The organism is Sporosarcina sp. OR05 (genome assembly GCF_041414805.1).
GTDB classification, from domain to species: Bacteria; Bacillota; Bacilli; order Bacillales_A; family Planococcaceae; genus Sporosarcina; species Sporosarcina saromensis.
The window spans coordinates 57,672-115,342 of sequence record NZ_JANKJL010000004.1 but is presented as its reverse complement, the minus strand read 5'-3'; the positions used below and the strand labels follow the sequence as shown (position 1 = coordinate 115,342).

Genomic DNA, 57,671 nt, shown 5'->3' with positions numbered 1-57,671 from the left:
TCGTTCGCTCCGTCAAATACTGGAGAAGCCATATGGACACCTAGGTTACGTGCTGCCATCCCTAAGTGCATTTCCAATACCTGTCCGATATTCATACGTGATGGAACGCCTAGTGGGTTCAACATGACATCGATCGGTGTACCATCTGGAAGGTATGGCATATCCGATTCAGGCAAGATACGGGAGATTACCCCTTTGTTACCATGACGTCCGGCCATTTTATCCCCAACGGAGATTTTACGTTTTTGAACGATGTATGCACGGACGAGCTGGTTAACGCCTGGTGGCAGTTCGTCACCATCTTCACGATTAAACACTTTTACGTCTAGTACAATTCCACCTGCACCATGTGGCACACGTAGGGATGTATCACGGACTTCACGTGCTTTTTCACCGAAAATCGCATGAAGAAGTCTTTCTTCTGCAGTAAGTTCCGTAACTCCTTTAGGGGTTACTTTACCAACGAGAATGTCTCCATCGCGTACTTCTGCACCGACGCGGATAATTCCACGGTCGTCAAGATTGCGAAGCGCTTCTTCACCAACGTTTGGAATATCTCTCGTGATTTCCTCAGGTCCAAGTTTCGTATCACGTGCTTCTGACTCGTATTCTTCAATATGAATTGAAGTGAAGACATCATCTTTTACAAGACGTTCGCTCATAATGATCGCATCTTCATAGTTGTAACCATCCCATGTCATGAAGGCAGTGAGGACGTTACGCCCTAAAGCAAGCTCTCCGCTATCCATGGAAGGACCATCTGCTAGGATGTCACGTGGTTTTACACGATCTCCTACGCTAACAATCGGTCGTTGGTTATAGCACGTCCCTTGGTTAGAACGGATGAAGTTTTCAAGCTTATAAATTGTGAGATCGCCTTTCACTTCTTTGCCGTCAACCGTTTCAATACGGCGAATGCGGATTTCTTTCGCTTCCACATGCTCGACAATTCCGTGATATTTTGCAATAACGGCAGCTCCAGAATCACGCGCTGATACGTGCTCCATACCTGTACCTACGAAAGGCGCCTCAGGGTTTAATAAAGGAACAGCTTGACGTTGCATGTTCGCTCCCATGAGTGCACGGTTGGAGTCATCGTTTTCCAAGAATGGAATACAAGCTGTCGCAGCAGACACGACTTGCTTAGGCGATACATCCATGTAATCGATCTGTTCACGTTTGAAGACTGTGTTGTCACCTTGGAAACGGCCAACAACTTCTTCATTGACGTATGAACCATCGTCGTTTAACAGAGCGTTCGCTTGTGCCACAACGTAATTATCTTCGATATCTGCAGTCAAATAATCGATTTGTTGTGTAACACGATTCGTTTCAGGATCCACTTTCCGATAAGGAGTTTCAATGAAACCGAATTTGTTCACTCGCGCAAATGTAGATAGGGAGTTGATCAATCCGATGTTCGGACCTTCCGGCGTTTCAATTGGACACATACGGCCATAGTGAGAGTAGTGAACGTCACGCACTTCCATTCCCGCACGTTCCCTCGTCAATCCACCTGGTCCGAGTGCAGACAATCTACGTTTATGTGTCAATTCTGCAAGAGGGTTCGTCTGATCCATGAACTGGGATAGCTGAGAGCTACCGAAGAACTCTTTAATTGACGCAATAACTGGACGGATGTTAATTAACTGTTGAGGAACGATTGATTGTGTATCGTTAATGGACATACGTTCTTTTACAACACGTTCCATACGGGACAAACCAATACGGAATTGGTTTTGTAGGAGTTCACCTACAGAACGAAGACGACGGTTACCAAGGTGGTCGATGTCATCCGTGTTCCCTACACCATGTAGCAAGTTGAAGAAATAACTGATGGACGCAACGATATCCGCTGGCGTAACATTTTTGATGGATTCATCAATGCTCGCATTGGAGATGACGTTAATCACTTGTTTTTCTTCGCTCTTAGGTGCGTAGATTTTTATCGTCTGAATCGTTATGTCATCTTCAAGAACTCCACCTACGTGAGAAATCTCTTCAATACCGACACCTTTTTCAAGATGAGGGAGTATACGATCTAAAGTCCGGCGGTCAATAAGCTGGTCTTTTTCAAGTAGGATTTCACCTGTTTCAGGATCCACGAGCGTCTCAGCAAGTGTTTGATTGAAAAGACGGTTTTGCAAATGAAGTTTCTTGTTCATCTTGTAACGACCTACGTTCGCCAAATCATAGCGTTTTGGATCGAAGAAGCGGGAGTAAAGTAAGCTTCTAGCGCTTTCCAACGTTGGTGGTTCGCCAGGACGTAAGCGCTCATAAATTTCAAGCAACGCTTTTTCGGAGTTTTCCGTATTGTCCTTTTCCAACGTATTCCGTAAGTATTCATTATCGCCGATCAAGTCGATAATTTCTTGGTCTGTCGAGAAACCAAGCGCGCGAAGAAGAACTGTAATTGGTAATTTACGTGTACGATCGATACGGACATGAACGACATCTTTCGCATCCGTTTCGTACTCTAACCAAGCTCCACGATTTGGAATAACCGTTGCCGCAAAGCCACGCTTACCGTTCTTATCTGTCTTATCATTGAAATAGACACTTGGAGAACGAACAAGCTGGGATACGATAACCCTTTCCGCACCGTTGATGATGAACGTTCCGTTTTCTGTCATAAGTGGGAAATCACCCATGAAAACGTCCTGCTCTTTCACTTCTTCGGTTTCTTTGTTGTGCAAACGTACTTTCACACGCAATGGCGCAGCATACGTAACATCACGTTCCTTCGACTCATCAACAGGGTATTTCGGTTCACCAAGCTGATAATCAATGAACTCCAAAGAAAGATTACCTGTGAAATCCTGAATCGGTGAAATGTCTCGAAACATTTCACGTAGTCCTTCTTCTAAGAACCACTCATAAGATGCCGTCTGGATTTCAATCAAATTCGGCAGCTCGAGAACTTCATTGATCCGCGCGAAACTTCTGCGCTGACGGTGTTGACCATACTGAACTAAATGACCTGTCAACTCTTTCACCCCTCAAAACAATATTAGTCCTTTGCGAAATCATAAAAATAGTGTATGATATCGAAAAAACAAAAAGAAAACGAGTTCCGGCAAGAGCTCATTTTCGGTTTAACAATCTTTTATCCATTGCCAGTATGCCTTAGTTTACCAAAACTTATGCAAAAGGGCACACGACCGCATTATATTATTTATGCATTTTACAATACTACCACAACGTTAGCCTTACGTCAACATTTTTTGGGCTTTCAGAATAAAGTACCCTTTTTTCTTTTCGACCGTTTCCACATGACCAAAAAGGTCTTCTAAATGTGCGATTGTAGAAGGAGCACCTTGCTTCTTTTGAATAACAACCCACAACTCCCCGCCATTCGCCAACTTTGAAAAAGCGCCGTCGTAGATGCTGAATACCGTCTCTTTTCCTGCCCGGATTGGCGGATTTGTCAAAATAGCAGAAAAGCCTTCCATTTCTACAGAAGACAGTGCATCACTCGGATAGATTTCGACGTTTTGTATGCCATTCATTTCCGCATTTTCTTTCGCTAACGCCATCGCTCGCTCATTCACATCTACCATGTGAACTGTCCGATCCGGAAAAGATGCGGCAACCGATAAACCGATTGGGCCATACCCACAACCAACATCAAGCAAATTCCCTTCGGTTTCATTCATCCGAAATGCATCCGCAAGCAAGCGCGAGCCAAAATCCACTTCTCCCTTACTGAATACACCAGCATCCGTTTTAAAACGAAGTTGAACGCCACGGACCGTCGCACTCCATTCTTTCGGATCGCTTTTCACGGTAGGATTTTTAGAATAATAATGATCTGCCATTTCGTTCCTCCCTTCCTAACGAAAGGTTATCCAAATTTCTTTAAATATATCGTCATGCACAAAGTAAATGAAACGTGTCTTCAGTACACAAGTGATACAGCACTTGCTTTAGAAAATTCCTTCATTCAACTAAATTCTCAAGCCTCATGCTACAATTTTTTTTGAGCAGAGATAAAAAAACGAAGAAAAGCCCGTCAACCGACGAGCCTTTCTCCCGTATAGAAAAATTACTTGATTTCGATTCCAGCGCCAACTTCTTCAAGTTTCGCTTTCATTTCTTCAGCTTCTTCTTTAGAAACGCCTTCTTTGATTGCTTTAGGAGCGTTATCAACTACTTCTTTCGCTTCTTTCAAGCCAAGGCCAGTAAGTTCACGTACAACTTTGATAACCTTGATTTTTTGGTCTCCTGCAGAAGCAAGAACTACGTCGAATTCAGTTTGCTCAGCAGCCGCTTCACCAGCACCTGCACCGCCAACCATTGCAACTGGAGCTGCAGCAGTTACGCCGAATTCTTCTTCGATTGCTTTTACTAGGTCGTTTAATTCAAGAACTGTCATTTCTTTAATCGCGTCAAGGATTTGTTCTTTAGTCATTATATGTTCCTCCTAAATAGGTTTTGTTTTGTCGGGTTTAACCCGCATATTGTCGTTCAGGCAACTTGATGGTGATTAAGCGCCTTGTTCCTCTTTTTGCTCTGCAACAGCTTTTGTTGCAAGCGCGAAGTTGCGCATTGGAGCTTGTAGAACGCTGAGTAGCATAGAAAGTAGACCTTCGCGTGATGGAAGTTCTGCCAATGCCTTAACATCTTCTACAGAAGCAACCGCACCTTCGATTACACCTGCTTTGATTTCAAGTTTGTCGTTCTTCTTAGCGAAATCGTTAAGGATTTTCGCAGGAGCGACTACATCTTCGTTAGAGAATGCAATTGCATTCGGTCCCACAAGATGTTCGTTCAAACCTTCAAGTCCTGCAGCTTCAGCAGCACGGCGAGACATTGAGTTTTTGTAAACTTTGAAGTCAATACCTGCTTCACGAAGTTGCTTACGAAGTTCAGTTACTTGGCTGACGTTTAGACCACGATAGTCAACAACGACAACAGAAACTGCTGATTTCAATTTACCTGAAATCTCTTCAACAACTGCTTGTTTAGCTTCAATTACTTTGCTCATCTTGACACCTCCTATAAGAATTCGGGGTCATTTATACCGATATGAAAAGCCCTCGGGCTCTACAGAGTAGAACACGAGGGCAGAAAAGTCGTCATCTTTAACGTGAAAGAGCGTCTTGTCCTCGGCAGGAAATTAAGCGAATAATCGCACCTGCTGTCTACGGTACAAATGATTTAGTTCACAACAAACGAAATCTTACTACAAGATTTCAATCTTGTCAATGGTTTTTATTTAATAACTACAGAAGAAGGATCAACTTTGACCGCAGGACCCATTGTAGTCGTAATGTTTACAGACTTCATGTATGTCCCTTTCGCTGCAGCTGGTTTCGCTTTTTGAACAGTTTCAAATACAGTTTTGAAGTTTTCTTCAAGCTTTTCGTTATCGAAAGAAGCTTTTCCGATTGGCGCATGGATAATACCAGCTTTGTCCGCACGGTATTCAACTTTACCTGCTTTGATTTCTGCAACAGCTTTCGCAACATCAAATGTTACTGTACCTGTTTTAGGGTTTGGCATTAAGCCTTTTGGTCCTAGTACACGACCGATTTTACCAACTTCGCCCATCATGTCCGGAGTTGCAACGATAACGTCGAAATCGAACCAGCCTTGTTGGATTTTAGTGATGTACTCTGCATCACCTACGAAGTCTGCACCAGCAGCTTCCGCTTCTTTCAACTTTTCGCCTTTAGCGAAAACGAGTACGCGTTGAGTTTTACCAGTTCCGTTTGGAAGCACAACTGCCCCACGGATTTGCTGGTCGTTTTTACGAGTGTCGATTCCAAGACGGAATGCAACTTCAACAGTAGCATCAAAGTTTACTGTGCTCGTTTTTTTAGCAAGCTCAATCGCTTGTGACAATTCATACGCTTGTGTACGGTCGACAAGTTTCGCTGCTTCAGTGAATTTTTTACCTCTTTTAGCCATTTGCTATTTCCTCCTCATTGTGGTTTTAACGGATTGAACCTCCCACGAATAAGGGTTGCGTGTCCTAACGACAAGCGCAACCCCCACTACAAAGAAACACGTTACGGTCACACGAATCAGTCTTCGATCGTGATTCCCATACTGCGCGCAGTACCTTCAACCATTGCCATCGCTGCTTCAACTGATGCTGCGTTTAGATCCTGCATCTTTTGTTCTGCAATTTCGCGAACTTTATCACGTTTTACAGTAGCAACCTTCTTTTTGTTAGGCTCTCCTGAACCTTTTTGAAGATTAGCTGCAACTTTCAACAACACTGCTGCTGGTGGAGTTTTTGTAATAAAAGTGAATGAACGGTCCTCAAATACAGTTATTTCAACAGGAATGATTAAGCCTGCTTGATCTGCTGTACGTGCATTGAAATCTTTACAGAATCCCATGATGTTAACACCTGCTTGACCTAGTGCTGGTCCAACTGGTGGTGCTGGGTTTGCTTTACCTGCAGGGATTTGCAATTTCACAATTTTGGTAACTTTTTTAGCCACGAGACACACCTCCTTAAGTCCGTGATGTGGTAATTGGGTTGCCCCTCCCACTCAATATGTGTCTGCCGGTTTTCCCGGTAGAATTTGGTTAATCCGTCCAGACTGTTCAGATTACAGTCTGACCTTTGAAATGATACCATTATTCTGCCTATCTTGCAAGTGGTATTCACTTATATTTTTTCAACTTGTGCAAAGTCGAGTTCCATAATTGTTTCGCGTCCAAACATATCGACAGTAACACGCACTTTCCCTTTGTCCTGATCGATTTCTTCTACTTTCCCTTGGAAATGCGCGAATGGTCCTTCTAACACTTCAATCATTTCGCCGACTTCAAAATCGACTTCTGTTTTAGGCTCTTTCATGCCCATTTGCTTCAAGATGAAATCCACTTCCTCAGGTAAAAGAGGCGTCGGCTTCGCTCCCCCACCGGATGAACCGATAAAGCCCGTCACTCCAGGTGTGTTTCGAACGACATACCAAGAATCATCCGTCATAATAATTTCCACGAGGACATATCCTGGGAAAGTTTTTTTCATAACCGTTTTTTTCTTTCCGTCTTTAAAATCCGTTTCTTGCTCTTCAGGAATGACGACACGGAATATTTTATCTTGCATACCCATTGTCTCTACACGTTTTTCAAGGTTTGCCTTCACCTTATTTTCATACCCTGAATACGTGTGGACAACGTACCAATTTTTCTCCATTTCCATAATGACAAGGACTGTGTCCGTCCCTCCTTTTAAAAAATAAATAACATTTTTTCAACCCGTAATGCGCTATTTCCAAAGAAAAGAAAAAACCCGTACATAGTACAAGACGGGATATTTTCGACAAGGATATTCATGCTGCCTTATTATAACGCAATATACCATTCCATTACTTCTGAAATGCCTAAATCCACTAAACCAAAGTATACCGCCATAAAGATGACTGTAAAGATTACAACAATTGTATAACGTGTTAATTCTTTACGCTTTGGCCAGCTGACCTTCCTCATTTCAGAGACGACATTTTTCAAGAAACCGGTTAATTTCCCCATGCACTCGTAGACCTCCGAATATTATATAGATTACTGCATATTGCAATCAGATTGTCTGCTTATGTTCTGTATGTGTATTGCAATGATTGCAAAACTTCTTCACTGTAAATCGTTCTGTTGCTTGTTTATTGCCGGCCGGAATTACATAATTCCTCGACCCGCAACGCTCACAGCACAAAATCATCTTTTTAGACATTTTCTCACCCTAAACTCGTGTCATGCAAATGTTGTAAATAGTTTAAGTACATCGTCATTGTCTTGCTAAAGAGTACCATCTTACCTACACGATGTCAACACAATGGAAAATGCTTGGTAATCGCCACAATTGCCTTTTGGATGCATCAAACACTACCATTCTCTAAAGCTATTTTGGGACAAATTAATATACAGCATCTATTTGCATATGACGTTCCAATTTACGTTTAATCCGTTGTAATGCATTATCCACTGACTTTACTTGTCGATTCAACTCATCTGATATTTCTTGATAAGACTGGCCATCCAAATACAGCGACAACACTTGCTTTTCGAGTCCACTAAGAACTTTATTGATTTCACCTTCCATATGGACATAATCTTCCTTGAAAATCATTAAGTCCTGAGGATCATCAAGATCAGAACTAGCGATGACATCTAATAATGTCCGCTCCGATTCTTCATCATACACTGGCTTGTCCAAAGAGACGGAAGTATTCAATGGAATATGCTTCTGTCGAGTAGCGGTCTTAATCGCCGTAATAATTTGCCGTGTAATGCACAATTCAGCGAACGCTTTGAATGAACTCAATCGATCATCACGAAAATCACGGATCGCTTTATAAAGGCCAATCATTCCCTCTTGAATAATATCTTCGCGGTCTCCCCCCATCATGAAATAAGAGCGCGCTTTCATTTTGACAAAAGATTGATATTTGGTAATAAGAAAATCAAGTGCGTCCGCGCTCCCCCTTTGAACACAGATGATAAGCTCTTCATCGGAAAGTCCCGTGAAGTCAGTAGTGCCCCCATGAACGTATGTCTTTCCCACCAATCGCCACACCCCGATTCGTTATTGCCATTTCAACTAGTATACCGTATGGAAAAATTTTGCGTCAACCGTTCATTTCATTCCACGGCGCCATTTTTCAAATATTTCAGCAACATCATCAGACAGTTGAATCTTGGAAAACGGGCGTTGCTCTTGGATTACTTTCACTTTCTTTGAGATGATTTGATCAATTTCATTCATCTCGATTTCTAGTTCTCTCGCAGACTTCCTTAACGCACCTTGCGCAAAAATGACCCACTGCTCCGTTAAATCAGACGTCGCTACATGAATTTGTACACGACGCCCACTCAGTTCAGCAACCATTTTTTCAATCCGCTCATCCGCTGTTTCATTTTCTCGCGTAAAAACGACTTCCACTTGATGTTTTAAATTTTTCTTTTCAATGCCCGGCATTAAATGTGCATCAAAAATCACGACAACCCGCCAACCCATATGCGCTTTGTATTCTGCCATCCGTTCGATTAAACGGTCTCGCGCATCTGCAAGGCTGTCTGATTTTAGAGTTCTCAACTCAGGCCAAGCTCCAATCACGTTGTAGCCATCGACAAGTAAAATTTCCTGTTTCATGACTCAGAACGATGACAATCGCGTTTACGGAACACTTCATACATGAGCAATGCCGCAGCAACAGATGCGTTTAAAGACGTAACTTGTCCAACCATCGGCAAATGATAGAGAAAATCACATTTTTCCTTCAAAATGCGAGACATCCCTTTCCCTTCACTACCAATAATGATCGCTAGCGGTAACGTCGCATCCATTTTTCGATAGTCTTGAGAGCCTTTTGCATCCGTGCCTGCTATCCACACATCTCTTTTTTTCAGATCTTCCACTGTTTGAGATAAATTATTGACACGAACGACAGGAATATGCTCGATCGCCCCCGTCGACGCCTTCGCAACTACACCCGTCAAACCGACAGAACGACGCTTTGGAATAATGACGCCATGCACCCCCGTTGCATCCGCTGTACGAAGTATAGAACCTAAATTATGTGGATCTTCCAGTTCATCTAGGATTAGAAACAGAGGATCTTCTCCTCGTCGCTCCGCTATCGCAAACAAATCATCCAATTCTGCGTATGCATACGCAGCAACTGAAGCAATGACCCCTTGATGATTCACATCGAGCATGCCATCCAGTTTCTGTTTCGGCACAGCTTGTACAAGCACACCTGCTTGTTTTGCAAGCGAAAGAATCTCCCCTATGCTTTTTTTATTCAACCCTTCAGCGATCCAGATCTTATTTAACTCTCTACCTGATCGGAGGGCCTCCACTACTGGATTTTTACCACCAATCAATTCCGATTCCTGATTTGTCATGATGCACCCTCCTCATTAGGCTTTTCAATGAATTGCACTGTTTTCGTAATAATTTCTTCCACTCGCTCGTGCTTCCCAAGTAAATGCAAGTAGCCAAGAACCGCCTCGAACCCCGAGCTATGATTATACGTTACAACATCTGTGTTTTTAGGAACGGAACCAGACTTCGCGTTCCGACCGCGACGCAACACGGCTTCCTCCTCCTCCGTGAGGAAACCGTCCTGTTGCATCATTTTCACACTCGCAGCTTGTGCTTTTGCGGAAACGTACTTCGTCGCTTCTTTATGGAGAATATTCGGTTTCACACGACCCGAGCGCAATAGATGCTCCCGAATTGCCTGTTCATAAACAGCATCCCCCATATAGGCAAGTGCCAACGCATTTAATTGCTTGACGTCTATATCGCGCAATGTATACACGGCACTCACCCTCTCTTCCACCGCGTGCCTTGTGCAGTGTCTTCCAAAATAATACCTTGTTGTTTTAATACATCACGAATTTCGTCTGCACGTTGGAAGTTCTTCTCACGACGAGCAGTGAGCCGTTCTTCAATAAGCTGCTCAACGTCTTCATCCAACAAGTCCTGCTCTTGTTCAAATGGCAACCCAAGCACACCCATTAAACGATCAAATGTCTCGATGAAGTATGTTAATACAGTAGTTTGCGTATTTTTCTCCTTCAGATAAACATTCACCGTCTTCGCAAGTTCAAAAATCGCCGCAATGGCATTTGCCGTATTAAAGTCATCGTCCATCGCCTCTTCAAACTGGCGGACCACTTCATCCACTTTGTACGTCCAAATGTCTTGCTGATCGCCAAGGTCTGCCGACAAATCCAAACGGTGTTGCAAATTGGTGTACGCTGTTTGAATGCGCTCCAACCCATTTGCAGCACTTTCCACTAGCTCTTGTGAAAAATTCACCGGATGACGGTATTGAACAGACAGCATGAAGAACCTAAGCACCCTTGGACTAATTTTTTGGCGGATATCATGCACAAGAATAAAGTTCCCTAGTGATTTCGACATCTTTTCATTATCAATATTAATATAGCCATTGTGCATCCAATAGCGCGCAAATTGCTTCCCTGTCATCGCTTCGGATTGCGCAATTTCATTTTCATGGTGTGGGAATGTCAAATCCTGACCACCCGCATGGATATCAATCGTATCGCCCAAATGCTCTCTTGCCATAACAGAACATTCAATATGCCACCCAGGACGACCATGCCCCCAAGGACTGCTCCAAGCGATTTCTCCTTCTTTGGCAGATTTCCATAATGCAAAGTCGAGCGGATTCTCTTTAATCCCACTATCCTCAATGCGCGCTCCGACTTTCAACTCATCGATTGATTGATGTGACAGCTTGCCATACCCATCAAAACTGCGCGTACGGAAATACACATCTCCTTGCGCTTCATACGCATACCCTTTGTCAATCAACACTTGAATAAATTCCACAATGTCGTCAATATGCTCCGTCACTCGCGGATGGGCATTCGCTTTTGTGCAACCAAGTGCACCAACATCTTCGAAATACGCGTTAATGAAACGATCTGTTAGCTCCCCAACCTCTTCACCGAGCTCATTTGCCGTCTTTATGATCTTATCGTCCACATCTGTGAAGTTCGAAACAAAATTCACTTCATAGCCACGATACTCCAAATATTTTCGTACCGTATCAAACACAATAACCGGCCTTGCATTTCCAATATGGATGTAGTTGTAGACAGTCGGTCCGCACACATACATCTTCACCTTACCTTCTTCCAAAGGAATAAAAGGCTCTTTCTTTCGCGTCAATGAGTTAAAAATTTGAATGCCCATCAAGATTCCCCTCTTTCTTTTCTAATTCTTCTATTCGTTTTTTCAGCATTGCGATTTCATTTTCCAATTGGTTACACGTATCAGTAACCGGATCCGGCATATTCCGGTGATCGTGTTTATCCTTCACACGTACGCCGTTTGTCATGACGACCTTCCCCGGTATGCCGACAACCGTCGAATCAGCAGGTACATCTTTTAACACGACAGAACCTGCGCCCACTTTACTATTGTCTCCGATTGTAATAGAGCCTAACACTTTCGCCCCTGAAGCGACTAGCACATTGTTCCCTAGCGTCGGATGACGTTTGCCTTTCTCTTTCCCAGTCCCACCAAGTGTGACCCCTTGATACAACGTGACATCATCTCCAATTTCACACGTCTCACCGATAACAATCCCCATGCCATGGTCAATGAACAACCGGCGACCAATCGTCGCACCTGGATGTATTTCAATCCCCGTAAAAAACCGACTGATCTGTGAGATAAATCGCGCTAGAAAGGACAGATTCCGTTTATACAACGCATGCGCAAGCCGATGCGCCCAAATCGCATGAAGCCCTGAATACGTCAACACCACTTCGAAAGTGCTCCGTGCTGCAGGATCCTGTTCAAATATGCATCTAATGTCTTCCCTCATCCTACGTATCACGCCACTTCCTCCAATCTCACTTCTTTTCAAAACACAAAAAACGCCCCTGTCCATAAATAGACAGAGACGCATATATGCGCGGTTCCACTCCGCTTGGAAGAAACCAGTCTCCTGGCCACTTCCCGCTTATCGCCTATTAACGCTGGCGAAGCGTCCAGCCTACTTCACTTTTCGGCACGGCACTCAAAGGGGCATTTCCGTATTACAGAGGCACAGATCACTTCCAGCCGACGATGATCCTCTCTAAAGCGCATGCAATACGTACTTCTCCTTATCAAAGCTTTCTATATCCAAAACTATAATTGACTATACAAACGACGTACTTCGATTATGCACGAAGACGCACACCCTTGCAACTCTAAAACGCCGCAACCCTCAGAACTACTAAGAACAAAGCATAACAACTTGAATCTCGGCATAACTCTTCAAAACGCCGCATATTTCTTCAAAACACAGCATAGCTCCTCAGAACGCCGCATAGCTCCTCAAATCACAGCATATCTCCTCAGAACGCCGCATAACTCTTCAAAACAAAGCATATCTCTTCAGAACGCCGCATATCTCCTCAAATCACAGCATAACTCTTCAGAACGCCGCATAACTCCTCAAATCACAGCATATCTCCTCAGAACGCCGCATAACTCCAAATCAACTCAAGCTTTCGCATACTTCGAAACGCGCTCAATTGTCGTTTCCTTGCCAATCAACGCAATGGAATCCGGCAACTCTGGTCCGTGCGCTTGACCCGTCGCTACTACACGAATCGGCATAAACAAATTCTTTCCTTTATGGCCTGTTTCCTTTTGCACATTTTTAATTGCTGCCTTGATGGAAGCCGGATCAAACGATTCCAACTCCTCCAATTGACGTTGGAAAGCAGCCATTACTTCTGGCACTTGTTCGCCCGCCAAGATTTCTTTAGATTGTTCATCATATTCAATATGATCCGTGAAGAATTGGGCGGTCAATTCAACAATTTCAGCTCCATAACTTAGTTGCGCTTGGTACAAAGCAATCAAATTATGAACCCACTTGCGCTCCTCTTCCGTCATCTCCTCGTTCACACGACCTGCCGCTTGCAAATGCGGTAACGTCAACTCGACGACTTCATCCAAACTTAATTTTTTAACGTACTGGTTATTCATCCACGTCAATTTTTGTTTATCGAACATAGATGGAGACTTAGATAGACGACTTTCATCAAACAACTCAATGAGTTGATCTCTCGTAAAGATCTCCTCTTCTCCGACTGGAGACCAACCGAGCAACGCAAAGAAATTAAACATCGCTTCCGGTAAATAACCTAGGTCCTTATATTGGGAAATGAACTGAATAATCGACTCATCACGTTTAGATAGCTTTTTCCGATCCTCATTGACAATTAACGTCATATGACCAAAACGTGGATAGTCCCATCCGAACACATCATAGATCATTAATTGCTTCGGCGTATTCGTCAAATGCTCTTCTCCACGGAAAACATGTGAAATTTTCATCAAATGGTCATCAATGACGACCGCAAAGTTATATGTCGGGATACCGTTCGCTTTCACAACTACCCAATCACCAACATCTTCTGATTCAAATACAACTTCTCCACGAACAAGGTCATCCACTTTATACGTCACGTTTTCAGGCACGCGCATACGGATTGTATACGGCATACCTGCCGCTTCTTTTTCAGCAACCTCTTCAGCAGTCAGATTTCTGCAAGTGCCCGCATACATCGGCGCAGCAATGCCAGCACTTTTTTGCTTCTCGCGCTCAGCTTCCAACTCTTCTGTTGTACAGAAACATTTATACGCATGTCCGCCATCAAGCAACTCTTGCGCATATTTCGTATAAAGATCCAGACGTTCCATTTGGCGATACGGACCATAGTCCCCACCGATGTCTACCGATTCGTCGTACTCGACACCAAGCCACTTCAAATTATCAAGTTGTGATAATTCACCCGCTTCAATATTACGGGCAATATCGGTATCCTCAATTCGGATAATGAATTTCCCGCCGTGATGTTTTGCGAATAAGTAATTGAATAATGCCGTCCGGGCACCACCGATATGTAAATGGCCAGTCGGACTTGGCGCATAACGTACTCGTACTTCTGTTGTCATTAAAAGCATCTCCGTTCATGTTTGATTCAAGTGTCATTTTATCACTGCTGAAGCTGATTTAAAAGGGCGATGAACGTATTGCTCGTCTATCATTGCCAATGAAGCACTATTCCCTTGCTTCATTGGACAACACGTTTTGACTCGCGGTCCATGGCCCTTACAGCATTTATTCGTTTTTCAAAAGAAGAATTGTCGCCATCGAAGCAATTCCTTCTTCTCTACCGACAAACCCTAACTTTTCAGTCGTTGTCGCTTTCACGTTCACTTGCGATACATCTGCATGCAACAGTTCTGCAATACGCGCACGGATTGTCTCGATATGAGGCGCCATTTTAGGTTTCTGCGCCATAATCGTACAATCAATATTGCCTAACCGATAACCTTTCTGTTCAACAATGCTCCACACTTTTTCAAGCAGAACCGCTGAATCAGCATCTTTAAAAGCAGCATCCGTATCCGGAAAATATCTGCCAATATCCCCTTCACCAATCGCCCCTAAAGCGGCGTCCGTCACAGTATGTAATAATACATCCGCATCTGAATGGCCGATTAGCCCTTTATCATACGGAATGGTAATCCCACCAATTATTAATGGACGTCCTTCTGCAAACTCATGCACATCAAACCCTTGTCCAACTCGAATCATCCAAACCCCTCCTACTGTCTACGTTTCAAGAGGACTTCACCAAATAGCAAGTCCTCACTCGTCGTCATTTTCACATTATCGTACATACTTTCAACGATGCGAACAGGCACACCAAGCCGTTCCACAATCATCGATTCGTCCGTCCCTAAAAAACCATCTGCTTCCGCCTTTTCAGAAGCTTCCTTTAGAAGTTCATAACGAAAAGCTTGTGGTGTCTGAATGGACCACAATTTTGAGCGGTCTACCGTCTGTTCCACTACACCATCGACAGTCACTTTAATCGTATCCTTAACAGGCACTCCCGCAATGGCTGCGCCGTACTCACTTGCCACCTCAACGAGTTTACGAATGACATCTTGGTGAATGAACGGACGTGCTGCATCATGCACGAGCACAACTCCGCCATCTTGATGAGCTTGAATGCAAGCAGCTACACTTTGTTGCCGCTCCGCACCACCAGGAACCATCGCCTTTACTTTCGTTATGCCGTATGCCTGGAGCATCTGTTCAATCGTCGGTCGCTCTTCCGGTTTGACGGATAAAATCATTCCTTCACAGTTGTGATCCCGCTCAAACACATCCAATGTATGCATGAGAATCGGCTTTCCCGCCAACTTCAAAAATAATTTATTGAACCCCGCTCCCATGCGGCGCCCACTTCCTGCAGCAGGGAGCATTACAGTATAAGTCTCCATCAACAAGCCTCTTCCTTACGATTTTGCCGATTTCCCATTCTTCGGTTTCGCAAAAATCATTCTTCCAGCAGAAGTTTGCAACACACTCGTAACGACAACATCGATTGTGTTCCCGATATGCGATCTACCTTCTTCAATGACGATCATCGTTCCATCATCCAAGTAAGCAACTCCTTGGTTATGCTCTTTACCGTCCTTGATGACAACGACATGCATCTCTTCACCTGGAATGACGACCGGTTTCACAGCGTTTGCCAAGTCATTTATATTCAACACATCGACACCGTGTAAATCAGCTACTTTATTCAAATTAAAATCGTTCGTCACAACAAGACCATTCATACTTTTAGCAAGTCGCACAAGTTTCAAGTCCACTTCCGCAACATCATTAAAATCTTCATCGGTAATCAAAACACTCGGGCCGTCTTCCGTTTGCAACCTTTTCAACACATCAAGCCCTCTTCTACCTTTCGTCCGTTTCAACGAATCCGACGAATCAGCAATATGCTGAAGCTCTGTCAGCATGAACTGCGGAACAACGAGCACACCTTCAAGAAACCCAGTCGCTGCAATATCAGCAATACGCCCGTCAATAATGACACTCGTATCGAGAATCTTATTGACTTTTGCTTCTGATTGAACAGAAGCATCCGACCCATCCTTCTTCTTTTGGCTACTAGTTCGCATCGCAAATAAAGCATGCAAAAATTCTTCTCGTTTCTTGAACCCTACTTGGAAGCCAAGATACCCAAGCAAGATTGAAAGCAATATCGGAAGAATGGAAGTTATAATCGGGATTTCAATACTACTTAATCCGAAACTGACTAAAAACGCAACACTTAATCCGACAATCAACCCGATTGTCCCAAATAGCAAGTCAAAAATTGGCGCTTTCAACAACAAGTCTTCCATCCACTTAATAAAATTGACGATCGGATCTGCGATGAACAGACCTAGTAAATATAATACAATTGCCCCTAAAACTGCAGCTACATATGGATTGTCAATCATCGGCTGAGAAGTAAAAGAAGATAAAGTAAATAAATACGGTAAAAATAATACGCCGAGTGTCCCTCCTACAAGGAGCAATCCAATTTGCACCACTCTTTTCAACATGCACAACACCTCCATTTCATTATTCAATACTATACATGTTTTTTAGCGCATTCGCTGTTCTGAACCATTGACATCACTTGATTTCCTACTATGGTTAGGACTCTCATACATCCGTCAAAGTTCCTGCCCCCCTTATGCATCCCCCTCTTATTTACAGAACGTCAGGCGCTCGGGTCGCTTTAGGCCAGACGCATAAGGCAAAGAGCGCCTTCTGGTCTTGCCTTCCAGCGCCTGTCGCGCCTAAACGACGTTCTACGCTTTTGAACATTAAAACACTGTTTTTAATGCTTGGCTTACTGTTTCGACGCCTATGACTTCTATTCCTTTTGGGAAGTCCCATCCGCCGATGTTGGAGGCTGGGATGAAGACTCGTTCGAAGCCTAGTTTAGCTGCTTCGATGACGCGTTGTTCAATACGGGAAACGCGGCGAACTTCTCCTGTCAAACCGACTTCGCCTATGAAACAATCTGTCGCCCCCGCAGCCGCATCGCGGTAACTAGAGACGATGCTCACTAGCACTGCTAAATCGATCGCCGGTTCATCCAGTTTTACACCACCCGCAACTTTTATATACGCATCTTGCGCTTGCAGCAGCATCCCCATTCTTTTTTCCAGAACAGCCATGAGCAATGACACACGGTTTTGATCAATACCTGTCGCCATCCGTTTTGGATAATTAAAACTCGAAGGCGTCACAAGCGCTTGGATTTCAACAAGAATTGGACGGGTTCCTTCCATGGATGCCACGACAGTCGAACCCGCTCCGCCTTGGGATCGTTCTCGCAAAAATAATTCTGATGGATTCAACACTTCTTTTAAACCAGACTGCAACATCTCAAAAATAGCAATTTCATTTGTCGACCCGAATCGGTTTTTCACACTGCGCAAAATCCGATACGTATGGTGACGCTCCCCTTCAAAATACAGAACCGTATCCACCATATGTTCCAGTAGCCGCGGACCTGCAATCTGTCCATCTTTTGTTACATGTCCGACGATGAAGATCGCGATATTTTGCGTCTTTGCTATGCGCATTAATTCCGCAGTACATTCCCGCACTTGCGAGACACTTCCTGGAGCTGACGTTACTTCCGGATGATGAATCGTTTGAATGGAATCCGCAATGACAAACTTCGGTTGAACGTCATTAATCGTTTCATGAATCTTGGACAAGTCTGTTTCTGCATAGATATACAATTCATCCGACGTAACACCAAGCCGTTCTGCACGCAATTTTGTCTGTCGAATGGATTCCTCTCCTGATATGTACAATACTCGCTGTTGTTGGTTCGCAAGAAGAGAAGAAACTTGAAGTAGTAACGTTGATTTCCCTATTCCTGGATCGCCACCTATGAGCACAAGGGAGCCTGGTACAATTCCGCCACCTAACACACGATTCAATTCGCCTAGCTCCGTTTTCACCCTCGGTTCCTCTGCCGTCTGAATGGAATTGATTGGTTGGGCCTTTTGATGAACGGTTTCTGTGTGCTGGAATGCACCACGAGGACCTTTACTTACAATTTCAACTTCCTCATCCATCGTGTTCCATTGGCCACAACCTGGACATCTTCCCATCCATTTTGGCGATTCATATCCACAATCCCTACACATGAATTTCGTCTTTCGTTTTGCCATAGTACCCTCCATCTATGAAAAAAGACGGCCCGATTCCGTAGAAATGCGAATTCTACGGAAGGGCCATCCAATTATTGATTTTCCGCCACTGCTTCGCGTTCCGTCTTCACGACGAACTTGTCATCTTCCACATCGACAACCACTTTACCACCTGTCAGAACCGTGCCTTTCAACAGTTCCTCCGATAAGCGATCCTCGACATGTTTTTGAAGTGCACGTCTCAACGGACGCGCGCCATAATCCGGGTCATACCCTTCTGACGCAATCTTCGTTTTTGCTTCATCTGTCAATTCAAGCGTAATATCTTGTTCAGCCAAGCGTTTCGTCAACTCATTAGACATCAGCGTCACAATTTCACGCAAGTGATCTTTTTCAAGTGAATGGAATACAATCATTTCATCGACACGGTTCAAGAATTCCGGACGGAACGCTTTTTTCAGCGCATCCAACATCTTGGACTTCATGCCTTCGTAGTCTTGTTCACCATCTTGAAGATTAAAACCGACATAACGATTTTGCTTCAACGCATCTGCTCCGACGTTAGACGTCATAATAACGACTGTGTTCCGGAAGTCGACCGTACGTCCTTTGGAATCCGTCAATCTTCCATCCTCCAACACTTGCAATAAGATGTTGAATACATCCGGATGCGCTTTTTCAATCTCATCCAGTAAGACAACCGAATACGGCTTTCTACGCACTTTTTCCGTTAACTGGCCGCCCTCATCGTATCCTACGTAACCTGGAGGTGAACCAACAAGTCGGGACGTCGCATGCTTCTCCATATACTCGGACATGTCAATTCGAATCATCGCATCTTCATCACCAAACATTGCTTCCGCTAGCGCTCTTGCAAGTTCGGTTTTACCTACACCCGTCGGTCCGAGGAAAATGAACGAACCGATTGGACGCTTCGGATCTTTCAAACCTGCACGCGCTCTTCGGATTGCCCGGGAAATTGCCATTACAGCCTCACTTTGACCGATGACACGCTCATGAAGCAACTCTTCCATGTTCAACAGTTTTGCAGTTTCCGTTTCAGCAATTTTTGCTACCGGAACCCCTGTCCACATCGCGACGACTTCCGCAATGTCATTCACCGTCACTTCAGATTCTTTTTTCCCTTGTTTCTCTTTCCAAGCCGTTTTCGTCTTTTCGAGTTCTTCTTTCATTTTTTGTTCTTTATCGCGGAATGATGCAGCCTTTTCAAATTCCTGGCTTTGCACCGCGGCATTCTTTTCATGGCGAATCGCTTCCAATTTAGATTCCAGTTCTTTCAAATTCGGTGGCGTCGTATACGAACGTAAACGGACTTTAGAACCAGCTTCATCTATCAAGTCAATCGCTTTGTCCGGCAAGAAGCGATCGGAAATGTATCGATCGGACATCTTCGCCGCAGCTTCAATTGCCTCATCCGTAATTTTCACACGATGATGCGCTTCATAACGATCACGCAAACCGTTAATAATTAGGATCGTCTCTTCCACTGTTGGTTCATCTACATGAATTGGCTGGAAACGTCTTTCAAGCGCCGCATCTTTTTCAATGTATTTTCGGTATTCGTCAAGTGTTGTCGCACCGATACATTGCAATTCACCACGTGCTAACGATGGTTTCAAAATATTGGACGCATCAATCGCCCCTTCAGCACCACCTGCACCTATCAATGTATGCAACTCGTCTATAAATAGAATGATATTACCGGCTTGACGGATTTCCTCCATCACTTTTTTCATCCGGTCTTCAAACTCACCACGATATTTTGTACCTGCAACAACTGTACCCATATCAAGCGTCATGACACGCTTATCTCGCAAGATTTCAGGTACTTCATTGTTAACAATTTGCAACGCAAGCCCTTCTGCAATTGCGGTCTTACCTACACCCGGCTCACCGATTAAGACCGGATTATTTTTCGTGCGGCGAGCAAGTACTTCGATAACACGGGTGATTTCCTTGCTACGACCGATGACTGGATCTAAAGAACCTTCACGAGCGACTTCCGTTAAGTCACGCGCCAGACTATCTAATGTAGGAGTTGAGGCAGATGCGGATGAACTTTGAGAACCGACAGCTGTATCATTACTGCCTAACAATTGAAGAACCTGTTGTCTCGCTCTGTTCAAGCTAACACCCGCATTATTTAACACGCGTGCAGCAACGCCTTCCCCTTCGCGAATAAGCGCTAACAGAATATGCTCCGTGCCAATGTAAGAGTGTCCTAATTTACGCGATTCATCGACAGACAACTCAATGACTTTTTTCGCTCTCGGTGTGTAATGAACGATTGGACCAACTTCCTTAGAACCTGATCCAACAAGGCTTTCGACGCCTTTTTCAATGGTTTCAAAGCTGACGTCGATCGCTTCCAATGCTTTTGCAGCAATGCCGCCACCTTCACGTATAAGTCCTAATAAAATATGTTCTGTGCCTATTGATTCATGTTTCATTCGGATCGCTTCTTCTTGTGCAAGCTGCAACACTTTTTGTGCACGCTGTGTAAAACGATTGAACATCATATGCATTCCACTCCTTTTATTTACCATCTAAACTGTTTTTCGCATGACGCTCACGAAAAAACCATCTCTTTTACTCTATTCAATCAGGCCATCAAGCAACCCAATTCCACTAAATTGACTTTGACTATCTTTGACTTAATTATAATAAAAAGAAAAGTCCCTTGCAAAATACTTGCTTACTTTTCTTTATTATTTTCTTCTTGTTGTCGATCTGGTCGCAACCGTTCCCTGAATAAATTCGCTCTGAAAATATCCCGTTCTTCTGCAGTTAACTCTGCTTTCGCATATTGCTGTAAAAAGCCCGGTTGCATGAAAACCATCAACTCATTCAATATAGACATATCAATGTCTTCGATAATATTTAAATCAATACCGAGACGGACATCCGACAGGCAACGTGCAGCTTCCCCAGATGGTAGTAGTCGAGCGTACGTGATGATGCCGAGTGATCTAAATAATTTGTTTTCCAACGCGACGCGTGACTTGGAGAGCAGTAGTTCCCGCGAACGACGTTCATGGGCAATTAATCGTAATGCCACATTTTTCAAGTCCGCTAAAATCTCTTTCTCCGTTTTCCCTAAAGTCGTCTGATTTGAAACTTGATAAATATTCCCTGGCGCTTCACTGCCTTCACCATAGCTTCCTCTTACAACCATCCCTAGTCGGGTGATTGCAGGAATAATTCGATCGATTTGTTTTGTAATCGTCAAAGCCGGTAAATGCATCATGACGGATGCTCGCATGCCCGTACCCGTATTTGACGGGCAACTCGTCAAGTACCCGAACGCTTCATCAAAAGCGTATGGCAATTGGCCTTCCAAATAATTATCAACTGTATCCGCCTGCTCATAGGCATTTTCAAGTTGGAACCCCGGATAGATACATTGAATTCGGATATGGTCTTCCTCATTCACCATTATGCTAATCGTTTCGTCTTCTGATAAGAGGACTGCACCGTGCCGTTTTGAATCTGTCAGTTGAGGGCTGACAAGATGTTTTTCGACGAGAACTTGTCGATCGAGTAACGGCAGCTCAGACATCTTCATATAGGCATACCCTTTTTCTCCAGAATTAAGCAATGCAGTTGAAACTGCTTCATCGATTTTGTGAGCTTCTTCAGCAGTGAATGCAATTGGGAAGCGATATCCCTTTAAATTTCGAGCTAACCGGATTCTTGTCGACATGACGATATCTGCATGCTCGCCACTCGATTTCATCCAACCGGTAACCGCATCCTCCATGAATTTATCAATTGACATCGCCAACATCACCTCCGTCCGCACATTGCGCCAAGCGAAGTTTCAATGCATTCGCCTCGTCCCTCAATGTGGCCGCATCTTCAAACCGCTCCGCCTCAATCGCTTGTTGCATTTCCATTCGAATTTCCTCTATTTTCTTCTTCAAAGCGAACAATTCATTGAATGAAACAGGAATTTTCCCAACGTGTGTCGTATGGCCATTATGGAGTTTGCTCAAAACACGTGGCAATCGCTCTTTGAACGTCGTATAACAAGTAGGGCATCCAAACTTCCCAACGTCTAAAAACCGTCTAAACGTCAATTGACAATCAGGACACTTTGGCCCCTCCGGTAAGCTATCCCTCGTTTGTTGGAAAGGTTGAACTGAGTCCGTACCGCCAAACCAATGGGAGAGGAACTGTTGAATCGAAAGCGGTTCCTGGTTCGGATCCAAGTGAAACATTTGCGATTGGAATGCGCATTTGTCACACAAATGACGTTCGGTTGTCCCATTCGCATTTTCCTGTGTGAAAATTACGGAAGCCTGCCGTTCTTTACAGTTATCACAATTCATCATCTCACCTCTTCGTCATGCTACGCTTGTCATTTGTATAAGAGTGTCATTAATACCGATTGTAAAACCCGTGCCCGTATGATGTCCCGCTCCGGCAATGGGAAATGGAGCGTATTCCGATCTACAGCCGCTAAGATAATTCTCGCTTCTCGCTCAGAAATAGCTTTCTCCTCGAGCATCCTGAGCACTACATCTTCCGCCATCGTATACGTGACACCTTGATGGATGCTCTCTAAAATATGTTCAATCAATTCTTTGTGCGAGTTTGTTTGAACGCGGTAAATTCGTATATACCCGCCACCACCTCGTTTGGACTCGACAGCATACCCACGTTCTACTGTAAACCGTGTGTTAATGACGTAATTGATTTGGGAAGGAACACATTGAAATTTCTCAGCTACTTCGCTTCGTTTAATCTCAATTGTTCCACTATCTTCTTTTTCGATAATACCCTTCAAATACCCTTCTATAATGTCAGAAATGTTTCGCATATTTTCACCTCTTTCCTCTTGGTGACAAGTCACTGACTTTGACTATCTTTGACTTAATTGTACACGAATAAAACTTGTAAATGCAATTGAAATGCTACCTTCCAGCCATCAAACTCTCTCTTCCATTCAGTCACTATCCCCCAAACTGAGAATTCACAGTCACATTTTGAATGAATACATCATATATTAACAAAGTACTCTTCAACTCTTTTTAGAAACCCCGTAAGAGTTGATGCATACTTTTTTCTTGTTTATAATAGATTTTAGAGGGTAATAAAGTAGTTGAGGATTTTTTTCTGACCTCTTTTTTCCTCGTCACAGAGTTGCGTTCAAGAGGACTGATGAACTGTTGATTGCAAACAATCCCAATTCTTCACCCTGAAGCAATCTGTCCTTTTGAATAGAATTGCGTCTTGATGTATTTACACATAAATTCGAGTGTTCTCGAACAAAACCCTCTACTGATTCACAACATCTAACCGAGGCGTGATTTGGATTTGACAGAACAAAAACCTACAGACACTCTGTCAAATGCACGCAAAACTCTCTTCACGAACCCCAAAACAAAAAGCTCCAGGTACACCCATACCAATGGAGGAGATTTTCAGCATGAACTGGTACGAAAAATTAAGTGAGTATTTCCCGATCGAAGAAATGAAGTCCAAAGAACATATGGACGCCCTATTGAAAGACAAGAAAAACGTCTACATCAAAGAAGAAGGACCGCATCATGTCCTCATGTATGCAGAAACTGAAACATTCATTTTCATCGACTACTTATTTGTCTCCGCTCAATCCCGCGGTGCAGGTCTCGGACGAAAGCTTTTGACATCCTTAAAAGCAAAAGGAAAGCCGATCATTTTAGAAGTGGAACCGGTTGATTACGAAGATACAGACACCGCTAAACGTCTGAAATTTTATGCACGCGAACAATTTCATCACGCGCGACGAATCGGATACAGCAGACGCTCGCTCGCAACCGGCGAACAAACGGAACTCGAAATCCTTTTCTGGTCCCCGACAGACGCCGATGAGGAGACCGTCTACGAAGCGATGAAAACAACATATGAAGAAATCCATACGTATAAGGATGAGACATTTTACGGTGATCAATACGACCCGACCGATAAAGTTTTAGTTTTTGAAAAAGAACGCAAACAAAACATTCTTGAATCCTTTGTAGCAACAAAATAATGAAAAAGCAGCCTCTCCACAGTGAGGCTGCTTTTTCTATGTAGATGAAAATTTCTTCAGTGTTCATAAACGATTAAAACGTTGTTGACGATAGCTGATAGTATATGGGTGTGTTAGGGAAAGAAAATAAAGGAGGAAAAACTTTTTGTTAAAAGCTTTCGATGATTTAAGGAAGCAAAAGGATTTGCGTAGTTTGTAAGTAATCTTCCATGCGGAGAGGATTTTTTTCTACACATGGAAGCTTCATGAATATTCATCTTGTACAAAAAACTGCTCAACTAAAAGGAAGAATTAATGAAATACTTTATATTAAATCCTTATGAAATTTTACAGTTTCAAAGTACATGAACTTCTTCGTTTCTTCTTGATTTTCAGGATGAAGTTCTTTAAACCAATCTGCTTCAAGATCTTCTTCTGCGCATACATCACCTCTCCAAAAAGTAATACCTAATTTTGGAAAAACATACATGAAACCAAATTTGGAATCACTATTTCTAATATAGGGAGAGATAGCATCGAAGTGCTCTATGAGCTTTTCAGCTTTCGTATTAATAACATCAATCCCCTTGTAATTGCAGTAAAAATTAACTCCGCATACTTCCTCAGAACAACGCATATTCCCACAAAACGCCGCATACTTTCTCAAAACGCCACAAAACCATTTTCCACAAAAAAAGTTATTGAATTTCTCAGAATCTATGACATAATGAATGTTATTCTTTAATACGGTACAGTAAAGAAGCACTGTATCTAGGGGGAATGTAAATGGCCGCTACAACCGAAACAAAAAAGAAGGGATTGTTCAACAGATTCCTTGATTTCATTGAGAAGTATGGAAACAAACTACCTGATCCAGTTATGTTATTTGTCTACATCGCGGGTATTATCTTACTTTGTTCGGCAATTTTCGGAGCACTTGGAACGAGTGCGACGAATCCAGGAACGGGCGAAGAGATTAAAGTTGTCAATTTGTTAAATGGTGAAGGGCTCATTATGATTTTGACGAACTTAGTCAAGAATTTTACGAGTTTCCCACCGCTAGGACTCGTTCTCGTCGTCATGTTAGGCGTTGGATTAGCTGAATCGACAGGTTTAATCGGAACGGTCATGAAAACGACGATTTTGAATGCACCTAAAAAGATTATCCTACCGACAATTGTACTTGTCGCAATTTTAGGGAATGCAACAGCAGACGCAGCCATGGTTGTTCTACCTCCTATCGTTGCGATGATTTTCATTGCACTTAGCAGACATCCGATCGCGGGACTTGCTGCAGCATATGCATCTGTCGCAGGCGGTTTTTCAGCTAATCTAATTATTAGTGTACTGGATCCTCTGGTTTATGGATTCACAGAAATTGGCGCACACATTTATGATCCGACCTATTCTGGCAATCCAGGCATGAACTATTACTTTTTAGCCGTTTCTGCATTGCTGCTTGTCCCTGTGGCCGTATTCGTTACAACGAAAATTGTAGAGCCTCGCCTCGGTAAGTATGATGGTGTCACTGAAACATTAGAAGAAGTCACTGCTTTAGAAAAGAAAGGACTTAAATGGGCTGGACTTTCTGTTGCAGTCATCCTCTTGACTGTCTTAGCATTATCTCTTCCGGAAAATGCATTATTGAGACATCCGGAAACCGGTAGCCTGACAACTTCGCCACTAATGGACAGCTTAGTACCAATCATGATGCTAGTTTTCCTTGTACCATCCATTGTTTATGGAAAAATCGTCAAATCCGTCAATAACTCTAAAGATTTTGCAGATCACTTAGCGAAAGCTATGTCTGGTATGGGCATGTATATCGTTATCGCATTTGTCGCAGCACAAATGATTGCGTACTTTAACTGGAGTAACCTCGGTCCAATTGTCGCGATTAAAGGCGCAGAAACCCTTCAAGCACTCGGCTTAAAAGGACTTCCTTTGTTCATCGGATTCATCATCGTGGCTGCACTCATCAATTTCTTAGTTGCAAGTTCGTCTGCAAAGTGGGCAATCCTTGCACCTGTTTTCGTTCCGATGTTCATGATCATGGGCTATAGTCCAGCTTTAACACAAGCTGCTTATCGGATTGGTGATTCCATTACAAATCCGATTACACCAATGCTTGCCTATTTTGCAATCGCGTTAACATTTGCGAAGAAATACGATTCTAAAATCGGAATCGGTACATTCATGACTTCACTGTTACCGTACTCCATTGCGTTCGCCATCATGTGGATCATTCTTTTCGCCGCTTGGTATTTACTCGGTATTCCGTTAGGACCTCAAGGCGAATTATTCATACAGAAATAAAAGAAGGGTCGCTCCGCACATGGAGCACCCTTCTTTTTGTATACTTTTCCTTCCAACTATACACATCTCAAATTACTCGATTGTAATGTTCGTCATCTCTTTGACTGGTAAGAAAAGCTCGCCTGTCGCCAAGTACGTAATTGCTAAACGATCTCCTTCTTGCACATATATTGCTAAAGGAACTACTTCAGTTGAAACAACATAGTTCGTTCCGTCATCCGACAAGATAGATACGATGGTGAAATCTCCCGCACGTTCCTTATAGACACGCAAAACAGTTGCAACCGTCTTTTCTTCTTTTGCACTTGAACTACCATCAACAGAACTGCCTCCACGTTGTAAAGCTGCTTTGTACAGCTTCAACGCTTCATTCGGTGAGTTTGCAAAAACAGAGATTTCAGGATTAGCAGCCGATACGATAAAGTAATGTTGTAAGAAACCGTTTGAGTCAAGTACTGGCGTAAGCCAACTCGCTTCTCCATAGAAATTGTAGAGAACCGGCATTTCCCCCGTCCATTTCTTCTCAATAAATTTCTTCTCAATAATTTGAAGAGCCCCTTGTGAATCCATATACGATTCTTCCAGGTTACCAGTGTAGTAAGTCGCTTTGCCCGTACGCCCATCCGTTAAAGCATAACCTAACATCGAGTCAACTTCTTCTTTTGGACTTGTGAAATCCGTAAAATAATACATATGACCATTTTCATCGAAGATCGGACTGACATTCGATTCAGTTCCTTCATCAGAAGGCAATTTCACATCTTTTTTCCCGACAATTGAATTCCAGAAACCATGAACATACTTTCCAAAATAACTATTTTGCAGACTGACTGCTTCTGGTGAAACAGCGCCATCGATGTAATCAGGAATTTCGTTTAATCCAAACTGCTCCACTTCCCCAGTTTTAGGGTCCACCATTACAATCCCGTGGACGTCAAATCCATTCCTTGCTGTGATGAATTCTCCGTAAGACCTAATATAATGCGGCTCACCTTCGTCATCAATTTCAAGTTGTACATCCCCGTAAAAAATGAGATTTGGGAATTCCATCCGCATATGCCGCTCTACTTGTTTGTGGAAAAACGAAGAAGGCGTATAGACCATTTCCGACTTCACAAACTTAGGGTTATCAGCTGAATCCGTAGCACTCATTGTGAAATAGCCTGGTGTTGTCTTACCATTCAACCATTTAAAGAAACCCGAGAATTCAACAGGAGCAATGTACACAAACTCCCCATTCACTTTTTGAATTTGCAAATGACCCAGCTCGTAAAAGCTTGTATTCGGCACTTGCCCAAATGCTTTTTTCATTTTATTTCTTGCAAATTTCGGTGGTACACTTGCTGGTGTCTTTGTTTCATCAAACGCCTTAATCTCAACTTGCTGATCCATCTCTACCGCTTGAAATTTTTGGTCAGCATTAAAAAGTGGTGCACTCAAAATATACACACTTATTAACAATGCGCCTACAAATAAGATACCTTTGACAGACCGTTCTCTCCCGGTAGCAAACACTACGCCGGCGAGTGTAGCAACAAGAACGAATGCCCATAACGACGTCCAGTTTCGATCTAAATTCATTAGGTAATAGACGCCAAAAGTAAGTATCGATAGTAGTAACGTTGTAGATAAAATAGCCGTGATACGGTTAAATTGAACTTTATTGGATTCTGAAGATCCACTAGAGATCGGTACAACTATGACCGCAAATGCCACACCTGCAGCGATCGAAAATAGTAATAAATCGATCATAAAACCACTCTCTTCTTTTAATAAATTTGTATGTAAGTTACTATACGGATGTATAGCCATTTCGTTTCATTCGAATGAAAAAAGCTATCTGGAACAGGCAATTTTCTCACCTGTCAGATAGCAAAATAATTAACGTAATTCCACAGCTTCTCTCTTCAACGGTTCCAAATCAATTTCAAAGCCCATATCCTCAAGCATTTGCCGATCACGATCACTCTCTTGACCCGCTGTCGTCAAATAATCGCCGATGAAAATTGAATTCGCCGGATAGAGACCAAATGGTTGAAGTGATCGTAAATTCACTTCACGTCCACCGGAAATCCGAATCTCTTTTGTCGGGTTGATGAAACGGAATAGACACAACACTTTTAAGCAATAGCGCGGCGTCAATTCGTTCGTCCCTTCAAGCGGCGTCCCATCTACGGCATGCAAGAAGTTGACAGGGATCGAATCTGCGTCCATCGCATGCAAACTTCTCGCCATCGCGAGTACGTCTTCCTTTGTCTCCCGCATACCAACTATGACACCTGAACACGGTGAAATGCCCGCTTCTTTTGCCAATTCCACTGTATTCACGCGATCGTCATACGTATGCGAAGTTGTAATGCTTTCATGATGCGCTGCGGATGTGTTGATGTTGTGGTTATACCGATCGACACCCGCTTCCTTGAGCCGTTTTGCCTGCTCCGGCTTTAGAATACCGAGACATGCACAAACGGTCATGTCTTGGTGCTTCGCTTTAATTTCCTTAACGGAATCAATGACAATCTCTAGTTCACGGTTTACCGGTCCCCGGCCGCTCGCCACGATGCAATATGTCCCCGCATTGACAGAAGCTGCACGTTCAGCACCAGCCACAATTTCTTCTTGCTTCATCATCGCATACTTTTCAATCGGTGCTTTTGATACGATCGACTGCGCACAATAGCCACAGTTTTCCGGACAGAGCCCTGATTTTGTATTGATAATCATATTTAACTTCACTTTGTTGCCATAATAGTGCTTTCGAATTTTATACGATGCGTGTAAAAGCGGCAATAAGTCTTCATCCGGACTGTTTAAAATGGCCAGCCCTTCCTCATCCGTCAACGTTCCCCCAGCTAACACCCGCTCTGCCCATTCCTCATAATTTGTCACGTCGTACGCCTCACTTTCAATACTTTATACATGCGGTGCCCAAAAATTCCTGCGAGCACAGACAATATAATATCTTTCGGTAGTGGTGGAATCATCCAAGCCCAAGCGACCTTGTATGTAAACACATCAGGAGCAGCCGCCCAAAGTTTATAAGCTGCATACATCCAATTTGTACCGATTAAATAATTGATTGTCATTCCAAAAAGACTAGCGAAAACGTAGCTTCGTAAACTTCCGTTCTTCTCAACAATTTTACCTACCACATACGCAACAAGGATATATGAAAGGATAAAACCAAAAGTTGGCAGTAAAATCGCACCAAATCCTCCATTGAATTTCGCAAACACAGGTGCTCCAGCTAATCCGACAAACATGTAAACTGTCATAGAAATCGCACCTAAGCGGCTTCCCAGTATGAGTCCTGAGAGAACTGCAAAGAATGTTTGTAACGTAATTGGCACGCCCCCTACGACCAAGAACGGAACAAACGACGTAATATTTGCACCAATCATCATCAATGCGGCAAACATTCCGCAATAGACAAGGCTTAATGCACTCATTGTGCTTTTAGGTTTCACTGTAGTTGTTGTCATCGTACACCTCTTATTTGTTAAGTTATCTATTTCAGAATAAAAGTTAACACATTTTGTGTCAACCTATTTTTTATATCAGTTAACCTAAATAAAAAAATCGACGGTTAGTTAACCATCGACTTCACTTCGTTATTGACCATCTTCGCTTTTCGGGAATAAAAAATGTGCGATTACACCACTTAAGATGGCAGCTCCAATTGTAATCCACACACGTGATGTACCTGGTACTTCTTGAAAATTCTTATGTAGCATATACCATGCGATCCCCGCCACTAATAATGCAATCGGGACTGTAAATTTAAAAATCCTCACTACCTTCACCTTCCACTCTTTGTTCTACAATCATTCTATCATGATTAGCCAATTTGTCGGATACAAGACTATACAATTTCACTTGTAATTCTTATTAAACATCGAGTTTCCTCTCTAAGCGGACGCGTTTCGCTTGCACACCTTCAATCAAGGAAACTGTGAAGGGGAAGCTTCACCTTAATTTCTTTAATTTCAGAAATTAATGCGGCAGTTTATTTCTTCACTTAGCTCATTCCAGGGTTTTCAGCTCGCGCTGTTCTTGCAGGAAATACCGTAACGAAGTATGACTTATACAAACAAAAGCTTAGCGTTGAGAGCTCACCTTTGTACATCGCCGTCTTCTACAATCCCTGCGAACGTTTTCTAAAGATAAGAGGCAAATAAGTTATCGGTACAAACTAGTTGGCTGGAGTGCAGGCGCCGACTCCTGCGGGGGAATAGCACGAATGGTGAGACCCCGCAGGGAAAGCCGTCACGCAGAACGGCTTTTGCGAGCAAAAGCGTAGCGTTGGGAGCAAGGATGCCTTAATTTCTGCAAAGTACGCAGAAATACGGCAAATCGAACTCTTCGTTGTTCGATTGGCTCACCCGTGCCCCGCGGAAAGCGTGCGCCGGAACGCAAGCCAACGGTTTCAAAGAAGTCTACTTGTAAAAGTGGTTAATCAACAGACCCGATAAACGAAACCCCTATTGACGGATTGACCAATTAGCGGTATGATGTGTTAAATTATTCGAACAACTGCATATCATTTTCTTATCTAGAGAAGCTGAGGGACTGGCCCGAAGAAGCTTCAGCAACCAGCCGTTAACGGTCAGGTGCTAATTCCAGCAGGTCTTTCGCGGCCTGGCAGATGAGAAGGTAGCGAGCCATCGCATTTTCAAAGCCTTCTTTTCGAGAAGGCTTTTTTCGTTTTCATACAGGTCTGACTTATTAGAAGAAGGGATGAATTCACAATGAACTTACTTGAGAATCTAAAGAACAATGTATTGGTAGCGGATGGTGCGATGGGAACTGTGCTTTATTCGCACGGAATTGATTTTTGCTATGAAGAATTAAACGTTGAGAAACCTGAAATTATAGAGAAAATCCACCTTGACTATATTGCAGCAGGCGCAGATATCATTCAAACAAATACATATAGCGCAAACGCCCTGAAACTTGCCCGCTACGGTATGGAAAACCGGGTGAAAGAATTTAACGAGGCAGCCATTCAAATTGCGAAACGTGCAGCTGCACAAGGCAACCAATACGTACTTGGGACAATCGGTGGTTTGCGTGGTATCCGAAAAAGTGATGCCTCACTTGCTGACGTATTAGCGATTGTCCGAGAACAGGCAGATACATTATTAGCAGGCGATCCTGATGGCTTGCTGCTCGAAACGTATTACGATTTTGAAGAACTCTCTACAGTTGTTAAAGAACTTCGTAGAATGACGGATCGACCGATTGTGGCACAAGTTTCTATGGATGAACCGGGTGTCTTACAAAACGGCTTGCTGTTAAATGATGCATTGCACCAACTAGAAGCGATCGGTGCCGATGTTGTCGGCGTCAACTGTCGTTTAGGACCTTACCATACGATCCAAGCATTTGAAAAAGTGACATTGCCTGAACGAGCGTTTCTTTCTGCCGCTCCAAACGCAAGCTTACTCGATGTGGAAGACGGCCGCATTGTCTACGTATCAGAAGCGGATTACTTCGGCCGCGCTGCTGCTCTCCTATGTGAAGAAGGTGTTCGTCTCATCGGCGGGTGCTGCGGAACGACACCAAAACATATTGCTGCAGCCAAAAAACATTTGAGTGGGCTTGCACCTATTACAAAAAAAGTCGTTACCCCTGAAAAACCGATCGTTATTCGGGAAGCGGACCCTGCTAAATACGAACCGTTACATGAAAAAGCAAAAACGACTCGAACTGTCATCGTTGAGCTTGATACGCCAAGACATTTGGAAACCGAACAATATTTCATCGGCGCCAACCAATTATACGATGCAGGTGTAGATGCCGTGACGATGGCCGATAATTCACTTGCCTCTCCACGCATTAGCAATATGGCGATGGGTTCAATTATGAAAATGCAACATAACGTTCGTCCACTTGTTCATCTGACGTGCCGTGATCATAACTTGATCGGTTTGCAATCGCATTTGATGGGGCTTGATGCACTCGGCATCCACGATATTCTAGCTGTCACTGGCGATCCGACGAAAGTTGGCGACTTCCCAGGTGCAACAAGTGTGTATGACGTATCCAGCATGGAGTTGCTACAACTGATTAAGCAATTGAATGAAGGCATTTCATTCACAGGCAAGCCATTACGGAAAAAAGCGAAATTCTCCGTCGCAGCAGCGTTTAACCCGAACGTCCGCGTATTGGACCGGGCCGTTCAACGATTGGAAAAGAAAATTGAGTGCGGAGCGGATTATTTCATTACCCAGCCGGTATATACGAAAGAGAAAATCGTGGACATTTATGAAGCGACAAAACATTTGGAAACCCCAATCTTCATTGGCATTATGCCTTTGACAAATATACGGAATGCAGAATTTCTGCACCACGAAGTGCCAGGGATTAAATTATCAGAAGACGTGCTCGAGCGGATGAGAGCATGCGGGGATGACCGTGAGAAAGCGACAAGAGAAGGCGTCGCGATTGCCAAAGAACTGATTGATACAGCAGCAGAGCTCTTTAATGGCATTTACATTATTACACCGTTCCTGCGCTACGATATGTCGCTGGAACTGATTCAACATATTAAGGAACTTGACGCAGAGAAAGAGAGGAATGTTGTCCATGCCTAAGCACCTGATTGAAGAACAACTTGAGAAAAGAATACTCCTTTTGGATGGCGCAATGGGCACGATGCTCCAAGCTGAGGATTTGTCTGCTGATGATTTTGGTGGCGAGGAATATGAAGGGTGTAATGAATACTTGAATTTATTGCGCCCCGACATCCTGGATAAGATCCACCGCGGGTATTTAGAAGCGGGGGCAGACGTCATTTGCACGAATACGTTTGGGGGGACCCCTCTCGTTCTAGATGAGTTCAGTCTCGGCCACCGTGCAGTAGAAATTAACAAGAAGGCTGTGGAAATCGCGAAAAAGTGTGCGGTCGATTACTCGACACCAGAGTGGCCGCGTTTCGTCGCCGGAGCGATTGGACCGACAACGAAGACGTTATCCGTCACCGGTGGAATCACTTTTGATAAGCTATCGGAGGATTTCTACGTACAGGCAAAAGCTCTGATTGAGGGTGGCGCAGATCTGTTATTGATGGAAACGAGTCAAGATATGCTGAACGTTAAAGCAGGGACGATTGGCATTAAACGGGCGTTTGATGAAACTGGTATCGAGTTGCCGATCATGATTTCAGGAACAATCGAGCCGATGGGTACGACGCTTGCGGGACAGAGCATTGAAGCATTTTACATTTCCATCGAGCATATTAAGCCGTTATCTGTCGGGTTGAACTGTGCAACTGGCCCTGAATTCATGACAGATCACCTACGTTCGTTATCGGAGCTGGCGACGAGTTTTGTGACGTGTTATCCGAATGCTGGTTTACCTGACGAAGAAGGTCATTACCATGAGTCACCAGAGTCTTTATCACAAAAGCTGAAAGGGTTTGCTGAAAAAGGTTGGTTGAACATGGTAGGTGGGTGTTGTGGTACGACGCCGGATCATATACGGGTATTGCGGGAAACGGTTGATGGATTAACGCCTCGACAAAAACCTGAAGAGATAAGAGATCATGCGGTTTCAGGAATCGAACCATTGCTCTATGACCCGTCTATGCGCCCGTTGTTGATCGGTGAACGGACGAATGTGATTGGTTCACGGAAGTTCAAGCGATTGATTGTCGAGGAAAAATTCGAGGAAGCATCTGAAATTGCCCGTGCTCAAGTACGTGGCGGTGCACATGTACTCGACATTTGCTTGGCGAATCCGGATCGCGATGAGCTGGAGGATATGAAGAAGTTCATGCAGGAAGTCGTGAAGAAGGTAAAAGTTCCGCTCGTCATAGACTCAACAGATGAAAATGTCATCGAAGAAGCGCTGAAGTTTTCACAAGGGAAAGCGATCATTAACTCCATCAACTTGGAAGACGGTGAAGAACGGTTTGATGCGGTCATGCCGCTCGTCAAGAAATTCGGCGCGGCTGTCGTCGTTGGGACGATCGATGAAATCGGTATGGCGGTCACTCGCGAACGGAAACTTGAAATTGCTGAGCGGTCGTATAATCTGTTAGTGAATAAATGGGGATTGGCACCTGAAGACATCATTTTCGATCCACTCGTCTTCCCTGTCGGTACGGGTGACGAACAATATATCGGTTCAGCAGTCGAAACGATTGAAGGGATCCGGTTAATAAAAGAAAAAATGCCACGAGCGTTAACGACGCTTGGGGTAAGTAACGTGTCGTTTGGGCTGCCACCGGTAGGGCGTGAGGTTTTGAACGCGGTGTATTTGTATCATTGCACGCAGGCAGGACTCGATTACGCGATTGTTAACACAGAGAAGTTGGAGCGTTATGCGTCCATTCCTGAAGCGGAAATCAAGCTGGCGAATGATCTTTTATTCACGACGACGGATGAGACGTTGGCAGATTTCACGGATTTCTACCGGGATAAGAAGAAGGAGAAGACGGAGGATGACATTCCGAAGACGGTTCCTGAGCGTTTAGCGTATTACGTAGTAGAGGGGACGAAAGAAGGGCTCATTCCTGATTTGGAGGCAGCGCTAGAATTGTACGACACGCCGCTCGATGTAATTAATGGGCCGTTAATGGAAGGAATGGCTGAGGTCGGTCGGTTGTTTAATGATAACCAATTGATTGTTGCTGAGGTGTTACAAAGTGCCGAGGTGATGAAGGCTTCCGTTTCCTTCTTGGAGCAGTTCATGGAGAAGAAAGAGGACGATTCGGGGAAAGGGAAGATCGTGCTCGCGACGGTCAAAGGGGACGTGCATGATATCGGAAAGAACTTGGTCGATATCATTTTGAGTAATAATGGGTTCAAAGTGATCGATATCGGCATCAAGGTGACGCCTGCGACGTTAATTGACGTCATTCGGAAGGAGAAACCGGATATTATCGGGTTGTCGGGATTGCTTGTAAAATCTGCTCAGCAAATGGTCATTACGGCGCAAGATTTCAAGGCGGCGGGAATTGACACACCGGTGATGGTTGGTGGCGCTGCATTGACAAGGAGATTCACGGAGACGAAGATTGCGCCTGAATATGGCGGACCAGTCATTTATGCCAAAGATGCGATGCAAGGGTTGGATTTGGCGAATCGGTTACAAAGTGGCGAGAAAGAGGCGTTGTTGCTCGAGATTTCCGATAAGCAAGAGAAGCGTTTGGAGTCGGAAGCTGTCCGCGCTACACGAGATACGGCGGTGGCGGTATTGCCAAGGCCTGTGAAAACCGTCCGAGAAGATGTGCCTGTTTTTGTGCCGGCTGATTTGCGCCGTCGTGTGATGAAAGAGTACTCGGTGTCCCATTTGTATCCATATGTAAACATGCGGACGTTGATCGGCCATCATTTAGGGTTGCGCGGAAATGTGGATAAAATGTTGGCGAATCGCGAAGAGCGTGCCGTTCAGTTGCATGAAATGGTGACGGGTTTCCTGGAGTCTGGGAAATTGTCGGCTTCAGGTATGTATCAATTCTTCCCTGCGCAGGCAGATGGGGATGACGTCATCATCTATGATCCTGTTGACGAGAAAACAGAAATTGAGCGTTTTACATTCCCAAGACAGAGCAAAGATCCTTTCCTTTGTCTGGCAGATTTTTTGAAGCCGGTCGATAGCGGCCAGATGGATTATGTGGCGTTTATGCAAGTGACGGCTGGGCATGGTGTCCGAGCGTATGCGAATGAATTGAAAGCGCAAGGCAAGTTTTTGGAGAGCCATGCATTCCAAGCAACAGCTCTTGAGCTTGCAGAAGGCTTTGCGGAGCGTGTCCATCAGGAAATCCGCGATCAGTGGGGCTTCCCGGATGCAACGGACTTCACGATGCGTGATCGTTTTGCAGCCAAGTACCAGGGGCAACGTTTTTCATACGGCTATCCGGCTTGTCCAAATCTTGAAGATCAGGCAAAGTTGTTCGGTTTGTTGAAACCCGAAGACATTGGTGTCCATTTGACGGAAGAGTTCATGATGGAGCCTGAAGCGTCAGTTTCCGCGATGGTATTCGCTCACCCAGATGCACGGTATTTTAATGTAGATTGAAGTGTAGGCTGCCTTTCCTTTTTAGGAAGGCGGCTTTTTTCTATAGGCGGGTAGTTGCTTGGGAAGTAGGACAAGAACTTTGCACGCGGAAGACAAGATTATCGCACGAGGGATTGTCGCGATTAGCAAAAAAACTGTCTCCTGTCGAAGTTGTCGACGTGGAGACAGTTCTTTACATGTTAGTATCTTTTTCTGCAGCAGCCTCTGCCGCCGTAACCTGGTCCCATGCCTGGTCCGTAGCCTGGTCCCATTCCTGCTGGGCCTACTCCCATACCTGGTCCTGGTCCCATGCCTGCCGGGCCAACTCCAGTTGGTCCCATGCCAGGGTAAACTGGTGCGCCCATCACGTTTTGTGTAGTTTCTGTGTAGTAATGTCTAGGTGTTATAACAGGATGTTGGCGGTTAACGTTAACGATTGGATGGATGTAAGGTTGTTCTACTGGAAAGAACGAATCGTTGTAACGGCATTGTGTCGGGCATACGATTGGTTGCATTTGATTATTTCGAGACATTTGGTTTGCCGGCATCATTTGGTTCCCACCCCATTGTCCTTGTTGCATCATCTTCACTCACCCCCTCCCTCTATTACATGTCATAACGACAGGTATAGACGGGCGAGCGACTAGTGGGATGGGAAATTCGTTGACAATTTGTTTTGTTCTTCTTACAGCATATTTTCTTCTGAGCGACCTTTGATTGTATCGTATGCGTGTAGGGCGCGTTTTCTTGCGGTTGCGTGATCGACAATCGGGTATGGATACGTTTCGCCAAGTTGGATACCTGCTTCCTGTAAGATATCTTCAGGCGCTTCGAATGGCTTATGAATATATTTAGCTGACAAGTTGGCGAGTTCGGGCACCCATTGTTTAATGTACGCACCGTTCGGATCAAATTTTTCACTTTGCAAATAGGGGTTAAAAATTCGAAAGTACGGTGCTGCATCGATGCCGCATCCTGTCACCCATTGCCAACCAGTCGCATTGTTGGCGGTATCGAAGTCGACAAGTGCATGCTGAAACCAGGCATAGCCTTCTTGCCATGGAATGAGGAGATGTTTGATAAGAAAAGAGGCTGCAACCATTCGGACACGGTTATGCATCATACCAGTCTCTCGTAATTCGCGCATCCCTGCATCGACTAGCGGATAGCCTGTTTTTCCTTCTTTCCATAAGTTGTATTGTTCAGGTGTCCCAATCCACGGGAAATCATTGAATTGTTTTCGTAACGGTTGGTCGGTCATCGTCGGGAAGTGGATGAGCTGGTGATAGGCAAATTCCCGCCACATCAGTTGTTTAAGAAAGGCTTCGATTGATTGGTGTGCGGTTACATCTCTCGTTTCCTCATTAATGCGCTTCGCTGCATGCCAGATTGTACGGGCACTGCTATTTCCAGCGGCTAAATAAGGTGACAGTCTTGATGAGGTTCCTTTTGCAATCAAATCCCGTTCCTTTTTGTAATGAAGCATTCCATCATCCGCAAAGAACGCCCATTGCTCGGTCCCTGCACGCTCACCTGGTTGCCAGTACTTTTGGAGGGTACCAAGATCGGTAGGCAAACCTAATGCATCAATTGCTAATGACGAAATGTCGTTTTCTACACCTTGCAATTCTGGTATCGGCAACGGTCGATCAACAACTTCTTGCAAACCTCTCTTCCAAAAAGAGGTGAACACTTTGTATGGCTCTCCTTGTTTGTTGAGCAGTTCTGGAGAGAATAGTAGATTGCCATGAAATGTTCGTACATCCATACCAATCGAAGACAGTTGTCCAACAATCCGCATTTGCCGGTCACGCTCAGTAGGTTCATACCGTTCATTGAAATAAATAGATTCAGCCCCTACTTGCTCCATCACGTCAACAATTGCATCAAATTCAGGGCCTTGTTTAATGACAAGTTGTACACCGTTTTGTAAAAGATCCGTTTCCAGCTGTTTCAGTGAATGATAGAGCCACCATGCAGATGCCTCACTCGCTGCATACGCACGTCGATCTTCTTCCGACCATATAAAAACCGGAATGACGATGCCTTCATTTGCAGCCTCCCATAACGCTGGATTATCGTGTAGGCGAAGGTCCTTTCTAAACCAGACAATCGTTCGTTTCATCGTACTCATCCTCCTTGAAGTACATCCAAGTTGCCTTTACGTATCAAGCGACATCAAACCTCAGTTCTTATATATATGTAAGAACGATTTAAGTGTAGTGTTTCCTAAAGGTTATAATTGTAAAGCTGTTTGATGGAGATTATCAGCAGTCGTCGCCACCTTTTTCGTATCATTGCCAATCTCTTGTATAACTTTGACAAGCCCCTCTACATCCATCTCAATCGTATGAATATGTCGGTCATTGTCTTCAATTGACTGCAAGATTTTTGTAAATTTCATTTGCGTTTCTTTGGAATCCTTCATGCCAAGCGTCACACTTTCTCGAACTTCTTCAATTGTATTGACGGCCTTATCAGTCAAAGACGTAGAAGTCGTAACAAGTTCTGTAATTTGTTCAACAGATCGTTTTGATTGCTCAGCTAATTTCCGAACTTCCTGTGCGACCACTGCAAATCCTTTCCCTGCATCTCCTGCCCTCGCTGCTTCAATTGAGGCATTTAACGCTAACAGGTTGGTTTGTTCAGCTATACTCTTCACCATTACGATGATTTCAATTACCTCAGTAGATGAAATCTTTAAGTTTTTTATTAACGTCTCCATCTTTTCTGTGTTTTCATTAATAAAAGCGATTTGTTTCTCCAATCGCTGTACTTTTTCATTGCCAAGGACGGCAAATGATTGAATGTCCTGCACACCTTCTACATTTGCATGGATACTCGCTCTTATTTTTGTTGCATTGTCATCGACATGACCAACCGACGTACTCGTTTCTTCTGTCAATATCGCTAAATCTTCACTAATGGATGAAATTTTCTCTTTAAGCTCTTGTTTTACAATTGCATATTGTTGTTGCTTCTCGCGCTCGTTTTGCTTCTCATATTCTTCTAAAACTATTTGCATTTCTAGATTAATTAACTTTGTAATATCCACAATGGCCTGTTTCCGTTCCTGCCAAGATGGTAATGTTTCTGTAATAAGTTCGATGAATACTTCTTGGATTTGTTGAAAAACGCCCATATACCATTTAGGTTCTACACCCATCTGAAAGTGAATACGAGCAATTTTAACTTTTTTATCAATAGAGGTTTGATCAATCGAACGCTGAAACATTTCAACAATGTATTCAGCTAGCACACGTTTTAAATACGCTAGATTCGTCCGCTCTTCAATGATTTTCCGCAACGTAGGAACGGTTAGGACATTTTCGTAAAAAACGGCTACAATTTCATCGATTTTTTCCCGAACAATCGGTTGATAGGTATGTAAACGCGTTAAATCTTGCACGGTCAAATTAATTAGTTCAAGTTGCTTTTCTAATTCAGGATAAGTACGTAAGTCGATCGTTGCCTCTACAGTTGGTTTCCCCAGTTTCTGTTCCGCTTCACCGACACGATTCTTCCATTTAAAATACATTATTTATCCTCCTATACATCCCAATACCTTTATTATGAATAGAAAGAAGACTTTTTGTCAAATGATTGTACAATCTTTAAATAAAAACATTCTACAACTTTTAATTATTTATTCTTAAATAGTTTTGTCAATAAAACACCTACAATCCAACCATATCCAATGTGTCCGATAATCCAAAACACTAATGCCCACAAGTTCGTAAAAGCTGGTGTTCGTTCTGATAACAGAGTCGTTGGATAGTAGAGGATTGCGATGAGCACATTCACAAACACGCAGAACCGGATGATTCTTCTTGACTGGGTGATTTTTTTAAAACGGATAAATAAGAACAGGAATAGACAGACCGCTATCGAGATGATGATGTGAAAACCAACTTCTACAATTTCGGGAAACTGAACTGTGTTCAGAACGGGAATATAGTCGATGTTCAGTAATAGCGTATACACCTTATGACTCGTTCTTTCTTCAACTACTTTAAAGAATAAAGCTAACAGTAAGCCGGCTACTATTCCTATAATGCTAACCTTGTACAATGAACGCCTACTCATTGTTATCCCCCGTTTCTAATGTGTTAATGCCCACAATTATAAGCAAGATCCGTATTGTTCGCTAGTTTTTGTATAATGTTACTCGGTAAAGATTGTACAATATTGTAGAATTCGATATACTTTACAAACAGAACGTTGTGCAGGAGGAGGAATCGGTTTGTCTACATCCAATGGACGTTATTATATACAGCAGGTGTCGGATATGACCGGTTTATCTAAACAAGTCATCCGAAAATGGGAAGAACGCTATGCCCTCGTCCACCCTGAAAGATTGGAAAATGGCTATCGCATATACAGTGAAAAAGATATTAACTTGTTACTGCAAGTCAAAACGCTTTCAGAACAAGGTTTACCTATACGACAAGCGATTCAAATGGTTGATAAAGAAAATGTAGAGACGTTTTCTCCTCTTCCAAAAGAGCCGTTTATCCAACAAGAGAAATTAAACGATTTTGTCCTGCAGTTACTTGAGAAGGGCAGTCGCTGTGATGAGATGGAGCTCATGATTACCCTTCAGCAAGCTTATCATCAAGTGGGATTGTCAACGTTCTTGAAGGAGATCGTCATTCCATTTTTGAATGAAGTAGGCTATCGATGGGAAAAGGAAGAATGGGATGAATACCAAGAATCCGTGTCTAGCTTAGTGGTGCGAGATTTTCTTGTGCAAATCCGAAGAAATTATCAGTACAGAATGGACGCACCGCTTGTTCTCGCTGCATGTCTTCCTTATGAGCTCCATGAAGTACCGTTACACATCGTGTTACTACAATTCATGTTGAAAGGCTGGCGGACATTTTTAATTGGCGCCTTCCCTGCTCCTGGATCGATTGAAGCATTAATTGTTAAACAGAAACCAAAAGTTGTTGTGTTGTCCGCTTCTACAATGATTCCGTTTGAAAAAGAGCCTCACCTTTTACCAGAGTTAGATGCTTTTGCACAAAGACACCCTCATATTGACTTTTATCTCGGAGGAAAAGGTACTCTCGCCTACCTTTCAAAAAGCACTTTCGTTTTGAAGGCTATACATGTAACGGATGATATTTGGGAAATACTCGATAATTCACCGATCGTATCCCCAGAATGAATAGTCGAAAGAGAACAAGGGAAACGTAAGAAAATGGCTGCCTCTCACAGAGGTCAGCCATTTTTCATACACTTCATTTATTGGTACGTCTGTGGCAACTCATTTTCATCGAAGCCTGACCATTCCTTCCGTCGCTTCGTTAGTTCCTCTTTTGCATAATGGACAGGTGCGCCTTCATCAAGCATATCCAGTGACGCCATAAAGTCCGGATCCTTTCTTCTTCGCATTTCATCTGCATCAATAAATTGACGGTCCATCCCACTCATCCTCCTTCTCGTAATCACTTAGACAAATGTGACAAGAAACACGTAACAACAGTTTTGAGTCGCCAGCCACCCTTCCTTTCCAACTTTGTGCTATCGTATCCATAAACAGAGTGTGCGTGTTAGAAGTTTCATTTGAATCGAAACGGTTATACTTTTAATACTATGAAGTAGAAGGGAGACGTAAGCATGAAACGGGTTGTGTTATTTGATGGGGAATGTAATTTTTGCAATTCCAGCGTGCAGTTTATTATTAAACGGGATCCTGCTGAACATTTTCTTTTCTCTTCTTTGCAAAGCGAGACGGGTGAGAAATACGTCAAACAGTATAAAATACCGGCTGATGTCGATAGCGTGGTGTTGATTGAGAACGGAAAAGCCTATACAAAATCTTCTGCCGCCCTTCATATCGCAAAGAAACTGGATGGACTTTGGCATCTCTTCTTTTTATTCATACTCGTCCCGAAGAAAATCCGTGACGGCGCCTATGACTATTTCTCTCGCAACCGTCACCGGTGGTTCGGGCGCAACGAGGAGTCTTGCATGTTGCCGCCACCTGAAGTGAGAAAAAGGTTTATTTAACCATGTAAATTCGATTCTGTTTGTAGATGAACGGCATTCAGGCAATGAAGAGAGATAAAGTACGCATAAAAGCCCCTAGACAATCAGTGTGATTGCCTAGGGGCTTTTCAGTAGTTAGTTAGTGGCAGTCTGCTGCTGGATCTGCTCATTTTCAGCTGCCGTAAACGCTCTCGAACGTGTAAGAAATCGCTTCCCTTCCACGCCTTCAAGAGAAAACATGCCTCCTCTACCGTCCACAACGTCAATGATGAGTTGTGTATGCTTCCAGTATTCATACTGGTTTTTATGCATGTAGAAAGGGACGTCACCGATATGCCCAAGCAAGACGTCCTGATCGCCAATGATCAGGTCGCCTGCAGGATAGCACATTGGAGAAGAGCCGTCGCAACACCCTCCAGATTGGTGGAACATTAGTGGACCATGCTTTTCTTTTAAAAGTGTAATTAGCGCTAAAGCAGCGTCCGTAGCTAGAACGCGTTCAGGCATTGGCATCTCTCCTTTTAGTAGTTGGAGTGGTTAGGAACATGCTCCACTGATGCAGGATTTATTAGAAAAAGCCTAACTTGTCTTCGCTATAGCTGACGAGCATATTTTTCGTCTGTTGGTAATGCGAAAGCATTTGCAAGTGGTTTTCTCGTCCAATGCCGGATGCCTTGTAGCCACCGAATGCCGCGTGCGCAGGGTACGCATGATAGCAATTCGTCCATACACGACCCGCTTCAATGCCACGACCAAAGCGATACGCAGTATTCATATCGCGCGTCCATACACCTGATCCGAGACCGTATAATGTATCATTGGCAATTTCAAGTGCTTCTTCTTTCGTTTTAAATGTTGTAACGGAAACGACCGGTCCGAAAATCTCTTCTTGGAAAATACGCATTTTATTGTGCCCTTTAAAGACGGTCGGTTGGATGTAGTACCCTTCAGCCAAATCGCCTTCCAATTTGTTTTGCGCTCCGCCCGCCAAACATTCAGCACCTTCCTGTTTCCCGATATCGAGATAGGACAAGATTTTCTCCATTTGCTCCGTAGATGCTTGTGCGCCCATCATGACTGTCGGATCAAGCGGATTGCCGATTTTAATTGCTTTTACCCGCTCTAATGCACGCTCCATAAACTTCTCGTAAATGGACTCCTGAATTAATGCGCGGGAAGGACACGTACACACTTCACCTTGGTTAAGGGCAAACATGACAAACCCTTCGATCGCTTTATCCAAAAACGCATCATCTTCCGCCATGACATCTTCAAAGAAAATATTTGGCGACTTCCCACCAAGCTCTAAAGTAGCCGGGATTAAATTTTGAGATGCGTATTGCATAATGAGGCGCCCTGTCGTCGTCTCACCTGTAAATGCAATTTTTCCTATTCGAGGGTTAGAAGCAAGCGGCTTTCCAGCTTCCAGACCGAAACCGTTCACGACGTTTAACACCCCTGCAGGCAATAAATCCTCGATTAACTCCACTAACACCATGATTGATGCAGGTGTCTGTTCAGCCGGTTTCAGGACGACACAATTTCCTGCTGCAAGTGCTGGTGCTAGCTTCCAAACAGCCATCAGCAATGGGAAGTTCCATGGAATAATCTGACCTACTACTCCGATTGGTTCATGGAAATGATAGGCCACTGTATGATTATCTATTTGGCTAACGCCGCCTTCTTGCGCTCGGATGGCCGACGCAAAATAACGGAAATGGTCGATCGCCAACGGCAAATCAGCATTTAACGTCTCACGAACCGCTTTACCGTTTTCCCACGTCTCGGCAACCGCAAGCATCTCAAGATTGGTTTCCATCCGGTCCGCAATCTTTAATAGAATATTTGCCCGTTCCGTCACCGAAGTTTTGCCCCAAGCATCCTTCGCTGCATGCGCCGCATCAAGAGCAAGCTCGATATCTTCAGCCGTTGACCTCGCAACTTGCGTAAACACCTTGCCCGTAACCGGTGTAGGATTATCAAAATACTGCCCATTCACAGGGGCTGTCCACTTGCCACCGATAAAATTATCGTAGCGCTCCTTAAAATTTACTTTTGCCCCTTCAGTATTCGGAAATGCATACACGTGATTCTCTACAGCTTGTACCATGTTCGATTCCTCCCTATTCTTTATAGATTGCTATTGAAAGTGCAAAAATGCACACAAAGCCAACGTATGCAGGGATGCATGCTACTATTCTAGATGTATACGCTTTCATTTTATGTTAATAAAAAAACCTCTCGTAATTCGCAAGTTCTTGGAAGTCAGTAAATTCATTCTATCTAACTATATTGACTATTGCAAGAAATAGAGTGTAAGAAACGAGGTGTATGCGAACGGAAATTCATGATGGACGTGGCTCGAGTAGAGAAGTTCATTCATACTAAACCGTCAGTTGAAAGTTGGCTCTTAGCTAGCTGGTGAAACACTTTTTGTCGTTACCACCGACTTTAAGGGGTTTACCACCGATTCGGGCGGCTTTACCACCGACTTTAGGGAGTTTACCACCGATTCAAGCGGCTTTACCACCGTTTCAAGCCACTTTACCACCGTTTCCCCTATTTAGTTGGTCGACTTCCTACAAAGTGCACGTCAAGTCCCGACCTAAACTCGTTATCACCGCTTGTCCAGATGTTATCACCGCTTACAAGCAATTTATCACCGCTTACAAGCAGTTTATCACCGCTTGGAACGCCTTTATCACCGCTCATCACCGGTTTATCACCACTCATCCATTTTCTAGGTGCCCCCCTCTCCAATATGTTTACCAATCGTTCATGCCTTCGTAATAATTTGTTCATAATCTCCTCTTACAATGAAAACAACAATAACAGGAGAGGGGTCTTATACATGGCAAATTTCGCGACACGGTTCTTGTCTACAGTAGGAGCAGGCGTTTTAGGATCATCCTTAACATTAGGGGTCGTTGCAAACACAGATCTGTTGCAAACATCTACGAAACAGGAGGAAGGTGTTGCCTCTGTGAATACACCACAACCGAATGTCACACAAACATCGGCAAATCAATCCATAACCAACCTTTCCGATATGGTGGAGCATGCGTCTAAAGCGATTGTCGGCGTGTCGAACTTTAAAAATGCCGGCAATCGATTTGCTGGAGATGCATCATTGGCGGAGTTCGGAACAGGTTCAGGGGTCATTTATCAAATTGGCGATGAACATGCTTACATCGTGACAAACAACCACGTAATAGAAGGCTCGAATAAAATCGAGGTCACTTTGCATGATGGAGAAAAGGTACAAGCAGAACTTATTGGAAGTGATGCACTAACAGATTTGGCGGTATTAAAAATACCAAACAAAGGCGTAGACACTGCACTTGAATTCGGTGATTCGGACAAATTGCGTGCGGGTGATTCTGTTGTTGCCATCGGAAATCCACTCAGTCTCGATTTCTCGGGCACCGTAACGCAAGGGATTATCAGCGCACCCGCGCGATCCATTGATGTAAAAACGACTGCAGGCAACTGGGAGATGAACGTCATCCAAACCGACGCAGCCATTAATCCCGGCAACAGCGGAGGTGCACTCATCAATGCTGACGGCAAACTCATTGGCATTAACAGTTTGAAAATCGCGGAAAACGGTATCGAGGGCCTCGGCTTTGCGATTCCGAGTAATGATGTCATTCCGCTTGTTGAGGAAATGATGGAAAACGGTAAAATCGAACGGCCTTACATTGGCATCGGCCTCGCGGACTTGGCAGAAATTCCGTATATGTATGTAGAGAATCTTCCGGAAGAAGTGAAAGGCGGCGTTATGGTGACGAATGTAGATCCTTCGTCTGCTGCAGGAAAAGCGGGATTGAAACAACAAGACGTGATTACGGCGATCAATGGTGAAACGATCAACAACAGCATGGAATTACGGAAACTCCTCTATTCCAAGCTATCTGTCGGTGACAAAGCGACGTTCACCGTCTATACGGATGGCAAAAAACGATCTGTTGAGTTGACGTTGACGAGCAATTCATCAGTAGAATAAATCATCGTAACCCTCTGTCGTTTCGGAAGCAATAGAGGGTTTCTAATGCTATACTTACCATACAAATGACCTCGCAAAGGAGGCACCTACATGCGAATTCTAGTCATCGAGGATAACGAAAGCGTCGCGTCAATGATCGAAATGTTTTTTGAGAAGGAGAAGATTCAAGGGGAATTTGTCAAGGACGGACTCGTTGGATATGAACGGGCAAAGACGGAGCAATGGGATTGCCTCATCATCGACTGGATGCTACCAGGAATGGACGGTGTGTTGATTTGCCGCAAGCTTCGACAAGCCGCAATCGAAGTCCCCATTATTATGCTGACGGCGAAAGATAGCGAGTCCGATCAGGTGCTTGGCCTAGAAATGGGCGCGGATGATTATGTGACGAAGCCGTTCAGTCCACTTGCTTTACTTGCTCGAATCCGCGCTGTGACACGGCGGTATGTAGCGAACAAGGATGTTCAGCAAGACGAAAACGTGTTGGCAACGGCCCATTTCACTGTGAATACGAATACACGAGAAGTGCTTTTGGACGGCAAACCTGTTCCGAATCTAACACCAAAGGAATTTGATTTGTTGCAGTTTTTCATTCAACATCCTAAACAAGTTTTTTCGCGAGAGCAGTTGTTGGACCGGGTATGGGGGTACGATTTTTACGGCGACGATCGGACAGTCGATGTGCATATAAAGCGGTTGCGGTCAAAAGTGTCTAGTGATGAGCAACCTTTTTTCCATACCGTATGGGGCGTCGGCTATCGGTTCGATGAGTCGGTGGTGAAGTAAGATGAAGATTAAATACTTCTATCAGCAGCTCGTCAGTCATATAAGTGTCATTGTGATTGCATTCTTAATCTTAAGTTTAGTGCTGTCCCACTTTTTCGAGCAGTTCGTTTATGACAATAAAACCGAAGAACTCGCTTCATACGGCCATTCAATTTTACGCGATATCGAATATGCATCTATTGATTCTCGTCAAACGTTGCAATCGTACGGGCATGTATTGGAAGGGCAAAATATCCAATATAGTTTATTCGACGAAAAATCTGCGATCATTTATTCAACTGGCTTAAAAACGCCTCTAATCGAATTGAATAACGACGAATGGGCTGCATTGCAAAGTGGCAAAACGATTACGGTGAAACAGGAATACAAACGATTTGAACAAGCTGTCACGTTTGTATTGTTGCCGTATTTTCACCGCAATCAGTTTGTCGGTGGCGTTTTATTGACATCACCTATTAAAGGTTCGCGTGAAATCATTTCACAAATGAACGATTACCTCTTGTATACAACATTCATCGCCCTCGCGATCGCCTTATTGTTAAGTGGCATCCTTTCCACTTTTCATGGCAGGCGCATTAAACGTTTACGTGCAGCTACCTCAACAGTTGCACAAGGGGATTATTCCGTTCGCATTCCGACTGCAAGCATTGACGAAATCGGGGAGCTTGCAGGAGATTTTAACGGCATGGTGGAAAAACTCGAGACATCCATGAATGAAATAGAAAGTCTTGAAAATCGTAGACGACAATTCATGGCGGATGTATCACACGAATTGCGGACCCCGCTTACAACGATCTGCGGTATACTGGAAGGCTTACGGAACGACATGATTTCAGAATCGGAAAAAGAACGTGGATTGCAGTTGGCAAGTAGTGAAACGATGCGACTTATCCGGCTGGTGAATGAAAACCTCGACTACGAAAAAATTCGTTCCAATCAAATAACGCTTTTTAAGCAAGACATTCAACTGAAGGAACTGCTTGAAATTATTCAGGAACAGTTAGAGGATGTGGCAGCTGAACGCGGCAATCGAATAATTGTTGAGGCAAAGGACGATGTCATAATCCATGCCGACTACGATCGATTGACTCAGGTGTTGATTAACATTACGAAAAACAGCATTCAATTTACTGAGAACGGGACAATACGGTTGCGTGGAGAATTGATGACGGGTTATACCGTTATTGAAATCGAAGATACCGGAATTGGGATGGACCCTGAAGAAATTGAGCAAATATGGAACCGATTTTACAAAGCAATCGATTCAAGAACGACGAATCCATTAGGAGAATTCGGATTAGGGTTATCCATCGTCAAACAGCTAGTTACGTTACACGGTGGTAGCATCTCAGTCGACAGTGTAAAAGGGACCGGTACGAAATTTCGGATTGAATTGCCGTGTACTACGGTTGAGGCGGATAGCTAAACGTCTATACATTCAATTGGATGAACCTAGAATAAACCTTACGTAGACCTCCCATCTGCCCCCCACTCCTAATCAAGGAAAAATGCATGAAGGTGAATTTGCCTTCACGCATTTTTTGTTTTTCCCATCTCTTAGTTCGCCTTCTCTTCACAGTTACAAAAGCATGGATGCCAATTTGTAATAGCTATTTATTTCCGCTACACTTACAATAAAATTATGGGAAATTTAAACATAATTGCTGATTAGCTAATACAATGGGAACAGGTGAATGACTTGACTAAATACGTACCTGGAATAATCATTTCATCAATCTTGCTTATGTTACTGCTTTTCTTGGATCAAAAAATTTACGGTGGGATCATGCCGTTGAATTTGCTCATTCTTTTACTATCGCTTCACGTTATTGTGTATGCACATCTGATGCAGCGTCAAAAGCAACGGATACGGTATGTCGTCTTTGTGTGTCTGTTTGCTGTTTGTGCGATGCTTTCATTGCCAAAAGTGACGCAACAAGCAGCTGAAGAACTAGCGCTAGCAAACTATCCTTTGCTAATAACAGCGAAACAATCGGTGCCGATGGAAAAGAGTCTGAATCCTTTCAAACCGAATCGAGCATACGTTTTCGAAGGGATTGATAAAGAGCAGCAAAGCATTGCTGTATTAGTGAATCCGGATACGGGCGACGTACATGTATTGGACTGATAAGCAATTGATGTCCTCGCTAACCGTTAGAGAATTCGATCCAAATAAGAGGCTGATTATTGCTCAAAAAACGCGTATTCTTCAGATTTCTACGGTTTAGCAGAATGAAAGATGCCTGCCTTATGGATGAAATAAAAAAGGAAGCCTCTAGTTATCGGCTTCCTTCTTTTATTCCACCTGCATGTACACGATTGTATCGTCAAACGTGTGACGCTTAAACAATACATCGTCTTCTTTATGAAGTACAGTTGCTCTTCCTTCTGTTTCTGTCCCTTCAAAGTAAATGCCAAAGCCATTATTTTCAGGGTAGCCATAGACATAGCAGACAACTTTATCTTCTTTCATAAATACGAGTTGGTTCATTCCCTCGCTTAGCGTTTGCTCGACGTTATCCCATTTGTAGCCAACTACATCGTATATCTCCTCTTTTGAAGCATAGGGATCGATTGAGTAGACACGATCCCAATCGAAGGGTGTGAGAGAAGAGAGGCTTACAGATTCTTCTGTTGCTTCAGTAGCAAGTACATTTTCCTTCAACAGTTCCCGGTTTTCATCCCAGATGTCTTTGTTGAACATTTGATTAATGACTAATCCAACAATGATGACACACATCGCAATTGTTAAGAACTTTTTCATATCTACCGACCCCCTTTTTTATAGGACGATGACAGGTCGAGTAGGTTCTCACATCACTGGCTATTATGAATTCGCACCAGTTTTTTATTGGCAGTCTCACACCTTACAAGTTTTGATTCTTCCAAGCATTATTTCCCTTGTGTCCTTCGAAGTTCAAACATCCTGTCTGTCCATTCTTTCACACGTTGCACGATTTCTTGTCGTTCATTTTCAATCCGAGTTCTTGCTCGTTCGTCCATTTCCTTCTTTACTGTGAGAGCATCTTCTTCTTTGACCTTTATCATTGCTCGTACTTCATCTTGCACCTCTTGCGTAATCCAGTTTTCAGAGCGCATTATTTGAAGTGCTTCATGCATACGAGAAGCTTCGTTTAGTGAGGCATAATAAAATCGCGAAGAAATATTCGAACGATCGATCATTTCATTGTGACCTTGCCCCCAATGTTTTAGTAGAGAATTAGATGCACTCATAACCTCTGTCAGAGATGGCAACCATTGTTTCGTAATCGATTGATCGAGCTCATCAATCGTTTTCGCTGAAATATACTCGCCTTTTCCAGCTTCAGCCACGGCCTTTAACTGGTTTTCTCCTTCTTGGTCTACGTCAAACCCAATGATATTCACTTGGCGATCTGGACTTGCTTCTGCAAAGGCTTTTGCTTCGGCTACCGAATCTCCGCCGCAAGTCTCTGCTCCATCACTAACGATATAGACCGTCAACTTCCCTGTAGCATCCTTCGTTTGTTCACGTGTATAATTAATTGCTTCAGCAATTGGTGTCCATCCTTTTGCTTCCACTCCATCGACAGCACTCTTAAATTTTTCCGCATTAAAACTGCCCATCGGATACACTTCATCGATTGTCGTACAAGAAAGCTCTTTATCCGACTTATTTTGTGTCCCGGCATGCCCGTAGATAATTAATGACACTTCATCACGCATACCGATTGTACTTGCAAATCGTGACGTCGCCTTCTTTGCAATGGTCATCTTCTGCTTTCCTTCAACATTCAACAACATGCTAGAACTAGCATCCAAGAGAATTACTGCTTGGCCTGGCTGTTGCTCCACCTCGTCACTTCCCTCAACCTCTCCAGGCTCTGGAAGATAAGGTTCAAACCATTCTACACTGAACGCTTCCAACTCGGTTGCTACTTGGTCATACGCATTACTTCCAACATAGTAGTTCAATGCTTTAAAGATCAACTCCGGGTCTTGAGATTGCGCAGCTAGCACTTCTAATTTTTCGGTTAACGCCTCTTTATAATCTCCTAACCCGAATCTCCCCCATACTTGTTTCGTTTCTTCTTCGTATGGGATTTCAGCAGTAAAAAGCCCTGGCTGTTGCGCGCGGAATGTTTCTTCAGAGTCTGGAATCTGTACGGCCTCAATTTCCTGTAAATCACTTGTTTTAGCAGGTAGTTCTTCATCTAGCACTTCTTCAGTTGTTTCATGCTGTTCCGTCTCTTCTGCTGACGTTTCCGGAAGCACTTCAGGTTCCTTCTTTTCCTTCTCTGAACAACCAATCAAAACGATCGATACTAGAGTGATGACTACTAAACGAATTGACCAATTTCACATTTATTTCCATCCTCTCATTGGAATCTATCGCCATTTTATCAAGTCGAAGGAATAAACACGATAGAAAACAGAAAAGAAGAATAATTAGTCCCGAATGTCACACTATACCAAAAGTCCTCGACAATACTTACTCTACACAAATTGAATCAATATGATATTGTAGCTATTAGAGTATATTGTGATGCGAAACCTTTACGTTGTGATGCGAAATCTTTACGTTGCGACACAATTGAAGCCTCCTCCATAGATACAGAGAAAAAAATCGCATGCACCAAGTTTGTTGAACTTGATGCATGCGGTTTGCTTTAGCTTATTTTAAATGCTTCAACGCTTCGGCTACTTTCACCGTACGTTTTGCCTGATGCTTTACTGCTGCTTCCACGTCTTCAATCATTTTGCCATCTTGACCGACTGTTACGCTCGTGCCATATGGGTTTCCACCCGCACCGAATGTGACTGGATCCGTATAACCCGGGGCCGCAACAATAGCACCCCAGTGATACATCGTCGTATACAAAGAGAGGATTGTTGCTTCTTGGCCACCATGTGGATTTTGTGCGGAAGACATGGCACTGACCGCTTTATTCGCAAGCTTACCTTTCGCCCATAGGCCACCTGTCGTATCTAAGAAATTCTTCATTTGGCCGGGCATATTGCCGAAACGCGTCGGTACACTGAAGATGATCGCATCTGCCCATTCTAGGTCTTCTGGCTTCACCTCAGGCACATCTTTCGTCGCTTCCACATGTGCTTTCCATGCCGGATTTGAGTCGATTGCTGCTTGAGGAGCTGTTTCTGCAGCTTTTAACACGCGTACTTCGGAACCCATTTCCTTCGCTGCTTCTGCTGCCCATTGTGCCAACTGATAATTCGTACCACCTGAACTGTAGTAAACAATCGCTGTGTTCGTCATGAGTAAAACCCCTTTTCTTATTGTAGAAATTCTTTATACCAACTTGCTGCTTCCTGCACTTCTGATTGCGTTAACGCATGGCCGTTCATTTCCCAGTGGACTTCTGTACGTGCACCTGCATTTGTTAGAAGCGACAACAAATCCAACGTTTCTTTCGCCGGACAAATCGGATCATTTTTCCCTGCGGCAATGAACACCGGAACTTTGCTGAGATCCGGTAATTCAATCCCTCGCCTAGGTACCATCGGATGATGCAAGATCGCTCCTTTTAGTGAATCAGCATAGTGGAATAGTAAGCTCCCTGCAATATTCGCACCATTTGAATAGCCTACAGCTACGACTTCTGATCGATCGAACCCGTATTTCTCAGCTGCTTCATCCAAAAACGCATGTAATTCATTCGTTCTGAACACTAAATCTTCTTCGTCAAAAACGCCTTCTGCCAGTCTTCTGAAAAAACGAGGCATACCATTCTCTAACACGTTACCTCGGACACTTAACACCGAAGCATCCGGGTCTATCAATGTTGCTAACGGTAACAGATCGTGTTCGTTTCCCCCTGTTCCGTGCAACAGCAAAAATGTCCGTTTAGATGTTCCTTGTTCAAAGACGTGCTTCATCATGCTCCCCCCTTTCGATTTACTTCTCGTACATGAAACGGTATGATCTACGCTTCCAATTGGTCGAGGAACTGCTCACAATGAGCTACCCACTGCAAAATTCAGCCTAGTAGCAGTCGTTTCTTGTTAGTACCGCTTACCAATATCTCGAATTAAGATATCTTGAATTCAAGATAAATGTACCAAAGATATTCTAAGTTGTCAAAAATGTTGATTGATTTCAGCAGAATGATTACTCAAAGTTTGAACAACGCCAATAGTGATAGGCAATTGCATCCGACATGAAGGCAAGTCCTCTACTTTCAACTTGTAACACTGGCTTCCACGCTTCCCCTCTCCCCTTCATCAAGTAAATTTCATGATGGGGTGCTGGGTCAAAATAGCCGCACATATCGAACGTTCCATGCCGTTTAAACACTGCAGACACTTCATAGTCAATGAGTGGCGCTGTTGTCAATGGATTGCCTACTGCATGTTCGAGAAGAAATCCGGATTCTCCTTTTTTGTGATCTTTGCGTTGCAGCGTAATCCCGTCTGAAGAAGCTCGTGCTTTTTCCCGGAAGTTTTTTAAATGGTCATATGCAATTGACGGACCTACCTCTTTTGTAAACGTCAGCGGTTCACCTTTTTCATCGTACGCGAGCTCAATATCGACACGCGTACGAAAACCATCGCCATTCGGATCAAAGTCACGGGCGTCTCCTTTGAAATAATGATTGGGTGACAACAAATTTGGATTCCGTACCCATTCCTCTGCAAGAAACGTTGTATAACGTAATTTCCATCGATCTATAGGATGCAACGTCTTTTCCCTTTCATTCACTGGCTGTAAAAGCTCTCGCGGCTTGCCGATCCACTTGACGGTCGAAAATGTTTCAATAGCAGCTTCCTTACGTGATGAATTGGGATGCAGCGAACCAAACACATTAGACAAAACCGATTTAACGGATGTCAAACGCTCCTCTGATTTTTCAAGCGGACGTCTTGCTCGAATCATATAGTCGTATGATTCGTCCATGTCAATATCCCGGTCGATGTACCAATTTGTGTTGACCATCTTTACAAATTTTCCATTCCGATAAATGCCGTATTCTTCTATGTCCTTCATACCTTCCCATGACAAGGCGATTTGCGTTTTCGCTACGATTGTCGTCATGACAAGAGATTGCAAGGGATTCTCGACGTTCTTTTCTTCAGCAAAAGCAGACGTTTGCAATGCAATGACATCGACGACTTGATTATCCTCAACACGTTCTACCATGTAATGATAGAATTTACCATGTTTGAAATCCCCGTCTTGAAATTCCGGCACGGTTCCTTCATAGACATGTTCACCATCTTTATACACGTTGTAAAAACCTCCGACATCATTCCATGTGAATGAAATCAAATCATGTTCATGCTTTACAGACTGTATTTCAAATAACATGTTTGCGCCTCCCTTTTCCTCTATTTTGGGGAACTTTCAACATCGCTAAACATAACGTACCAATCAATTGAACAGCTTATGCGAAAGTGAACGATCTTTCCATTAACGATTGTGCGTCCCAGTCACTATCCGCGTACATGGCGTATGCTTATATGCATCAACATGCTTGAATGTACCCATTACTATTTCCTTGCCCTTCTTGCGAATCTGTGAAACTATGTTATAGTAATTTTGAAAACAAATCGTAAAATTGCCACTAGGGGTGCCTTATGCACGTGTGTAAATTTGCAAAACACTCGTACCGATTTCATGTTCACTATGCGTATATCATGGTGAAACATTAGATACCGGACAGAGCTGATAGCAAATGAAACATGCAATGCGCTAGGCTGAGACGTGTATGAATACGCGGACCCTTTGAACCTGATCTGGTTGATACCAGCGGAGGGAAGTGGGTGCGCAACTTCTATCCATTGAATTTGCAAGCCGCTTCTTGACGCCCTGTCAGGAGCGGCTTTTTTGCATATATGGAGGTATGTTGACGATGTATTTACAAAAACTACGAGACGAAAAACCGTTGATTCATTGCATTACGAATATTGTTGTTGCGAATTTCCAAGCGAATGGCTTGCTTGCACTAGGAGCTTCCCCTGTCATGGCGGATGCGGTTGAAGAAGCAGCGGATATGGCGGCTGTTTCATCAGCTGTCGTATTGAATATCGGTACGCTTAAAGCGGTCAGTGTTGAGGCGATGTGCCTTGCTGGGGAGCGTGCGGCGGCTAATGGCATTCCGGTCATCCTCGATCCAGTCGGTGCTGGAGCGACCTCATTCCGAAAAGCCGCTGTCCTATCGATTTTAGAGAAAGTGCCTGTATCCCTTATTCGTTGCAACGCTGGGGAACTTGCAGCAATTGCAGGAATTGATTGGCAAGCAAAAGGGGTTGATGCAGGAGATGGAGAGGCAGATTTGGAACAGCTCGCGCTTGAAGTGGCGACGCGATACAGCTGTCTTGTTGCAGTGACCGGTGTTGAGGATCTTGTTACAGACGGCAAAAAGGTCGTGCGAATTGCTGGGGGCCATTCACTTATGACACGTGTCACAGGCGTAGGTTGCCTGTTAAGTGCGGTCGTTGCTGCATTTGTTGCAGTGGCAGACGATCACAAGTTGGAAGCAGCGGAAAACGCTTTGGCTATTTATAAAAGAGCAGGTGAACAGGCAGCGGCACTATCTACTGGACCAGGAGACTTTGCTGTGAATTTATTGAACGCACTTTATGCAATAACAGAGGAGGATTTGCTATGACTTCAGTAGCTTTGACGATTGCAGGTTCAGATAGTGGCGGGGGGGCTGGTATACAGGCGGATTTGAAGACGTTCCAAGAGCTTGGTGTATTCGGAACGTCCGCGTTAACGGCTGTTACTGCACAAAATACGTTAGGCGTACACGGTGTCTACCCGATTGAGGCGGCAGGTGTAACTGCTCAAATACAAGCTGTGCTGGACGATTTTTCAGTAGGAGCCGTGAAGACAGGGATGCTATTTTCAGCCGACATTATTGAGGCGGTAGCAGTTTCATTAAGGAACAATGGCTGCCCACCCCTCGTGATTGATCCAGTGATGATCGCAAAAGGTGGCGCATCTTTACTTAAAGATGAAGCCGTTACTGCTTTGAAAGCACATTTACTTCCTCTTGCTACTCTCGTCACGCCAAATATTCCGGAAGCGGAAGTGCTTGCGGATATGACGATTCAGTCGACAGCTGATTACGAAGAAGCAGCGAACCGGATTCTTAGTTCAGGGGCAAAAGCGGTCATTTTAAAAGGAGGACATAGCAATGATGCGCAGTTTGCGGAAGACTTTTTCTTCGGGGCAGACGGCTATTCATTCACGATAAAATCAGAACGGATTGCTACAAAAGATACGCATGGTACGGGTTGCACGTTTTCTGCCGCAATTACTGCATTCATTTCGCAAGGAAAAAGTTTGCAGGAAGCAGTGCGTGAAGCGAAGGTATTTATTCAAGCGGCCATATCGGATGGCTTACAATTAGGCGGAGGTCACGGGCCAACGAATCACTGGGCATATAATCGATTGAAGCAGGATGCAAAGGAGGTTGTCATAATTGAATAAAGAGCAACTGGCACTATATTTCATAATGGGTTCGACGAATACAGGAACGCAGGACCCTCTACATGTGCTCGAGTGCGCTTTGCGTGGCGGCATTACTTGCTTTCAGTTACGAGAAAAAGGGCCGGGTGCGAAAAGAGGCGAAGCATTGCTGGAATTTGCTCGACAATGCCAAGAGTTGTGCAAGGAATATGGTGTTCCGTTCATCGTGAACGATGATGTGGACCTTGCTTTAGCACTTGATGCAGACGGGGTACATGTTGGGCAAGAAGATGAACAGGCAGCGATTGTTCGAAAACGGCTTGGCACTGGGAAAATACTCGGCGTGTCTGCACATACGTCGGATGAAGTGCTAGCCGCAATTGAAGCGGGTGCTGATTACATCGGAATGGGACCTGTCTACACGACTACTTCAAAACCGGACGCAAAACCGGTAGCTGGCACACAGTTCATTCAGACGACAAGGTCTGTTTATCCTGATTTACCGATTGTCGGCATCGGCGGCATTACTGTCGATAATTTTGCACCTGTGTTTGCTGCGGGCGCAAACGGGGTTTCGGTCATTTCAGCAATTGCTGGAGCAACGGAT

55 protein-coding genes, 2 riboswitches and 2 other annotated features (2 of these 59 cut by a window edge) are annotated in these 57,671 nt (G+C 43.9%); of the genes, 13 read left to right on the top strand and 42 right to left on the bottom strand.

Annotated features, from left to right (window positions below; translation table 11 throughout):
- From rpoB to NRI27_RS08890, 24 genes are all read right to left on the bottom strand, one after another.
- Positions 1 to 2,996 carry the 5' portion of a DNA-directed RNA polymerase subunit beta gene (gene rpoB / locus NRI27_RS09005; protein WP_371390411.1) on the bottom strand. The gene continues 547 nt to the left of window position 1, outside the view, so the window shows 2,996 of its 3,543 coding nt (coding positions 1–2,996); the start codon lies at positions 2,994 to 2,996; the stop codon falls past the left edge of the window.
- A gap of 213 nt (positions 2,997 to 3,209) precedes the next feature.
- Positions 3,210 to 3,818: a class I SAM-dependent methyltransferase gene (locus NRI27_RS09000; RefSeq protein WP_371390410.1), complete on the bottom strand. Its 609-nt coding sequence runs from the start codon at positions 3,816 to 3,818 to the stop codon at positions 3,210 to 3,212.
- A 227-nt stretch (positions 3,819 to 4,045) separates the two neighbouring features.
- The gene (gene rplL / locus NRI27_RS08995; RefSeq protein WP_317943709.1) at positions 4,046 to 4,411 is read right to left on the bottom strand and encodes a 50S ribosomal protein L7/L12; all 366 of its coding nucleotides are present in this window, start codon (positions 4,409 to 4,411) and stop codon (positions 4,046 to 4,048) included.
- 75 nt (positions 4,412 to 4,486) lie between these two features.
- A complete protein-coding gene (gene rplJ / locus NRI27_RS08990; RefSeq protein WP_317943711.1) occupies positions 4,487 to 4,987 on the bottom strand; it encodes a 50S ribosomal protein L10 in 501 nt (166 codons plus the stop codon).
- 33 nt (positions 4,988 to 5,020) lie between these two features.
- Positions 5,021 to 5,168: a sequence feature (ribosomal protein L10 leader region), on the bottom strand.
- A gap of 46 nt (positions 5,169 to 5,214) precedes the next feature.
- A complete protein-coding gene (rplA, locus tag NRI27_RS08985) occupies positions 5,215 to 5,913 on the bottom strand; it encodes a 50S ribosomal protein L1 (protein ID WP_317943712.1) in 699 nt (232 codons plus the stop codon).
- Between the two features lie 116 nt (positions 5,914 to 6,029).
- Positions 6,030 to 6,455 (bottom strand): 50S ribosomal protein L11, encoded by a 426-nt coding sequence (gene rplK, locus NRI27_RS08980; protein ID WP_060203386.1) that lies wholly within the window; start codon positions 6,453 to 6,455, stop codon positions 6,030 to 6,032.
- A 170-nt stretch (positions 6,456 to 6,625) separates the two neighbouring features.
- Complete coding sequence (nusG, locus tag NRI27_RS08975) at positions 6,626 to 7,159, bottom strand: transcription termination/antitermination protein NusG (RefSeq protein ID WP_317943713.1); 534 nt, start codon at positions 7,157 to 7,159, stop codon at positions 6,626 to 6,628.
- Between the two features lie 149 nt (positions 7,160 to 7,308).
- On the bottom strand, positions 7,309 to 7,494 hold the full coding sequence (gene secE / locus NRI27_RS08970; protein ID WP_317943715.1) for a preprotein translocase subunit SecE: 186 nt from the start codon (positions 7,492 to 7,494) through the stop codon (positions 7,309 to 7,311).
- A 46-nt stretch (positions 7,495 to 7,540) separates the two neighbouring features.
- The gene (gene rpmG, locus NRI27_RS08965; RefSeq protein WP_371390483.1) at positions 7,541 to 7,678 is read right to left on the bottom strand and encodes a 50S ribosomal protein L33; all 138 of its coding nucleotides are present in this window, start codon (positions 7,676 to 7,678) and stop codon (positions 7,541 to 7,543) included.
- 195 nt (positions 7,679 to 7,873) lie between these two features.
- Positions 7,874 to 8,524, bottom strand: a complete 651-nt coding sequence (gene sigH, locus NRI27_RS08960; protein ID WP_371390409.1) for an RNA polymerase sporulation sigma factor SigH — start codon at positions 8,522 to 8,524, stop codon at positions 7,874 to 7,876.
- 69 nt (positions 8,525 to 8,593) lie between these two features.
- A complete protein-coding gene (locus tag NRI27_RS08955) occupies positions 8,594 to 9,109 on the bottom strand; it encodes an NYN domain-containing protein (RefSeq protein ID WP_317943720.1) in 516 nt (171 codons plus the stop codon).
- Positions 9,106 to 9,864, bottom strand: a complete 759-nt coding sequence (gene rlmB, locus NRI27_RS08950) for a 23S rRNA (guanosine(2251)-2'-O)-methyltransferase RlmB (protein WP_371390408.1) — start codon at positions 9,862 to 9,864, stop codon at positions 9,106 to 9,108. Before rlmB ends, NRI27_RS08955 begins: the two co-directional genes overlap by 4 nt.
- Positions 9,861 to 10,283 (bottom strand): Mini-ribonuclease 3, encoded by a 423-nt coding sequence (locus NRI27_RS08945; protein ID WP_317943799.1) that lies wholly within the window; start codon positions 10,281 to 10,283, stop codon positions 9,861 to 9,863. The genes rlmB and NRI27_RS08945 overlap by 4 nt, the downstream gene beginning before the upstream one ends.
- Before the next feature lie 5 nt (positions 10,284 to 10,288).
- The gene (cysS, locus tag NRI27_RS08940; RefSeq protein WP_371390407.1) at positions 10,289 to 11,689 is read right to left on the bottom strand and encodes a cysteine--tRNA ligase; all 1,401 of its coding nucleotides are present in this window, start codon (positions 11,687 to 11,689) and stop codon (positions 10,289 to 10,291) included.
- Entirely contained in the window at positions 11,670 to 12,338 is a 669-nt protein-coding gene (gene cysE, locus NRI27_RS08935) for a serine O-acetyltransferase (protein WP_317943724.1), read from the bottom strand. The genes cysS and cysE overlap by 20 nt, the downstream gene beginning before the upstream one ends.
- 59 nt (positions 12,339 to 12,397) lie before the next feature.
- Positions 12,398 to 12,625: a binding site (T-box leader), on the bottom strand.
- 366 nt (positions 12,626 to 12,991) lie between these two features.
- Positions 12,992 to 14,455: a glutamate--tRNA ligase gene (gene gltX, locus NRI27_RS08930; protein WP_371390406.1), complete on the bottom strand. Its 1,464-nt coding sequence runs from the start codon at positions 14,453 to 14,455 to the stop codon at positions 12,992 to 12,994.
- Positions 14,456 to 14,621: 166 nt separating this feature from the next.
- Entirely contained in the window at positions 14,622 to 15,101 is a 480-nt protein-coding gene (gene ispF / locus NRI27_RS08925) for a 2-C-methyl-D-erythritol 2,4-cyclodiphosphate synthase (RefSeq protein WP_371390405.1), read from the bottom strand.
- A gap of 11 nt (positions 15,102 to 15,112) precedes the next feature.
- Positions 15,113 to 15,796: a 2-C-methyl-D-erythritol 4-phosphate cytidylyltransferase gene (gene ispD / locus NRI27_RS08920; RefSeq protein WP_371390404.1), complete on the bottom strand. Its 684-nt coding sequence runs from the start codon at positions 15,794 to 15,796 to the stop codon at positions 15,113 to 15,115.
- 15 nt (positions 15,797 to 15,811) lie between these two features.
- Positions 15,812 to 16,912, bottom strand: a complete 1,101-nt coding sequence (locus NRI27_RS08915) for a PIN/TRAM domain-containing protein (RefSeq protein ID WP_317943730.1) — start codon at positions 16,910 to 16,912, stop codon at positions 15,812 to 15,814.
- Between the two features lie 267 nt (positions 16,913 to 17,179).
- Positions 17,180 to 18,547 (bottom strand): DNA repair protein RadA, encoded by a 1,368-nt coding sequence (gene radA, locus NRI27_RS08910; RefSeq protein WP_317943731.1) that lies wholly within the window; start codon positions 18,545 to 18,547, stop codon positions 17,180 to 17,182.
- A 71-nt stretch (positions 18,548 to 18,618) separates the two neighbouring features.
- Positions 18,619 to 21,066 carry an ATP-dependent protease ATP-binding subunit ClpC gene (gene clpC / locus NRI27_RS08905; RefSeq protein ID WP_371390403.1) on the bottom strand — a complete coding sequence of 816 codons (2,448 nt, stop codon included), beginning with the start codon at positions 21,064 to 21,066 and terminating at the stop codon, positions 18,619 to 18,621.
- A 176-nt stretch (positions 21,067 to 21,242) separates the two neighbouring features.
- The gene (mcsB, locus tag NRI27_RS08900; RefSeq protein WP_317943733.1) at positions 21,243 to 22,325 is read right to left on the bottom strand and encodes a protein-arginine kinase McsB; all 1,083 of its coding nucleotides are present in this window, start codon (positions 22,323 to 22,325) and stop codon (positions 21,243 to 21,245) included.
- Complete coding sequence (locus NRI27_RS08895; RefSeq protein ID WP_317943734.1) at positions 22,315 to 22,878, bottom strand: UvrB/UvrC motif-containing protein; 564 nt, start codon at positions 22,876 to 22,878, stop codon at positions 22,315 to 22,317. Before NRI27_RS08895 ends, mcsB begins: the two co-directional genes overlap by 11 nt.
- 29 nt (positions 22,879 to 22,907) lie before the next feature.
- Entirely contained in the window at positions 22,908 to 23,369 is a 462-nt protein-coding gene (locus NRI27_RS08890) for a CtsR family transcriptional regulator (protein ID WP_317943736.1), read from the bottom strand.
- Positions 23,370 to 23,978: 609 nt separating this feature from the next.
- On the opposite strand from NRI27_RS08890, the gene NRI27_RS08885 reads away from it, so the two are divergent.
- Positions 23,979 to 24,563: an N-acetyltransferase gene (locus NRI27_RS08885; RefSeq protein ID WP_317943738.1), complete on the top strand. Its 585-nt coding sequence runs from the start codon at positions 23,979 to 23,981 to the stop codon at positions 24,561 to 24,563.
- 304 nt (positions 24,564 to 24,867) lie between these two features.
- Here NRI27_RS08885 and NRI27_RS08880 read toward each other — a convergent pair whose 3' ends face one another.
- Positions 24,868 to 25,209: a hypothetical protein gene (locus tag NRI27_RS08880; protein ID WP_371390402.1), complete on the bottom strand. Its 342-nt coding sequence runs from the start codon at positions 25,207 to 25,209 to the stop codon at positions 24,868 to 24,870.
- A gap of 119 nt (positions 25,210 to 25,328) precedes the next feature.
- Here NRI27_RS08880 and NRI27_RS08875 point away from each other — a divergent pair, with 119 nt between their 5' ends.
- Positions 25,329 to 26,858 carry an AbgT family transporter gene (locus NRI27_RS08875; protein ID WP_371390401.1) on the top strand — a complete coding sequence of 510 codons (1,530 nt, stop codon included), beginning with the start codon at positions 25,329 to 25,331 and terminating at the stop codon, positions 26,856 to 26,858.
- Positions 26,859 to 26,930: 72 nt separating this feature from the next.
- On the opposite strand, the gene NRI27_RS08870 is transcribed toward NRI27_RS08875, so the two are convergent.
- From NRI27_RS08870 to NRI27_RS08855, 4 genes are all read right to left on the bottom strand, one after another.
- A complete protein-coding gene (locus NRI27_RS08870; protein ID WP_371390400.1) occupies positions 26,931 to 28,610 on the bottom strand; it encodes a hypothetical protein in 1,680 nt (559 codons plus the stop codon).
- A 129-nt stretch (positions 28,611 to 28,739) separates the two neighbouring features.
- Entirely contained in the window at positions 28,740 to 29,747 is a 1,008-nt protein-coding gene (gene bioB / locus NRI27_RS08865; protein ID WP_317943743.1) for a biotin synthase BioB, read from the bottom strand.
- Positions 29,744 to 30,340 carry a biotin transporter BioY gene (locus NRI27_RS08860; protein WP_371390398.1) on the bottom strand — a complete coding sequence of 199 codons (597 nt, stop codon included), beginning with the start codon at positions 30,338 to 30,340 and terminating at the stop codon, positions 29,744 to 29,746. Before NRI27_RS08860 ends, bioB begins: the two co-directional genes overlap by 4 nt.
- 129 nt (positions 30,341 to 30,469) lie before the next feature.
- Positions 30,470 to 30,652 (bottom strand): histidine kinase, encoded by a 183-nt coding sequence (locus tag NRI27_RS08855; protein ID WP_317943746.1) that lies wholly within the window; start codon positions 30,650 to 30,652, stop codon positions 30,470 to 30,472.
- A 751-nt stretch (positions 30,653 to 31,403) separates the two neighbouring features.
- A riboswitch (SAM riboswitch) is annotated at positions 31,404 to 31,510 on the top strand.
- 96 nt (positions 31,511 to 31,606) lie between these two features.
- On the opposite strand from NRI27_RS08855, the gene NRI27_RS08850 reads away from it, so the two are divergent.
- Positions 31,607 to 33,454 (top strand): bifunctional homocysteine S-methyltransferase/methylenetetrahydrofolate reductase, encoded by a 1,848-nt coding sequence (locus NRI27_RS08850; protein WP_371390397.1) that lies wholly within the window; start codon positions 31,607 to 31,609, stop codon positions 33,452 to 33,454.
- Complete coding sequence (metH, locus tag NRI27_RS08845; protein WP_371390396.1) at positions 33,447 to 36,884, top strand: methionine synthase; 3,438 nt, start codon at positions 33,447 to 33,449, stop codon at positions 36,882 to 36,884. Before NRI27_RS08850 ends, metH begins: the two co-directional genes overlap by 8 nt.
- Positions 36,885 to 37,063: 179 nt before the next feature.
- Here the strand turns inward: metH and NRI27_RS08840 are convergent, their stop codons facing one another.
- The 4 genes from NRI27_RS08840 to NRI27_RS08825 all read right to left on the bottom strand — a co-directional run bounded on the left by NRI27_RS08840 (position 37,064) and on the right by NRI27_RS08825 (position 40,949).
- Entirely contained in the window at positions 37,064 to 37,447 is a 384-nt protein-coding gene (locus tag NRI27_RS08840; protein WP_317943751.1) for a hypothetical protein, read from the bottom strand.
- Positions 37,448 to 37,548: 101 nt separating this feature from the next.
- Positions 37,549 to 38,988, bottom strand: a complete 1,440-nt coding sequence (locus NRI27_RS08835) for a cryptochrome/photolyase family protein (protein ID WP_371390395.1) — start codon at positions 38,986 to 38,988, stop codon at positions 37,549 to 37,551.
- 111 nt (positions 38,989 to 39,099) lie between these two features.
- Positions 39,100 to 40,401 carry a protoglobin domain-containing protein gene (locus NRI27_RS08830; RefSeq protein WP_371390394.1) on the bottom strand — a complete coding sequence of 434 codons (1,302 nt, stop codon included), beginning with the start codon at positions 40,399 to 40,401 and terminating at the stop codon, positions 39,100 to 39,102.
- A gap of 104 nt (positions 40,402 to 40,505) precedes the next feature.
- On the bottom strand, positions 40,506 to 40,949 hold the full coding sequence (locus NRI27_RS08825) for a hypothetical protein (RefSeq protein ID WP_371390393.1): 444 nt from the start codon (positions 40,947 to 40,949) through the stop codon (positions 40,506 to 40,508).
- Positions 40,950 to 41,106: 157 nt separating this feature from the next.
- On the opposite strand from NRI27_RS08825, the gene NRI27_RS08820 reads away from it, so the two are divergent.
- Positions 41,107 to 42,033, top strand: coding sequence for a MerR family transcriptional regulator (locus NRI27_RS08820; protein ID WP_317943756.1), 927 nt, complete (start codon positions 41,107 to 41,109; stop codon positions 42,031 to 42,033).
- A 77-nt stretch (positions 42,034 to 42,110) separates the two neighbouring features.
- Here the strand turns inward: NRI27_RS08820 and NRI27_RS08815 are convergent, their stop codons facing one another.
- Positions 42,111 to 42,290, bottom strand: coding sequence for a hypothetical protein (locus NRI27_RS08815; protein WP_371390392.1), 180 nt, complete (start codon positions 42,288 to 42,290; stop codon positions 42,111 to 42,113).
- 195 nt (positions 42,291 to 42,485) lie between these two features.
- Here NRI27_RS08815 and NRI27_RS08810 point away from each other — a divergent pair, with 195 nt between their 5' ends.
- Positions 42,486 to 42,878, top strand: coding sequence for a thiol-disulfide oxidoreductase DCC family protein (locus NRI27_RS08810; protein WP_317943759.1), 393 nt, complete (start codon positions 42,486 to 42,488; stop codon positions 42,876 to 42,878).
- A 114-nt stretch (positions 42,879 to 42,992) separates the two neighbouring features.
- Here the strand turns inward: NRI27_RS08810 and NRI27_RS08805 are convergent, their stop codons facing one another.
- The 3 genes from NRI27_RS08805 to NRI27_RS08795 form a co-directional block, all read right to left on the bottom strand.
- On the bottom strand, positions 42,993 to 43,364 hold the full coding sequence (locus tag NRI27_RS08805) for a DUF779 domain-containing protein (RefSeq protein ID WP_317943760.1): 372 nt from the start codon (positions 43,362 to 43,364) through the stop codon (positions 42,993 to 42,995).
- A 61-nt stretch (positions 43,365 to 43,425) separates the two neighbouring features.
- Positions 43,426 to 44,967 (bottom strand): aldehyde dehydrogenase, encoded by a 1,542-nt coding sequence (gene adh, locus NRI27_RS08800; RefSeq protein WP_371390391.1) that lies wholly within the window; start codon positions 44,965 to 44,967, stop codon positions 43,426 to 43,428.
- A 449-nt stretch (positions 44,968 to 45,416) separates the two neighbouring features.
- Positions 45,417 to 45,659 (bottom strand): hypothetical protein, encoded by a 243-nt coding sequence (locus NRI27_RS08795; protein ID WP_371390390.1) that lies wholly within the window; start codon positions 45,657 to 45,659, stop codon positions 45,417 to 45,419.
- 49 nt (positions 45,660 to 45,708) lie between these two features.
- Here NRI27_RS08795 and NRI27_RS08790 point away from each other — a divergent pair, with 49 nt between their 5' ends.
- The 4 genes from NRI27_RS08790 to NRI27_RS08775 all read left to right on the top strand — a co-directional run bounded on the left by NRI27_RS08790 (position 45,709) and on the right by NRI27_RS08775 (position 49,777).
- A complete protein-coding gene (locus NRI27_RS08790) occupies positions 45,709 to 46,863 on the top strand; it encodes a S1C family serine protease (protein WP_371390389.1) in 1,155 nt (384 codons plus the stop codon).
- Between the two features lie 90 nt (positions 46,864 to 46,953).
- A complete protein-coding gene (locus tag NRI27_RS08785; RefSeq protein ID WP_371390388.1) occupies positions 46,954 to 47,649 on the top strand; it encodes a winged helix-turn-helix domain-containing protein in 696 nt (231 codons plus the stop codon).
- A gap of 1 nt (position 47,650) precedes the next feature.
- Entirely contained in the window at positions 47,651 to 49,075 is a 1,425-nt protein-coding gene (locus NRI27_RS08780) for an ATP-binding protein (RefSeq protein WP_371390387.1), read from the top strand.
- 273 nt (positions 49,076 to 49,348) lie between these two features.
- Positions 49,349 to 49,777: a hypothetical protein gene (locus NRI27_RS08775; RefSeq protein WP_371390386.1), complete on the top strand. Its 429-nt coding sequence runs from the start codon at positions 49,349 to 49,351 to the stop codon at positions 49,775 to 49,777.
- Between the two features lie 168 nt (positions 49,778 to 49,945).
- Here the strand turns inward: NRI27_RS08775 and NRI27_RS08770 are convergent, their stop codons facing one another.
- The 5 genes from NRI27_RS08770 to NRI27_RS08750 all read right to left on the bottom strand — a co-directional run bounded on the left by NRI27_RS08770 (position 49,946) and on the right by NRI27_RS08750 (position 54,955).
- Positions 49,946 to 50,413 carry a hypothetical protein gene (locus tag NRI27_RS08770; protein ID WP_371390385.1) on the bottom strand — a complete coding sequence of 156 codons (468 nt, stop codon included), beginning with the start codon at positions 50,411 to 50,413 and terminating at the stop codon, positions 49,946 to 49,948.
- Positions 50,414 to 50,541: 128 nt separating this feature from the next.
- Positions 50,542 to 51,903: a vWA domain-containing protein gene (locus NRI27_RS08765; RefSeq protein ID WP_371390384.1), complete on the bottom strand. Its 1,362-nt coding sequence runs from the start codon at positions 51,901 to 51,903 to the stop codon at positions 50,542 to 50,544.
- Positions 51,904 to 52,303: 400 nt separating this feature from the next.
- Positions 52,304 to 52,906: an NAD(P)H:quinone oxidoreductase gene (gene wrbA, locus NRI27_RS08760; RefSeq protein WP_371390383.1), complete on the bottom strand. Its 603-nt coding sequence runs from the start codon at positions 52,904 to 52,906 to the stop codon at positions 52,304 to 52,306.
- A 17-nt stretch (positions 52,907 to 52,923) separates the two neighbouring features.
- On the bottom strand, positions 52,924 to 53,526 hold the full coding sequence (locus NRI27_RS08755) for an alpha/beta hydrolase (protein WP_371390382.1): 603 nt from the start codon (positions 53,524 to 53,526) through the stop codon (positions 52,924 to 52,926).
- A 232-nt stretch (positions 53,527 to 53,758) separates the two neighbouring features.
- Complete coding sequence (locus NRI27_RS08750) at positions 53,759 to 54,955, bottom strand: DUF3238 domain-containing protein (protein ID WP_371390381.1); 1,197 nt, start codon at positions 54,953 to 54,955, stop codon at positions 53,759 to 53,761.
- A gap of 248 nt (positions 54,956 to 55,203) precedes the next feature.
- Positions 55,204 to 55,422: riboswitch (TPP riboswitch) on the top strand.
- 77 nt (positions 55,423 to 55,499) lie between these two features.
- On the opposite strand from NRI27_RS08750, the gene thiM reads away from it, so the two are divergent.
- The 3 genes in view from thiM to thiE are tightly spaced (at most 25 nt apart) and all read left to right on the top strand, a layout consistent with a single transcriptional unit that may run on beyond the window.
- Positions 55,500 to 56,258: a hydroxyethylthiazole kinase gene (thiM, locus tag NRI27_RS08745; RefSeq protein ID WP_371390380.1), complete on the top strand. Its 759-nt coding sequence runs from the start codon at positions 55,500 to 55,502 to the stop codon at positions 56,256 to 56,258.
- Positions 56,255 to 57,085, top strand: coding sequence for a bifunctional hydroxymethylpyrimidine kinase/phosphomethylpyrimidine kinase (gene thiD / locus NRI27_RS08740; RefSeq protein WP_371390379.1), 831 nt, complete (start codon positions 56,255 to 56,257; stop codon positions 57,083 to 57,085). The genes thiM and thiD overlap by 4 nt, the downstream gene beginning before the upstream one ends.
- Positions 57,086 to 57,110: 25 nt before the next feature.
- Positions 57,111 to 57,671: the 5' portion of a thiamine phosphate synthase gene (gene thiE, locus NRI27_RS08735; RefSeq protein WP_371390482.1), read on the top strand. 60 nt of this gene lie beyond the right edge of the window; the window shows 561 of its 621 coding nt (coding positions 1–561); its start codon is at positions 57,111 to 57,113; its stop codon lies beyond the right edge, outside the window.

What these genes read in the sequence shown, in the direction of transcription:
- NRI27_RS09000 (WP_371390410.1), bottom strand. Translation starts at nt 3,818, where the DNA reads ATGGCAGATCATTATTATTCTAAAAATCCTACCGTGAAAAGCGATCCG.
- rplL (WP_317943709.1), bottom strand. Translation starts at nt 4,411, where the DNA reads ATGACTAAAGAACAAATCCTTGACGCGATTAAAGAAATGACAGTTCTT.
- rplJ (WP_317943711.1), bottom strand. Translation starts at nt 4,987, where the DNA reads ATGAGCAAAGTAATTGAAGCTAAACAAGCAGTTGTTGAAGAGATTTCA.
- rplA (WP_317943712.1), bottom strand. Translation starts at nt 5,913, where the DNA reads ATGGCTAAAAGAGGTAAAAAATTCACTGAAGCAGCGAAACTTGTCGAC.
- nusG (WP_317943713.1), bottom strand. Translation starts at nt 7,159, where the DNA reads ATGGAGAAAAATTGGTACGTTGTCCACACGTATTCAGGGTATGAAAAT.
- secE (WP_317943715.1), bottom strand. Translation starts at nt 7,494, where the DNA reads ATGGGGAAATTAACCGGTTTCTTGAAAAATGTCGTCTCTGAAATGAGG.
- rpmG (WP_371390483.1), bottom strand. Translation starts at nt 7,678, where the DNA reads ATGATTTTGTGCTGTGAGCGTTGCGGGTCGAGGAATTATGTAATTCCG.
- NRI27_RS08955 (WP_317943720.1), bottom strand. Translation starts at nt 9,109, where the DNA reads ATGAAACAGGAAATTTTACTTGTCGATGGCTACAACGTGATTGGAGCT.
- rlmB (WP_371390408.1), bottom strand. Translation starts at nt 9,864, where the DNA reads ATGACAAATCAGGAATCGGAATTGATTGGTGGTAAAAATCCAGTAGTG.
- cysS (WP_371390407.1), bottom strand. Translation starts at nt 11,689, where the DNA reads ATGGGCATTCAAATTTTTAACTCATTGACGCGAAAGAAAGAGCCTTTT.
- gltX (WP_371390406.1), bottom strand. Translation starts at nt 14,455, where the DNA reads ATGACAACAGAAGTACGAGTACGTTATGCGCCAAGTCCGACTGGCCAT.
- ispF (WP_371390405.1), bottom strand. Translation starts at nt 15,101, where the DNA reads ATGATTCGAGTTGGACAAGGGTTTGATGTGCATGAGTTTGCAGAAGGA.
- ispD (WP_371390404.1), bottom strand. Translation starts at nt 15,796, where the DNA reads ATGGAGACTTATACTGTAATGCTCCCTGCTGCAGGAAGTGGGCGCCGC.
- NRI27_RS08915 (WP_317943730.1), bottom strand. Translation starts at nt 16,912, where the DNA reads ATGTTGAAAAGAGTGGTGCAAATTGGATTGCTCCTTGTAGGAGGGACA.
- radA (WP_317943731.1), bottom strand. Translation starts at nt 18,547, where the DNA reads ATGGCAAAACGAAAGACGAAATTCATGTGTAGGGATTGTGGATATGAA.
- clpC (WP_371390403.1), bottom strand. Translation starts at nt 21,066, where the DNA reads ATGATGTTCAATCGTTTTACACAGCGTGCACAAAAAGTGTTGCAGCTT.
- mcsB (WP_317943733.1), bottom strand. Translation starts at nt 22,325, where the DNA reads ATGTCAATTGATAAATTCATGGAGGATGCGGTTACCGGTTGGATGAAA.
- NRI27_RS08895 (WP_317943734.1), bottom strand. Translation starts at nt 22,878, where the DNA reads ATGAATTGTGATAACTGTAAAGAACGGCAGGCTTCCGTAATTTTCACA.
- NRI27_RS08890 (WP_317943736.1), bottom strand. Translation starts at nt 23,369, where the DNA reads ATGCGAAACATTTCTGACATTATAGAAGGGTATTTGAAGGGTATTATC.
- NRI27_RS08885 (WP_317943738.1), top strand. Translation starts at nt 23,979, where the DNA reads ATGAACTGGTACGAAAAATTAAGTGAGTATTTCCCGATCGAAGAAATG.
- NRI27_RS08875 (WP_371390401.1), top strand. Translation starts at nt 25,329, where the DNA reads ATGGCCGCTACAACCGAAACAAAAAAGAAGGGATTGTTCAACAGATTC.
- NRI27_RS08870 (WP_371390400.1), bottom strand. Translation starts at nt 28,610, where the DNA reads ATGATCGATTTATTACTATTTTCGATCGCTGCAGGTGTGGCATTTGCG.
- NRI27_RS08860 (WP_371390398.1), bottom strand. Translation starts at nt 30,340, where the DNA reads ATGACAACAACTACAGTGAAACCTAAAAGCACAATGAGTGCATTAAGC.
- NRI27_RS08850 (WP_371390397.1), top strand. Translation starts at nt 31,607, where the DNA reads ATGAACTTACTTGAGAATCTAAAGAACAATGTATTGGTAGCGGATGGT.
- metH (WP_371390396.1), top strand. Translation starts at nt 33,447, where the DNA reads ATGCCTAAGCACCTGATTGAAGAACAACTTGAGAAAAGAATACTCCTT.
- NRI27_RS08840 (WP_317943751.1), bottom strand. Translation starts at nt 37,447, where the DNA reads ATGATGCAACAAGGACAATGGGGTGGGAACCAAATGATGCCGGCAAAC.
- NRI27_RS08835 (WP_371390395.1), bottom strand. Translation starts at nt 38,988, where the DNA reads ATGAAACGAACGATTGTCTGGTTTAGAAAGGACCTTCGCCTACACGAT.
- NRI27_RS08830 (WP_371390394.1), bottom strand. Translation starts at nt 40,401, where the DNA reads ATGTATTTTAAATGGAAGAATCGTGTCGGTGAAGCGGAACAGAAACTG.
- NRI27_RS08825 (WP_371390393.1), bottom strand. Translation starts at nt 40,949, where the DNA reads ATGAGTAGGCGTTCATTGTACAAGGTTAGCATTATAGGAATAGTAGCC.
- NRI27_RS08815 (WP_371390392.1), bottom strand. Translation starts at nt 42,290, where the DNA reads ATGGACCGTCAATTTATTGATGCAGATGAAATGCGAAGAAGAAAGGAT.
- NRI27_RS08810 (WP_317943759.1), top strand. Translation starts at nt 42,486, where the DNA reads ATGAAACGGGTTGTGTTATTTGATGGGGAATGTAATTTTTGCAATTCC.
- NRI27_RS08805 (WP_317943760.1), bottom strand. Translation starts at nt 43,364, where the DNA reads ATGCCTGAACGCGTTCTAGCTACGGACGCTGCTTTAGCGCTAATTACA.
- adh (WP_371390391.1), bottom strand. Translation starts at nt 44,967, where the DNA reads ATGGTACAAGCTGTAGAGAATCACGTGTATGCATTTCCGAATACTGAA.
- NRI27_RS08795 (WP_371390390.1), bottom strand. Translation starts at nt 45,659, where the DNA reads ATGAACAAATTATTACGAAGGCATGAACGATTGGTAAACATATTGGAG.
- NRI27_RS08790 (WP_371390389.1), top strand. Translation starts at nt 45,709, where the DNA reads ATGGCAAATTTCGCGACACGGTTCTTGTCTACAGTAGGAGCAGGCGTT.
- NRI27_RS08785 (WP_371390388.1), top strand. Translation starts at nt 46,954, where the DNA reads ATGCGAATTCTAGTCATCGAGGATAACGAAAGCGTCGCGTCAATGATC.
- NRI27_RS08780 (WP_371390387.1), top strand. Translation starts at nt 47,651, where the DNA reads ATGAAGATTAAATACTTCTATCAGCAGCTCGTCAGTCATATAAGTGTC.
- NRI27_RS08770 (WP_371390385.1), bottom strand. Translation starts at nt 50,413, where the DNA reads ATGAAAAAGTTCTTAACAATTGCGATGTGTGTCATCATTGTTGGATTA.
- wrbA (WP_371390383.1), bottom strand. Translation starts at nt 52,906, where the DNA reads ATGACGAACACAGCGATTGTTTACTACAGTTCAGGTGGTACGAATTAT.
- NRI27_RS08755 (WP_371390382.1), bottom strand. Translation starts at nt 53,526, where the DNA reads ATGAAGCACGTCTTTGAACAAGGAACATCTAAACGGACATTTTTGCTG.
- NRI27_RS08750 (WP_371390381.1), bottom strand. Translation starts at nt 54,955, where the DNA reads ATGTTATTTGAAATACAGTCTGTAAAGCATGAACATGATTTGATTTCA.
- thiM (WP_371390380.1), top strand. Translation starts at nt 55,500, where the DNA reads ATGTATTTACAAAAACTACGAGACGAAAAACCGTTGATTCATTGCATT.
- thiD (WP_371390379.1), top strand. Translation starts at nt 56,255, where the DNA reads ATGACTTCAGTAGCTTTGACGATTGCAGGTTCAGATAGTGGCGGGGGG.